General features: G+C 39.9%; 64 protein-coding genes, 4 tRNA genes and 3 pseudogenes (1 of these 71 cut by a window edge). 20 read left to right on the plus strand and 51 right to left on the minus strand.

The window, feature by feature from the left end; genetic code table 11:
* Positions 1-152: 152 nt before the first annotated feature.
* The 3 genes and pseudogenes from AC1PJ9_RS03730 to AC1PJ9_RS03740 all read right to left on the minus strand — a co-directional run bounded on the left by AC1PJ9_RS03730 (position 153) and on the right by AC1PJ9_RS03740 (position 3,016).
* A pseudogene (locus AC1PJ9_RS03730) lies at positions 153-1,266 on the minus strand (DUF6670 family protein).
* Positions 1,267-1,283: 17 nt separating this feature from the next.
* Positions 1,284-2,117 carry a CDP-diacylglycerol--serine O-phosphatidyltransferase gene (gene pssA, locus AC1PJ9_RS03735; protein WP_002050746.1) on the minus strand — a complete coding sequence of 278 codons (834 nt, stop codon included), beginning with the start codon at positions 2,115-2,117 and terminating at the stop codon, positions 1,284-1,286.
* 41 nt (positions 2,118-2,158) lie between these two features.
* Entirely contained in the window at positions 2,159-3,016 is an 858-nt protein-coding gene (locus tag AC1PJ9_RS03740; protein ID WP_311086361.1) for a 23S rRNA (adenine(2030)-N(6))-methyltransferase RlmJ, read from the minus strand.
* Between the two features lie 117 nt (positions 3,017-3,133).
* On the opposite strand from AC1PJ9_RS03740, the gene AC1PJ9_RS03745 reads away from it, so the two are divergent.
* Positions 3,134-3,739 (plus strand): 2OG-Fe(II) oxygenase, encoded by a 606-nt coding sequence (locus AC1PJ9_RS03745; protein ID WP_311086360.1) that lies wholly within the window; start codon positions 3,134-3,136, stop codon positions 3,737-3,739.
* Between the two features lie 68 nt (positions 3,740-3,807).
* Positions 3,808-4,335: a hypothetical protein gene (locus AC1PJ9_RS03750; protein ID WP_151740416.1), complete on the plus strand. Its 528-nt coding sequence runs from the start codon at positions 3,808-3,810 to the stop codon at positions 4,333-4,335.
* Between the two features lie 49 nt (positions 4,336-4,384).
* On the opposite strand, the gene AC1PJ9_RS03755 is transcribed toward AC1PJ9_RS03750, so the two are convergent.
* The 4 genes from AC1PJ9_RS03755 to AC1PJ9_RS03770 all read right to left on the minus strand — a co-directional run bounded on the left by AC1PJ9_RS03755 (position 4,385) and on the right by AC1PJ9_RS03770 (position 8,654).
* A complete protein-coding gene (locus AC1PJ9_RS03755) occupies positions 4,385-4,630 on the minus strand; it encodes a DUF2789 family protein (RefSeq protein WP_151740415.1) in 246 nt (81 codons plus the stop codon).
* Between the two features lie 162 nt (positions 4,631-4,792).
* Positions 4,793-5,779 (minus strand): malate dehydrogenase, encoded by a 987-nt coding sequence (locus AC1PJ9_RS03760; protein WP_002050778.1) that lies wholly within the window; start codon positions 5,777-5,779, stop codon positions 4,793-4,795.
* 211 nt (positions 5,780-5,990) lie between these two features.
* Positions 5,991-6,653, minus strand: a complete 663-nt coding sequence (locus AC1PJ9_RS03765) for a ribonuclease T2 family protein (RefSeq protein ID WP_004711857.1) — start codon at positions 6,651-6,653, stop codon at positions 5,991-5,993.
* Between the two features lie 57 nt (positions 6,654-6,710).
* Entirely contained in the window at positions 6,711-8,654 is a 1,944-nt protein-coding gene (locus tag AC1PJ9_RS03770) for a lytic transglycosylase domain-containing protein (RefSeq protein WP_311086359.1), read from the minus strand.
* Between the two features lie 287 nt (positions 8,655-8,941).
* On the opposite strand from AC1PJ9_RS03770, the gene miaB reads away from it, so the two are divergent.
* The 3 genes from miaB to ybeY all read left to right on the plus strand — a co-directional run bounded on the left by miaB (position 8,942) and on the right by ybeY (position 12,272).
* Positions 8,942-10,393 (plus strand): tRNA (N6-isopentenyl adenosine(37)-C2)-methylthiotransferase MiaB, encoded by a 1,452-nt coding sequence (gene miaB, locus AC1PJ9_RS03775; RefSeq protein ID WP_311086358.1) that lies wholly within the window; start codon positions 8,942-8,944, stop codon positions 10,391-10,393.
* A 37-nt stretch (positions 10,394-10,430) separates the two neighbouring features.
* Entirely contained in the window at positions 10,431-11,519 is a 1,089-nt protein-coding gene (locus tag AC1PJ9_RS03780) for a PhoH family protein (RefSeq protein ID WP_002050786.1), read from the plus strand.
* Between the two features lie 276 nt (positions 11,520-11,795).
* Positions 11,796-12,272, plus strand: a complete 477-nt coding sequence (ybeY, locus tag AC1PJ9_RS03785; protein WP_000703571.1) for an rRNA maturation RNase YbeY — start codon at positions 11,796-11,798, stop codon at positions 12,270-12,272.
* Positions 12,273-12,361: 89 nt separating this feature from the next.
* Here the strand turns inward: ybeY and AC1PJ9_RS03790 are convergent, their stop codons facing one another.
* A complete protein-coding gene (locus AC1PJ9_RS03790; protein ID WP_107972701.1) occupies positions 12,362-13,246 on the minus strand; it encodes an energy transducer TonB in 885 nt (294 codons plus the stop codon).
* 233 nt (positions 13,247-13,479) lie between these two features.
* On the opposite strand from AC1PJ9_RS03790, the gene AC1PJ9_RS03795 reads away from it, so the two are divergent.
* From AC1PJ9_RS03795 to AC1PJ9_RS03805, 3 genes are all read left to right on the plus strand, one after another.
* Positions 13,480-14,151, plus strand: coding sequence for a hypothetical protein (locus tag AC1PJ9_RS03795; RefSeq protein WP_311086357.1), 672 nt, complete (start codon positions 13,480-13,482; stop codon positions 14,149-14,151).
* A 157-nt stretch (positions 14,152-14,308) separates the two neighbouring features.
* A complete protein-coding gene (locus tag AC1PJ9_RS03800; RefSeq protein WP_077163571.1) occupies positions 14,309-15,022 on the plus strand; it encodes a DUF3108 domain-containing protein in 714 nt (237 codons plus the stop codon).
* 71 nt (positions 15,023-15,093) lie between these two features.
* Complete coding sequence (locus AC1PJ9_RS03805) at positions 15,094-15,669, plus strand: xanthine phosphoribosyltransferase (RefSeq protein WP_107972704.1); 576 nt, start codon at positions 15,094-15,096, stop codon at positions 15,667-15,669.
* Between the two features lie 52 nt (positions 15,670-15,721).
* Here the strand turns inward: AC1PJ9_RS03805 and wrbA are convergent, their stop codons facing one another.
* A complete protein-coding gene (gene wrbA, locus AC1PJ9_RS03810) occupies positions 15,722-16,315 on the minus strand; it encodes an NAD(P)H:quinone oxidoreductase (protein ID WP_311086362.1) in 594 nt (197 codons plus the stop codon).
* A gap of 288 nt (positions 16,316-16,603) precedes the next feature.
* On the opposite strand from wrbA, the gene AC1PJ9_RS03815 reads away from it, so the two are divergent.
* Positions 16,604-17,851 (plus strand): YihY family inner membrane protein, encoded by a 1,248-nt coding sequence (locus AC1PJ9_RS03815; protein WP_311069283.1) that lies wholly within the window; start codon positions 16,604-16,606, stop codon positions 17,849-17,851.
* A 104-nt stretch (positions 17,852-17,955) separates the two neighbouring features.
* Here the strand turns inward: AC1PJ9_RS03815 and AC1PJ9_RS03820 are convergent, their stop codons facing one another.
* Together AC1PJ9_RS03820 and AC1PJ9_RS03825 are read right to left on the minus strand one after the other, a co-directional pair.
* Positions 17,956-18,597: a fumarylacetoacetate hydrolase family protein gene (locus AC1PJ9_RS03820; RefSeq protein WP_263614638.1), complete on the minus strand. Its 642-nt coding sequence runs from the start codon at positions 18,595-18,597 to the stop codon at positions 17,956-17,958.
* A gap of 39 nt (positions 18,598-18,636) precedes the next feature.
* A complete protein-coding gene (locus AC1PJ9_RS03825) occupies positions 18,637-19,134 on the minus strand; it encodes a YcxB family protein (RefSeq protein ID WP_263614639.1) in 498 nt (165 codons plus the stop codon).
* A 223-nt stretch (positions 19,135-19,357) separates the two neighbouring features.
* On the opposite strand from AC1PJ9_RS03825, the gene AC1PJ9_RS03830 reads away from it, so the two are divergent.
* Positions 19,358-20,050 carry a nitroreductase family protein gene (locus AC1PJ9_RS03830; RefSeq protein ID WP_311069284.1) on the plus strand — a complete coding sequence of 231 codons (693 nt, stop codon included), beginning with the start codon at positions 19,358-19,360 and terminating at the stop codon, positions 20,048-20,050.
* Positions 20,051-20,169: 119 nt separating this feature from the next.
* Here AC1PJ9_RS03830 and AC1PJ9_RS03835 read toward each other — a convergent pair.
* Positions 20,170-20,246: transfer RNA gene (locus tag AC1PJ9_RS03835), tRNA-Arg, on the minus strand.
* Between the two features lie 592 nt (positions 20,247-20,838).
* On the opposite strand from AC1PJ9_RS03835, the gene AC1PJ9_RS03840 reads away from it, so the two are divergent.
* Complete coding sequence (locus AC1PJ9_RS03840; RefSeq protein WP_311086356.1) at positions 20,839-23,394, plus strand: beta strand repeat-containing protein; 2,556 nt, start codon at positions 20,839-20,841, stop codon at positions 23,392-23,394.
* Positions 23,395-23,460: 66 nt separating this feature from the next.
* On the opposite strand, the gene AC1PJ9_RS03845 is transcribed toward AC1PJ9_RS03840, so the two are convergent.
* The 4 genes from AC1PJ9_RS03845 to AC1PJ9_RS03860 all read right to left on the minus strand — a co-directional run bounded on the left by AC1PJ9_RS03845 (position 23,461) and on the right by AC1PJ9_RS03860 (position 24,455).
* Positions 23,461-24,054, minus strand: coding sequence for an HAD-IB family hydrolase (locus AC1PJ9_RS03845; RefSeq protein WP_311086355.1), 594 nt, complete (start codon positions 24,052-24,054; stop codon positions 23,461-23,463).
* Positions 24,055-24,161: 107 nt separating this feature from the next.
* Positions 24,162-24,238, minus strand: a tRNA-Arg gene (locus AC1PJ9_RS03850).
* A 39-nt stretch (positions 24,239-24,277) separates the two neighbouring features.
* A tRNA-Arg gene (locus AC1PJ9_RS03855) sits at positions 24,278-24,354 on the minus strand.
* 10 nt (positions 24,355-24,364) lie between these two features.
* Positions 24,365-24,455 (minus strand) — tRNA-Ser (locus AC1PJ9_RS03860).
* A 261-nt stretch (positions 24,456-24,716) separates the two neighbouring features.
* Between AC1PJ9_RS03860 and rnr the strand changes: the two genes are divergently transcribed.
* The 4 genes from rnr (at position 24,717) to AC1PJ9_RS03880 (ending at position 30,021) form a co-directional block, all read left to right on the plus strand.
* On the plus strand, positions 24,717-27,140 hold the full coding sequence (rnr, locus tag AC1PJ9_RS03865) for a ribonuclease R (RefSeq protein WP_263614643.1): 2,424 nt from the start codon (positions 24,717-24,719) through the stop codon (positions 27,138-27,140).
* 133 nt (positions 27,141-27,273) lie between these two features.
* Positions 27,274-29,328 (plus strand): M3 family metallopeptidase, encoded by a 2,055-nt coding sequence (locus AC1PJ9_RS03870; protein WP_311086477.1) that lies wholly within the window; start codon positions 27,274-27,276, stop codon positions 29,326-29,328.
* 40 nt (positions 29,329-29,368) lie between these two features.
* Complete coding sequence (locus AC1PJ9_RS03875; RefSeq protein WP_191001078.1) at positions 29,369-29,578, plus strand: YheV family putative zinc ribbon protein; 210 nt, start codon at positions 29,369-29,371, stop codon at positions 29,576-29,578.
* An 11-nt stretch (positions 29,579-29,589) separates the two neighbouring features.
* A complete protein-coding gene (locus tag AC1PJ9_RS03880) occupies positions 29,590-30,021 on the plus strand; it encodes a hypothetical protein (RefSeq protein ID WP_263614645.1) in 432 nt (143 codons plus the stop codon).
* A gap of 150 nt (positions 30,022-30,171) precedes the next feature.
* On the opposite strand, the gene AC1PJ9_RS03885 is transcribed toward AC1PJ9_RS03880, so the two are convergent.
* From AC1PJ9_RS03885 to AC1PJ9_RS03905, 5 genes are all read right to left on the minus strand, one after another.
* Positions 30,172-32,367, minus strand: coding sequence for a TRAP transporter large permease subunit (locus AC1PJ9_RS03885; RefSeq protein WP_263614646.1), 2,196 nt, complete (start codon positions 32,365-32,367; stop codon positions 30,172-30,174).
* Between the two features lie 187 nt (positions 32,368-32,554).
* Complete coding sequence (gene rrtA, locus AC1PJ9_RS03890; protein WP_004711824.1) at positions 32,555-33,121, minus strand: rhombosortase; 567 nt, start codon at positions 33,119-33,121, stop codon at positions 32,555-32,557.
* A gap of 84 nt (positions 33,122-33,205) precedes the next feature.
* Positions 33,206-34,291, minus strand: a complete 1,086-nt coding sequence (locus tag AC1PJ9_RS03895; RefSeq protein ID WP_311069729.1) for a hypothetical protein — start codon at positions 34,289-34,291, stop codon at positions 33,206-33,208.
* A gap of 767 nt (positions 34,292-35,058) precedes the next feature.
* Positions 35,059-35,448, minus strand: coding sequence for a hypothetical protein (locus AC1PJ9_RS03900; RefSeq protein ID WP_311086478.1), 390 nt, complete (start codon positions 35,446-35,448; stop codon positions 35,059-35,061).
* A 6-nt stretch (positions 35,449-35,454) separates the two neighbouring features.
* Entirely contained in the window at positions 35,455-35,712 is a 258-nt protein-coding gene (locus AC1PJ9_RS03905; RefSeq protein ID WP_002049719.1) for an FAD assembly factor SdhE, read from the minus strand.
* A 188-nt stretch (positions 35,713-35,900) separates the two neighbouring features.
* Between AC1PJ9_RS03905 and AC1PJ9_RS03910 the strand changes: the two genes are divergently transcribed.
* Positions 35,901-37,073 carry an acyl-CoA dehydrogenase family protein gene (locus AC1PJ9_RS03910; RefSeq protein ID WP_311069731.1) on the plus strand — a complete coding sequence of 391 codons (1,173 nt, stop codon included), beginning with the start codon at positions 35,901-35,903 and terminating at the stop codon, positions 37,071-37,073.
* 49 nt (positions 37,074-37,122) lie between these two features.
* Here AC1PJ9_RS03910 and AC1PJ9_RS03915 read toward each other — a convergent pair whose 3' ends face one another.
* From AC1PJ9_RS03915 to AC1PJ9_RS04060, 30 genes and pseudogenes are all read right to left on the minus strand, one after another.
* Positions 37,123-38,613 carry a flavin-containing monooxygenase gene (locus tag AC1PJ9_RS03915; RefSeq protein WP_174735283.1) on the minus strand — a complete coding sequence of 497 codons (1,491 nt, stop codon included), beginning with the start codon at positions 38,611-38,613 and terminating at the stop codon, positions 37,123-37,125.
* A 180-nt stretch (positions 38,614-38,793) separates the two neighbouring features.
* Positions 38,794-39,171, minus strand: a complete 378-nt coding sequence (rplQ, locus tag AC1PJ9_RS03920; protein WP_002049717.1) for a 50S ribosomal protein L17 — start codon at positions 39,169-39,171, stop codon at positions 38,794-38,796.
* An 18-nt stretch (positions 39,172-39,189) separates the two neighbouring features.
* Positions 39,190-40,197 carry a DNA-directed RNA polymerase subunit alpha gene (locus AC1PJ9_RS03925; RefSeq protein WP_004705386.1) on the minus strand — a complete coding sequence of 336 codons (1,008 nt, stop codon included), beginning with the start codon at positions 40,195-40,197 and terminating at the stop codon, positions 39,190-39,192.
* A gap of 17 nt (positions 40,198-40,214) precedes the next feature.
* Positions 40,215-40,841: a 30S ribosomal protein S4 gene (rpsD, locus tag AC1PJ9_RS03930; RefSeq protein WP_002049716.1), complete on the minus strand. Its 627-nt coding sequence runs from the start codon at positions 40,839-40,841 to the stop codon at positions 40,215-40,217.
* A gap of 12 nt (positions 40,842-40,853) precedes the next feature.
* Complete coding sequence (gene rpsK / locus AC1PJ9_RS03935; protein ID WP_001040166.1) at positions 40,854-41,240, minus strand: 30S ribosomal protein S11; 387 nt, start codon at positions 41,238-41,240, stop codon at positions 40,854-40,856.
* A gap of 19 nt (positions 41,241-41,259) precedes the next feature.
* On the minus strand, positions 41,260-41,616 hold the full coding sequence (gene rpsM, locus AC1PJ9_RS03940) for a 30S ribosomal protein S13 (protein ID WP_263614651.1): 357 nt from the start codon (positions 41,614-41,616) through the stop codon (positions 41,260-41,262).
* A 106-nt stretch (positions 41,617-41,722) separates the two neighbouring features.
* On the minus strand, positions 41,723-41,839 hold the full coding sequence (gene rpmJ, locus AC1PJ9_RS03945; RefSeq protein WP_000867907.1) for a 50S ribosomal protein L36: 117 nt from the start codon (positions 41,837-41,839) through the stop codon (positions 41,723-41,725).
* 20 nt (positions 41,840-41,859) lie between these two features.
* Entirely contained in the window at positions 41,860-43,179 is a 1,320-nt protein-coding gene (secY, locus tag AC1PJ9_RS03950) for a preprotein translocase subunit SecY (protein WP_191001672.1), read from the minus strand.
* 45 nt (positions 43,180-43,224) lie between these two features.
* A complete protein-coding gene (gene rplO / locus AC1PJ9_RS03955) occupies positions 43,225-43,665 on the minus strand; it encodes a 50S ribosomal protein L15 (protein ID WP_002049750.1) in 441 nt (146 codons plus the stop codon).
* 3 nt (positions 43,666-43,668) lie between these two features.
* Complete coding sequence (gene rpmD / locus AC1PJ9_RS03960) at positions 43,669-43,845, minus strand: 50S ribosomal protein L30 (protein ID WP_000849088.1); 177 nt, start codon at positions 43,843-43,845, stop codon at positions 43,669-43,671.
* Between the two features lie 6 nt (positions 43,846-43,851).
* Complete coding sequence (rpsE, locus tag AC1PJ9_RS03965) at positions 43,852-44,349, minus strand: 30S ribosomal protein S5 (protein ID WP_001141025.1); 498 nt, start codon at positions 44,347-44,349, stop codon at positions 43,852-43,854.
* 2 nt (positions 44,350-44,351) lie between these two features.
* Complete coding sequence (rplR, locus tag AC1PJ9_RS03970; protein WP_002049741.1) at positions 44,352-44,702, minus strand: 50S ribosomal protein L18; 351 nt, start codon at positions 44,700-44,702, stop codon at positions 44,352-44,354.
* Between the two features lie 14 nt (positions 44,703-44,716).
* Entirely contained in the window at positions 44,717-45,250 is a 534-nt protein-coding gene (gene rplF / locus AC1PJ9_RS03975) for a 50S ribosomal protein L6 (RefSeq protein ID WP_004705382.1), read from the minus strand.
* A 13-nt stretch (positions 45,251-45,263) separates the two neighbouring features.
* Positions 45,264-45,659 carry a 30S ribosomal protein S8 gene (gene rpsH, locus AC1PJ9_RS03980; RefSeq protein ID WP_002049732.1) on the minus strand — a complete coding sequence of 132 codons (396 nt, stop codon included), beginning with the start codon at positions 45,657-45,659 and terminating at the stop codon, positions 45,264-45,266.
* Positions 45,660-45,670: 11 nt separating this feature from the next.
* Positions 45,671-45,976, minus strand: a complete 306-nt coding sequence (rpsN, locus tag AC1PJ9_RS03985) for a 30S ribosomal protein S14 (RefSeq protein ID WP_002049689.1) — start codon at positions 45,974-45,976, stop codon at positions 45,671-45,673.
* A 9-nt stretch (positions 45,977-45,985) separates the two neighbouring features.
* The gene (gene rplE / locus AC1PJ9_RS03990) at positions 45,986-46,522 is read right to left on the minus strand and encodes a 50S ribosomal protein L5 (RefSeq protein ID WP_044119300.1); all 537 of its coding nucleotides are present in this window, start codon (positions 46,520-46,522) and stop codon (positions 45,986-45,988) included.
* 15 nt (positions 46,523-46,537) lie between these two features.
* Entirely contained in the window at positions 46,538-46,855 is a 318-nt protein-coding gene (rplX, locus tag AC1PJ9_RS03995) for a 50S ribosomal protein L24 (RefSeq protein ID WP_002049703.1), read from the minus strand.
* Positions 46,856-46,864: 9 nt separating this feature from the next.
* Positions 46,865-47,233: a 50S ribosomal protein L14 gene (gene rplN, locus AC1PJ9_RS04000; RefSeq protein ID WP_001982634.1), complete on the minus strand. Its 369-nt coding sequence runs from the start codon at positions 47,231-47,233 to the stop codon at positions 46,865-46,867.
* A gap of 92 nt (positions 47,234-47,325) precedes the next feature.
* Complete coding sequence (gene rpsQ, locus AC1PJ9_RS04005) at positions 47,326-47,583, minus strand: 30S ribosomal protein S17 (protein WP_001291845.1); 258 nt, start codon at positions 47,581-47,583, stop codon at positions 47,326-47,328.
* A complete protein-coding gene (gene rpmC, locus AC1PJ9_RS04010) occupies positions 47,580-47,777 on the minus strand; it encodes a 50S ribosomal protein L29 (RefSeq protein ID WP_000849928.1) in 198 nt (65 codons plus the stop codon). The genes rpsQ and rpmC overlap by 4 nt, the downstream gene beginning before the upstream one ends.
* Complete coding sequence (rplP, locus tag AC1PJ9_RS04015; RefSeq protein ID WP_002049688.1) at positions 47,777-48,190, minus strand: 50S ribosomal protein L16; 414 nt, start codon at positions 48,188-48,190, stop codon at positions 47,777-47,779. Before rplP ends, rpmC begins: the two co-directional genes overlap by 1 nt.
* A pseudogene (rpsC, locus tag AC1PJ9_RS04020) lies at positions 48,130-48,946 on the minus strand (30S ribosomal protein S3). The gene rplP and the pseudogene rpsC overlap by 61 nt, the downstream one beginning before the upstream one ends.
* A 1-nt stretch (position 48,947) precedes the next feature.
* Complete coding sequence (gene rplV / locus AC1PJ9_RS04025) at positions 48,948-49,277, minus strand: 50S ribosomal protein L22 (RefSeq protein ID WP_001982638.1); 330 nt, start codon at positions 49,275-49,277, stop codon at positions 48,948-48,950.
* Between the two features lie 11 nt (positions 49,278-49,288).
* Complete coding sequence (rpsS, locus tag AC1PJ9_RS04030; RefSeq protein WP_001138119.1) at positions 49,289-49,564, minus strand: 30S ribosomal protein S19; 276 nt, start codon at positions 49,562-49,564, stop codon at positions 49,289-49,291.
* Between the two features lie 13 nt (positions 49,565-49,577).
* Entirely contained in the window at positions 49,578-50,402 is an 825-nt protein-coding gene (rplB, locus tag AC1PJ9_RS04035; protein ID WP_002049686.1) for a 50S ribosomal protein L2, read from the minus strand.
* 11 nt (positions 50,403-50,413) lie between these two features.
* Positions 50,414-50,734: a 50S ribosomal protein L23 gene (gene rplW / locus AC1PJ9_RS04040; protein WP_002049693.1), complete on the minus strand. Its 321-nt coding sequence runs from the start codon at positions 50,732-50,734 to the stop codon at positions 50,414-50,416.
* On the minus strand, positions 50,731-51,333 hold the full coding sequence (gene rplD, locus AC1PJ9_RS04045; protein ID WP_002049755.1) for a 50S ribosomal protein L4: 603 nt from the start codon (positions 51,331-51,333) through the stop codon (positions 50,731-50,733). The genes rplW and rplD overlap by 4 nt, the downstream gene beginning before the upstream one ends.
* Before the next feature lie 11 nt (positions 51,334-51,344).
* A complete protein-coding gene (gene rplC / locus AC1PJ9_RS04050) occupies positions 51,345-51,983 on the minus strand; it encodes a 50S ribosomal protein L3 (RefSeq protein ID WP_263614652.1) in 639 nt (212 codons plus the stop codon).
* 57 nt (positions 51,984-52,040) lie between these two features.
* A complete protein-coding gene (gene rpsJ, locus AC1PJ9_RS04055) occupies positions 52,041-52,352 on the minus strand; it encodes a 30S ribosomal protein S10 (RefSeq protein WP_000070912.1) in 312 nt (103 codons plus the stop codon).
* A 252-nt stretch (positions 52,353-52,604) separates the two neighbouring features.
* Complete coding sequence (locus AC1PJ9_RS04060; RefSeq protein ID WP_311086479.1) at positions 52,605-53,333, minus strand: type 1 glutamine amidotransferase; 729 nt, start codon at positions 53,331-53,333, stop codon at positions 52,605-52,607.
* Between the two features lie 169 nt (positions 53,334-53,502).
* Between AC1PJ9_RS04060 and AC1PJ9_RS04065 the strand changes: the two genes are divergently transcribed.
* From AC1PJ9_RS04065 to AC1PJ9_RS04080, 4 genes and pseudogenes are all read left to right on the plus strand, one after another.
* A complete protein-coding gene (locus tag AC1PJ9_RS04065; RefSeq protein WP_311086480.1) occupies positions 53,503-54,693 on the plus strand; it encodes a PLP-dependent transferase in 1,191 nt (396 codons plus the stop codon).
* 43 nt (positions 54,694-54,736) lie between these two features.
* Positions 54,737-56,272, plus strand: coding sequence for a helicase HerA-like domain-containing protein (locus AC1PJ9_RS04070; protein ID WP_311086481.1), 1,536 nt, complete (start codon positions 54,737-54,739; stop codon positions 56,270-56,272).
* Positions 56,273-56,295: 23 nt separating this feature from the next.
* Positions 56,296-56,414: pseudogene (locus tag AC1PJ9_RS04075) on the plus strand (hypothetical protein).
* A gap of 2 nt (positions 56,415-56,416) precedes the next feature.
* Positions 56,417-56,461: the beginning of a globin domain-containing protein gene (locus tag AC1PJ9_RS04080; protein ID WP_311086482.1), read on the plus strand. The gene runs 720 nt beyond the window's last position; only the first 45 of its 765 coding nucleotides appear in the window; its start codon is at positions 56,417-56,419; its stop codon lies off the right edge, out of view.

Consider the following 56,461-nt stretch of genomic DNA (forward strand, 5'->3'; position numbering starts at 1 on the left):
TTATTCTCAAAACCAACTTAACATCAAATTCATCACTTAAAGCAACCAACTTAATCTCAAGTAACTGTTTTTCAACAAGTTTCTATCTGCATCACCGCCGATGGATGTGCATTATAGAGGATTAAGATCCAGTTGCAAGCCCTTTTTTAAAATTAGTGCAACGACAGTTTGCTTTTTAACCAAAAATGATAAAAACATTCATTTTTTATATAAACACGGCTGTAAAAGCATCAATTTATCTAAAATTTTCTCATCTTGATTCTTCTCTTGCCATCTTAATGGGCGGCAATCGATGTATTCACAATATCCACCTTCTCCTTGAAGGCATTGATCATTCCAACTTAACTGATAACGGAAACTTCCAATATACCCTGCAGCTAATCCAAATTTGTAATCACCACGACTTTCAGCATAGAGCTCAAAAATAACTTTTCCATTTTTTTTACATTGCCAAGAGAATTCTCGAGGTAAATACATTTCTCGTCCATGAGGTGTTACAACTTTTGGATAAACCCGATGAATATGGAAATTGACATCTTCAGTAAATGTGACAGCTGGCTTTCCCAGCTCTTGAATATCTAAACGTGAAAATAGAATAATATTCCATTGATTTCTTATTTGAGAAAGTGTGACTTGCGTTGTTTCATTTAAATTAATAATTTGGCAGGTATAAAAACATAAAGATAAGAAAGGTAAATGTAAGGCCCGAGCATGTTTAAAACGTCCTAATCCATTGACTTCATATTTCTGACCTTTATATAAAATCTCTCCTTCACAATGACATAAAACAGACCAGTAATCAGATATCCCCCACTGCAATGCGGATGAATTCGAAATGTCCGAAGGCGTTTGGACAATTAAATTACAACTCATTTCAGAATCTGTTCGTGTAAGCTGAATTCTTGGAATTTGCCATTCAATAAGATCTGTTTTATCAAATTGGTAATAACTAGGAGTAAGCTGACATTGTCTTCGAATGGAATAGATTTTTAAGTGACCTAGACTGTGTAGGCTATTACTAACTAGTACTGTTGCCGTATCAATTGGTGAAGTGACAATACTGTTTGCGTTATAGCAAAGGGGAATTCTAGGCTGCCCGATTAGACTAATATAATTGAAGTAACGAAGTGGTGCCGGTAAGTTTGGAAGGATTAAGCCTTGATAGACAACTTTAAAGAAGCCTCTAGCAGGCTGATAAACAACACCCTCATTTGAGTTGAGGCTCAGTTGCTGCAATTGATTTATTGGACTCATCAACTTAGGCATACTGAACCTCGTCTAATTTATGTTTTGATAGTCTCGTTATTTTTTTTAGCTAAAAGTGTGGTAACAAAACCTGATAGAGCATAGATGATTGAAACAATCAGAATACCCATTGGGATATTATAAGTGATTGCTGCAAAAATCAGTACTACCGGCAACATAACTACAAAAGGAACACGTTTACGGTCCATTTGCTTAAATGAATAGTATTTAATATTGGAAATCATGAGTAAACCAACAACAACCATGATTACCGCATTAATAACTTGAATCGCAATATCACGTAAATCGAAGATGAACGGATAATCACGAGCCACCCATACAAGCGAAATAATGATAATTGCAGCTAATGGGCTTGCGATACCAATAAAATAGCGTTTATCAACCACTCCAATTTGAACATTAAAACGTGCCAAACGGAATGCTGCACAGGCAGTATAAACAAAACAGCATGCTAAGCCGATACGGCCTAAGTCATGGAGACTCCAGCTATACATTAGCATTGCTGGTGCGACACCAAATGCTAATAAATCAGATAAAGAGTCATATTGCTCACCAAAAGCACTTTGAGCGCCAATAGCTCGAGCAACACGTCCATCTAACCCATCAAACAAAGCGGCAAGGAAAATGGCATAAATTGCTTGCGTAAATTCACCATTCATACTTGCAATAATGGAATAGAAACCAGACAACAAAGCGGCTGTCGTAATTAAGTTAGGCCAAAGATAAATACCTCGGCGCTTCACTTTTTGTCCTTCCGGATTATCTTCTTCTTCAACCACTTCGAACGTAATCCCATCAAATGAATGTTCATTATGAGTTAAATCTTGCTCTGGTTTAGGCGCATTTGTCATTATTTTCTATTCCAAACATGTGCATTGATTTAAGTTAACTGTTACTCACCCACTAACCAGCGAACAGCAGCATGTCCACCCGTTTCTTGCATACGTAAGTGCGGGAATAACCACTGTAAAGCTTGGTCAGCTTGTTCAGAGAACTGCCATGGTGGATTAATCACTAATAAACCACAACCATTCAAACCTACAGGTGTGTCATCTGGCCATACACAAATTTCACAAACTAATTGACGGCGAATTCCGGTTTTAAACATTTTCTTTTCAAAACGTTCAATCATGGCGCGGTCTTTAATTGGATACCAAACTGCAAAAACACCTGTCGGCCATTTCTTATGAGCTTGTTGTAACAGTTCAACTAATTGCGGAAAGTCTTTACGCTCTAATTCGTAAGGCGGGTCAATCATAACCAGACCGCGCTTTTCTTTTGGCGGAATTACACCGAGCAAGCCTTCATATGCATCACGCTCATGTAAACCTGCACGTTTATCGCGAATGTTATGACGTAATTGCTGAAAAACATCATGCTGCATTTCAAATATAGTCGCTTTGTCAATTTCACGCATACCTTGTAAAGCAAACCAAGGAGAACCAGGATAGCTACCCTTACCTTCTTGATTACGTAATTCTTCTACAAGTTTTAAGTATTGCTGGATTGCTTCAGGAGCTTGACGCTTTTCCATTTCAGAAAGCTGTACAAGACGATGAATACCCGTTAGGAATTCTCCTGATTTTTGTGCAGGTGCTTGAGATAGATCATATTTTCCAGCCCCTCCATGCGTATCGATATAGCGATAAGGTTTATCTTTAGCATTTAAACGGTTGAGAAGCTGTAGCAAAAGCACATGCTTCATAACATCTGCAAAGTTGCCCGCATGGAAATGGTGACGGTAATTCATGTTGACTTTAATTCCTCAATTCAACGAATAGTTTAACATGAAAAAAATATTCTTTCGTAAGGTTGTGATCATCTAAAATAAGGCTGCTTGATTTTCTTACGATCGATATGAGGTTATATGCGCTCTCAGCCACTTCCTGACAGTTGGAATCTGGATCAGATTCTAGATGACTTAAATGCACATGGTTTTGCAATTGTGAATCATGCCTACTCTAGTGAATATCATACTCAAGTTTCCAAAGAGTGTAGTCATCACTTTGATGAGTTTCGTGAAGCTGGTATCCAAAATGGAGTGGTGAGTACCATTCGAAGCGATCATATTTTATGGATTAATGAATCACTTCCTGTTGCTGAACAACATGTAGAAACTCTAACTTCATTTTGCCAACATCTAAATCAAGCTTTCTTTTTAGGAATTAAAGAGGTTGAGGCGCATTTTGCCTGTTATAACGCAGGTGAATTTTATGCATTACATCGAGATAACCCTCAACAAAAAAATGATCGTATTATTTCTACTGTTTATTATTTACATCCTGAATGGCAAGATGATTGGGGTGGACAACTACGCTTGCAGGACAAGAATGATATTTGGCACATTATTACACCAGAACCTAATCGCCTGGTTATATTCCAGAGTGATTTGCTTCATGAAGTTTTAGTTTCTAAACAGCAGCGTCTATCAATTACAGCTTGGCTTCGTAGTGGAAACTCGATTTGGGTTTAGAAGAATGCTCTTTAAATTTCTTAAATAAACCCGATATAAGAGCTATTGATTAAAAAGGGCGAAGGCGTATGTCTATTGAAACAAAAATGATTGTAAGCAGAATTGGTGAAACAGACCAACTCTATTTAACTGAGAATACGCCCGAACTTGCTTTGGAACGTGCAGATTTACGTATGCAGCTCGTTGTATTAAGCCGTGTTCGCCAAGAGCAAATTCATTTTTTGCAAGAAGCTATTGTTTTGCTTGAGCAAGCTCGTATGGAATACGATGAAATGCCAATGAGTTTATATTTGAATTTATCTCTTCATTTAGCTAAAGCGTATATGATTTATTTTGAATTAAATAAAGAAAAACGCTTTGCGCTTATTGCACAGCAAATTTTAAAGCCCTTAGCTCACCATCACCATAGTGATATATATTTCTTCTTGGCTTATGCTTCAGCAGCGCAGGAAAAACCTGCTCTTACTCGTCATTGGCTTACAAAATATTTATCAACTGCCCAATGTGATCTTGAGTTAGTTCATGAGCATCCGGTATTTCATCCAGTACGGCATGAGCCATGGTACAAAGATTTATTAAAACCCAAAATTCACTAAAGGGTGAATTGTAAAAGGCCTGTTATTTATAAACAGGCCTTTTATTTTTTTATTTTTTAACACTATCTTCGTGTAATTGCTCATTGAGTTCATCAATGACGACAATCCACTCATCATCTTTTTCCCAATGGCTTTTTAGGAAATCACTTTGGCCTTGTGACCAAAAAGGTGCTTCATGTAACTTCTGTTCAGCAGGTAACTGATGCGTTTTGATAAAATTTTCAATACTCGCGTCATCAGCATCTAAACCCAATTGCTCAAATAAAAGCTGTAATGTCGGTTGCTGTTCAAACATTGTTATTCTCCCATGGCTTCTTTTCAATAATCTAGCAACAATAGATGTTAGTTGCATATCTATGTCTATATTTTCTTGTTGTTTTTTGTGTGTTCTTATTAAATCTCAAATATAAAAAAGCACCCTACAAGAGAGTGCTTTCCAATTCATTTAATTAATGAATTATTTTAGCATGTCAGCAATTGCTGCACGTTCTTCTTCAAGCTCGTTTAGAGTGAAGTTGATACGCTCACGGCTGAATTCATCGATTTCTAAACCCTGAACGATTTTGTATTCACCATTTTCAGTTGTTACAGGGAAACCGAACATCACGCCTTCAGGAATACCATAAGAACCATCAGATGGAATACCCATAGTTACCCACTTGCCGTTTGTACCAAGTGCCCAATCACGCATATGGTCGATTGCAGCATTAGCCGCAGAAGCAGCAGAAGACAAACCACGCGCTTCGATAATCGCAGCACCACGTTTACCAACAGTTGGAAGGAATACGTCTTTATTCCAAGCTGGATCGTTGATCTTGTCTTTTAAGCTTTCACCATTTGCAGTTGCAAAACGGTAGTCAGCATACATAGTTGGAGAGTGGTTACCCCAAACTGTTAATTTTTCGATGTCAGCAACTGCAACACCAGCTTTTTGAGCAACTTGAGTCAAGGCACGGTTGTGGTCAAGACGTAACATTGCTGTGAAGTTTTTCGCTGGAAGATCTGGAGCAGATTTCATTGCGATGTAAGCGTTTGTATTTGCAGGGTTACCTACAACTAATACTTTAACGTCACGGCTAGCAACTTCGTTTAATGCTTGACCTTGGCCAATGAAGATTTCACCGTTAACTTTTAACAAGTCAGCACGTTCCATACCAGGACCACGTGGGCGAGAACCAACTAATAATGCATAGTCAGCATCTTTAAATGCAACTTTAGGATCATCAGTCCCGATCATGCCAGCCAATAAAGGGAAAGCACAGTCATCAAGTTCCATCATTACGCCTTTAAGCGCTTGTTGTGCTTTTTCAACTGGAACTTCAAGCAATTGTAAAATAACTGGTTGATCTTTACCTAGCATTTCACCGCTTGCGATACGGAATAATAAGCTGTAACCAATTTGACCTGCAGCGCCAGTCACGGCAACACGAACGGGTTGCTTCATGTAATTGTCTCCAATGAGTGTCCTTAATCGGGCTAAATAGCGATTCTACTTAACCAAATCATCATAAACGGCAAAGATTGTACTCTAAAGAAGTGGCAGATGCATGTAAAAGCGACTCATTTTCACCAAAAGTCTGATAGAAAATACAAATTAATCTTTACAAATAGATTCAATGTATGGTGAGCATTTTTTGGGGAAATGGTAGCTACTCTTAATAGCTACCTTTAATCGTAATTTCGCTTGGGCAATTAGAGACCACATGATTTGAACATTGCTTATATTGGCCATTTACTGTGTAGCAAACTTTAACTTCTGTAAGCACAACATCTGAGCGCGAGAGTTGGCAAGAAAAACGAATGCCATTTTGTGGCAAACTCGGATTAAGCTTTGTAAATTGTTGACGTAATGTAGATTGTTGCATTTCTACGTTACTAGAACTGGTTAAATTAGCAGGTATTTTTAATCGTTCAGCGAAGTTAATAATTGTACGGAAATACTGACTCGCGTTCATAGGCACACAACCACCTACACTCTTCCAAAGCTGTACACGAGCATTATTGTCTGGCATCACTCGAGCAACGACTTTAGCTTGCAGTGGTGAAAGTGTGGCAGAACTTTCAGTTGAACAGTCTGTTCTTGTGGTTTCAGGCATTAAACCTGTAATGGTAAGTGAATATCCTTCAAGACATTTACGCTGCTTCTGTTTAGAAGGATCTAGCGAACAGACAGCAGGCGTCATCTGTACATGCATGACATAACCTTGCACGTTTACAGGTTCCGCATGTAAAACAGAACTCATCAATCCAATGCTTGCACAGATGAGCCACCATGCAAGTTGCGATATTGGATGAAGTCCTAGATATCTATATTTCATTTAATTAAAACTTGGTTATGCCAATTAAAAGAATGTTCCATCATTCATCATCTAAAATTAAGGTGATGATCGCATTGGAATGACTTTCATACGCTGTATCAGCGACTGAGCGCCTTGCCCCAATACCACTCCATAATGTGTCGCATTTGTCATGACATGCTTGACATAATCTCTGGTCTCAAGCAATGGAATGGTTTCTGTATATTGATCAGCTTCAATCGGTTGGTAATCGGGTTGCCAACGTCTTGCACGATTCGGGCCAGCATTATAACCTGCCGTTGCTAAAACTGGGTTATTGCTTAACTGCCCTTGAATCATTGATAAATAAAATGTTCCATAACGAATATTGGTATTCATTTCACTTAACGCCGCCGGATTATATGTCTCCCCCATCTGACGAGCAATCAACTTTGCTGTATCAGGCATAATTTGCATAAGACCACCAGCTCCTACATGAGAACGCGCCGAGGTAACAAACCGACTTTCTTGACGCATTAAACCATAAGCCCACGCAGGATCAATTCCAGCATTGTAACTATGGCTTACGACATTGGTCTTATGTGGGGTTACATAACGGTAGGTATCGTTATGTTTATTCGTTGTACGGTCTGCTGCGTAAATTGCACGGTCATACCACCCCATATCGTGAGCACGTTTCGCCGCAGCTAATAATAATCCATCGTCATGCTGTAGATATGCCTGACGAACTGCCCAATTCCACTCGCGATTGGTATACGTTGGATTTGCATTAATACGTCTTAAAGTAAATGCACGGTTAAAGTGAATATTTTGATCTAAACGGCGTAAATCGCTTGCAGACGGTTCATCACTATAAGGTTGATGGTTATAGCGTACACCTAAACGGTCTTTTGCAAGAAGATTATGATAATCATCACCACTTTCAGCTAATTTTTTATAAATACGTTGTGCGGTATTTTTAGAGTTACTATCGCCACGTTGTTCTGTTGCACGGGCTAACCAATATTGCCAGCGATCTTCTTGTTTCTGTGAAACCGTCATACTATCAATCGCACGAATTAAGCTTTCCCATGCGCTAAAGCGAATCGCTTGTCGTGCATAAATTTCAGCTTCTTCTGGACTTAGCGGATAACCATAGCTTGCATCGAAGTATTGAAGAACTTCACGGTTAAAGTTGTTTTTCATCACCGTGGTACCACCGATATAGGCTACGGTGCGATAGAGATACTTTTGTACGCTCTCTGGAGTACCTTGCGCTACACGTTGCACATTTGCAAAAGCATTGCTTAAATCATTATTTGCTAGACGTCCTAATGCAAAAATCAAATATGCATAATCTACATCATTAGTTTTTGGGGCGGTCCATAAATAATTAAGAGGATTCGCCTGAATTTGGTTAAGCTGAGCCAAAGACAAATTCATACCCAAAGTCTGTGCTGTAGCAAGTGCCTGTCCCGACAGGCCCGACCGTAGCTGCACCCAAAGGCGTTGCTGTTTATCTTGCGCACTCATTAATGGACTAGAAAGCATCATACGGCCTAGTCCAACACATGACTCTGGTTGTGATTCAGTTGCTAACCAGACATCTTTATATTCTGCAAATACTAATGCATCGCCACTTTTAGCTCTCACCTGTGCTAAAGCACAATTTTCGGCTGGATCTGGGTTAGACACGTAAGATAAAAGTGGTTGTGCAGATACGAAATCAGCTTGTTTAACTTTTTCTTCAACATAATCTGCTGCAAGTTTCTCTGCCATAGCAGATTGAGGATAGCGCTGGGCAAAACTTACAATTGACGTTGGGGATTGAAAGCCTAAATTACTGTTTAGTTTCCAATATTCAGGGTAATAACCCAATACATCATTTTGCATTGCTGCCTGATATTGGTCTAACAAGGCGATATTACCACTATTTGCGGCATTTAATGCATCATTAAATTGTTCTTCTGCTGCATAAGACAATGAACAACCAAGTAAACACACAGCTCCTAACCAGCTACGATGTGCATATTTATTTTTCATCACACGACTCTTGTTTGATGAGCTCTTTTTACCTGGTCTCATAAATGCGCTAAACCCTGACTATCCACCTTTAGGCATAGTTTAATTATTCTTCGTGCATTCTTTTGTTGTGTTATGTAACTATCTGATTCGACATCATTAAAATTTATGTCATTTGTCTCCATAAATCATGTGCAGCTTATGGCAGTTTATTGTTATCTGTCCGGCACAAATACTGCTATAATGATTGGTTTGACCCGTTTTGGGTCATTTTATTATTTATCTAGATCGATCTGTTAGGAGCCTACATGACGGTTCAAACCTTCATTCCCAATGGTGCCAAAGCTGCCTCAGAAAACACTGTTACCCAGCCAACGCACACCACTGATGTTTCAATAAAGAAATTATATATTGAAACTCAAGGGTGTCAGATGAATGAGTATGACAGTCACCGTATGGCAGACCTTTTAGGGGATTCTCACGGTTATGTTTTAACAACTAACCCTAATGAAGCAGATATTCTGCTCATGAATACATGTTCTATCCGTGAAAAAGCACAAGAAAAAGTATTTAGTGAGTTAGGCCGCTGGCGTAAACTAAAAGAGCAAAATCCTGACCTTGTGATTGGTGTAGGTGGTTGTGTCGCATCTCAAGAAGGTGACAATATTCAAAAGCGTGCACCGTATGTCGATATGATTTTTGGCCCACAAACCTTGCACCGTTTACCACAAATGCTTGACCAACATCATGCACAAGTGGAAAAGCCGAAAAAAGATAAGATTAAGCTCGTTGATATTTCATTCCCTGATATTGAAAAGTTCGACTTTTTACCTGAACCACGGGTAGAAGGTTTCAAAGCATTCGTTTCTATTATGGAAGGTTGTTCTAAATACTGCTCCTTCTGTGTGGTTCCATATACTCGTGGTGAAGAGGTTTCTCGTCCACTTGATGATGTACTTGCAGAAATCGCAGGTCTTGCTGAAAAAGGTGTTCGTGAAATCAGCTTACTTGGTCAAAATGTAAACGGATATCGTGGTGAAACATTCGAAGGTGGCATTTGTACCTTCCCTGAATTGTTACGACTCGTTGCAGAAATTCCGGGTATTGGCCGTTTACGCTATACAACTTCACACCCACTTGAGTTCTCTGATGAACTTATCCAGTGTTATGAAGATTTACCTCAAATGGTTTCACACTTACATTTGCCTGTACAAAGTGGATCTAACGATGTACTTAAAGCAATGAAGCGAAATCACACCATTGATGTATACATCGACAAGATTGCCAAGTTACGTAAAATACGCCCTGATATGCATTTATCGAGCGATTTTATTATTGGCTTCCCTGGTGAAACTGATGAAAACTTTGCAGAAACATTGCAGTTTATCAAAGATTTAGACTTTGACCACTCTTATAGCTTTGTTTACTCAAAACGTCCTGGCACACCGGCATCTGACTTACCAGATACAACTCCTGAACACGTTAAAAAAGAACGTTTAGCACAAGTTCAACAAGTCATTAAGCAATCAAGTATCGAGAAAACTGATGCAATGCTTGGCAAAATTGAACGTGTACTGATTGAGAAAGTATCTGATCAAGACCCTAATATTTTAGTAGGTACAGCAGACAACACTCGTTTAGTGACTTTTGTAGGCGACACTTCTTGGATTGGTCGTTTTGCAGAGATCGAGATTACTGAAATTAAAACTTTAAATTTAGTTTACGGTGAACTCTTGAATCTTGAGCCTGACGTGGCGTAATGTAGAGGTATTCTAAAGTCTACTGAAAGGTTTTCTCTTGACTGCAGCGATTCGACGTACCGTAACATTTCCTGAAATTTCAATGGAACGTTTAAAGAGCATCTTGGGTGCCTATAATGGGCACCTTAAGCAAATCGAACAGCGTTTAGATGTCAAAATTACTCATCGTGGAGATGTTTTTCATATCGATGGTGAGATAGATGCTGTTGGGAGAGCCGAAGCGTTATTGCAACGACTCTACGAAGAAACTGAGGAGTCCCAGCAAATCAGTGCCGATCTGTTACATCTCTTGATTCAATCTTCACAAACTGAACGTAATTTCGAGTTAGTGGGTGAAGAGATGGAAGAACATGATGCGCCAATGGATGTCTATTTTCAGACTCGAAAAGGTCGTATTAATCCACGTGGTGCCAATCAAAAACGCTATGTACAACGTATTTTGCAAAGCGATATTTCTTTCGGTGTAGGTCCTGCTGGTACAGGTAAAACTTATTTAGCAGTTGCCGCCGCAGTAGATATGTTAGAGCGTAATGAAATCCAGCGGATTTTACTTGTCCGCCCTGCTGTAGAAGCAGGAGAAAAGCTTGGTTTCTTACCGGGTGATTTAACCCAAAAGATCGACCCGTATTTACGCCCTCTTTACGATGCACTTTACGAAATGCTTGGCTTTGAAAAGGTTGCCAAGTTAATCGAACGACAAGTAATTGAAGTTGCACCTCTTGCTTATATGCGTGGTCGTACGCTTAACCATTCATTTGTGATTTTGGATGAAGCGCAAAACACTACACCGGAACAAATGAAAATGTTCTTGACGCGTTTAGGTTTTGGCTCTCGTGCAGTGATTACAGGTGACATTACCCAAGTAGATTTACCTCGAGGCCAACAATCTGGTTTGGCGCACGCGCTACGTGTACTTGAGAATATTAAAGAAATTCATATTACCCGTTTCCATTCTCGCGACGTTGTACGTCATCAACTTGTTCAAAAAATTGTTGAAGCGTATGAAGGTTGGGATGGTGAACAACAGCGTCTTAATGCTGAAGCACGTGCTGAACGTAAAGCACGTCAAGAAGCATTAGTTGCTGAAAACGATACAGCAGCAGACTTGCAACATCAGGATGCCTAGGGTCTGTTGAATATTCAAAATTGGATTGCGTTGTCGGCTAAAATTGAGCAGACAAGGCATGAAATACTGGGAATGGCGAGCTCCTTTCCAAGTTTCATAACGTAGTCTGAGATAATTTTAGCCACAACCCTTCGGGACAAGAGTGTTTTTTGTTGCTACATCGTTGTGAACTATTCATTTAGAATAGCTAAATTTCATAGTTCACGCCTTGTATCATCTAAAAACACTCGATGTCGCAACCATCTGTGAATGTTTAACAGACCCCAAGGATTCACTTTGAAAATCAGTTTAAGTTTACAACAAGACTTTCAATCCCCTGAGTTAGAGCTCAAACGAGCTCAACTCAAAAAAATTATTGAGACCACTTTACGCCACGTCGGCTACAAAGAAGATTGTGAAATTGGTATTGCATGTGTTGATTTGGAAGAAAGCCATCAACTTAACTTGCAATATCGTGAGAAAGATAAACCTACTAATGTTCTCTCTTTTCCAAGCGACATTCCTGAAGAAGTCCTACCAATGCTTGATGCATTACCCCTAGGCGATTTAGTGATTTGTATTCCAGTAGTATTACAAGAAGCTTTGGAACAAAAGAAAACTGCACAAAATCATTTTGCACATCTTTTAGTACATGGAGTTCTGCATTTACTTGGTTATGACCATGAAACCAGCGATGAAGATGCAGAAGAAATGGAAGGATTAGAGATCGAAATTTTAGCTAAACTCAATATTGCCAATCCGTATCAGGAATAATCAATTTCTCTAAAACAATTAAGCGCGTAATTGTCATCTTAATTTATTTTTAAAATGTGGATATCCTAAAAGTTATCCACATTTTTTTATTAATGAACCTCAAATTCAGCTTCAGCTGGATCAAAACGCCAAGTACGAATAATACGAAGCTCTGAAATATCTTTCATATTTGCATCAAAATGACCAAACGGCGCTCCCCGACGTACCGATGCCTTTGCTGCCTCATCTAAAACTGGATGTCCTGAACTTTCAAGTAAACGAATTGCACGGATTCCCCCTTGAGCATTCAAAATCACCATAAGGCGAACTTCACCTTTTAACTGTTGTTGTTTAGCTTCTTCTGGATAGTAACGGTTACCGTAAAGTTCCACTTTTTCACGGAATTTATCTAAATAAGCTGCTGAAGCATCTTTCTTGGCTTGAATACCATCGACTGTTTTTATTTTCTGTTGGCGACTGAAATCTTGCTGACGTTGCAAATATTGAGCTTCAAGGCTTGCGACCATTGCAGCTTTGGCCTGGAACTGGCTTTGTAACTGTTCAAGTGCTTTTTTCCTTTGGCTCTCCTCTGCTTGTTTCTGCCAACTCAACACAGTCATGAGTACTTTTTCTTCAAACTTAAGTTCTCTTTGTTGCTGTACTTTTTCTAAACTTTCTAACTGAGCTTCTCCAGTTGAAGCATCAGTCGGCATAGGTGTTGGAGAGTTACTAGACATCCGATGGGCTGCTCGAAATGCTCCTGAACCTTGCTGGTCTGCTTGAGCTAAAAAATCTGCATGCTTAACCACATCTTCAGTAGGACGAATAGATATCGCGATTTCTTTAGTTGATTGTTCTGATGGCGCAGGCATCGCAAAATGGATGAGCAGCACAAAAGTATGCAGTAAGATTGCAAGTATTATTGCGACAATAAAGACTCGGTCTTGCCACCAATAATGAAAAGGCTCTATAGAAAGACTTCTTTTTTTCAACATAATCTTAAAAGCATATAAATGCCTTTTCCCCACGGTATTAATACCGAACAAAATACAAACTAATATTCAAATATGGATAAAAATGTGATTCACTTCAAATATGAGCTTTTATCCATTTTCATTTTGTGAAAATGTATCAATTAAATTTGTTACACTGCAATATCAAAACCTGTTTTTTATCATAATAAAGATTGTGTTGATTCTTTAGTAAATCATCATCTGGAAGTTCTTTTATGCAAACGCTATTTTCCTCATTAGTCAAACGTCTTCATAAAGTCTACCGAAAAGCTGAAGCCTTCATTGAGGAAGAAAGAGATTTTACATTATCGCAAACTTTTCTAAATGCGACCTTAGAACGTTACGTAACGAATAATGTCGAGTTTTTAGATGATTTACATGCTGACCTTTATCATGACTGGTTAAGACTCTATGCCACAATGCATGTCAAAGGTTTAGAAACGACTTTATCTGTCGACTTAAAATTGATTCAGATGGAATTTAATAAAGAACAGCAACTTATCGTTTTTGAACAAATTAGTAATACACAAATTGTAGAAGCTAAATATAAAAATTTCTGGCAAAAAATTGCTGTGAAAGCTGCTATTTTTTACTATCACAAAATTCTAAAAAAAGACCCATTGGGTATGATTTTGGAGCGTTTTAACGTAGCCCAAGAAAAAGATGATCTTATCTTCCTAGACCTGAACCGTTGGTTTGGTAAAAAAGCCAGCATTATTGAAACATTGGGCAAAGTTCATATTAACTATGCACGGGTTCGTGAAGCAGAATTGGTCGTCTTTGGTAATGTTAATCTCGCCGCCTTACTTTTCCGAGATCAAGATGATGACTTTGAGGATGATCTGGAAGACACTGAAATTACGCCAATACAGCAAAAAGATGCATAACAACTGTATGAGCTAAAGAAATTTATTGTTAAAAAACACAAAGAGATTACATATTTAGCATAAATCCTGATTTTTTCTCCATGATCAGCAGGCATAATATGCAAAAGTCATAGATGCATCAGCACTGACCTTTCAGTCTGTACAAGGATATTTACTTATGGCAACAAAATTTCTGAAATCATTCAGCATCGCAACTGGTATTTCGACAACTTTGCTTATTGCAAGTTTCTCTAGCCATGCACTTGCCATGAGCCCATTTCAGGCAAATTATCAGTTTACCTATAATAATAAAGGCATGGGTTCAGCAACACGCGCACTTAGTCAACAAGGCAATAACTGGACTTATCTATTCACTGCAAAAGCTGGTGGAATCGCTTCTGCAAGTGAAACAAGTAAATTTAGTTTTGCTAATGGCAAAATTGGTTCACAAAGCTTTAGTCGTACTAGTAAAATTTTAATTCATAACAACACTATGAATATTAATTTTAACCCTGGTAATAAGACAATTAGCACAAAGAAAGATGATAAAGCACGCTCATTTGCTTGGCAGCCTGGCGTACTTGACGAGCTAAATGCTGAATTACAAGTTCGTGAAGATTTAAAAAATGGTTCACTCAAATCTTCTTACCCTCTTGCAGATGCAAAAGAAGTTGAAAACCGCCGTTTTGTAAAACAAGGCAATGAAAAAGTTAAAACCTCTTATGGCACCTTTGACACTGTAAAAGTGGTCTTAGAACACGGCAGACCAGATCGTAGTACTATTTTCTGGTTAGCACCTAAATTGGACTACTTGCCAGTTAAGGTAAGTCATATAGACGGCAAAACATCTTATGGTTTGTTATTAACAAGTTATAGCGGTAAAACGAATTAAAGCTTGCATTTTTTCGGATGCTTTTTAAAATACGCATTTGCTTTAAAAGCATCCGTCTAGAGGATTCTCCCGTGCACGCACTAGAACAGAAAATCTTAACAGAAGGTATCGTTCTATCTGATCAAGTGTTGAAAGTCGACGCTTTCTTAAATCACCAAATTGACCCTGTCCTCATGCAGCAGATTGGTAAAGAATTTGCCGCTCGCTTCAAAGATGCAGGGATTACCAAGATTATTACCATTGAAGCTTCAGGTATTGCGCCGGCAATCATGGCAGGTTTAGAACTTGGTGTACCTGTGATTTTTGCTCGTAAATATCAATCACTGACATTAAAAGACGATTTATATCGCGCCAAAGTGTTTAGTTTTACTAAACAAACAGAGAGTACGATTGCTATTTCAAACAAGCACATCAACTCAAGCGACAAAGCTTTAGTAATTGATGACTTTTTGGCAAATGGTCAAGCAGCGCTTGGTTTGATTGACTTAATTCATCAAGCAAATGCAGAAGTAGTAGGTGTTGGTATCGTGATTGAAAAATCATTCCAACCAGGCCGCGATTTATTGCTTGAAAAAGGTTACCGTGTTGAATCTTTAGCACGAGTTAAATCACTTACTGATGGCACAGTAACTTTTATTAAAGAATAAAATTATTTAAATAAAAAAGAGCGGAGTTCCGCTCTTTTTTATTTTTATAAGATTATGAGTGAAGTTTTTTTACGATTTCACCTAAACGTTTACCTTGTGCTTCACATAAAAGCTTTTCATCTTGGCTTAAGCCTTGATCATGTCTAGGGCCACTCACATGGCTTGCACCATACGGCGTTCCACCTGTTTTTGTATTCGATAATGCAGGAATAGAATTTGGTAAACCTAAAATCACCATACCATGATGAAATAACGGCGGTAGCATCGTTAATAAAGTACTTTCCTGCCCACCGTGCATTGAACCAGAAGAAGTGAAAACACATGCTGGTTTATTATGTAAAGTCCCATTTAACCAAAGACTTGTGGTCTGATCCCAGAAATATTTCATTTCGCTTGCCATGTTACCAAAGCGAGTTGGAGACCCAAGTGCCAAGCCTGCACAATTGGCTAAGTCCTCTAAAGTGCAATAAATATCGCCTTCTTCAGGAATGCTTGGTTCAGCTTCTGTTACTACTGTTGCAATATTAGGTACTGTGCGAATTTTTACATTAATACCTGCAGCTTCAACACCATTCGCAATAAGATGCGCCATTTCTTTAGTAGAACCATATTTACTGTAATAAAGCACAAGAATGTAAGGTTGCATCGGTTTCATGAATTTTGTTAAAAAGAACACTATACGATATTTTTTATTTTTTTGGCGAAGCCAATTTTATGAAATTTTAGAGGTGATTGATTTTTAAGGGCAACAGTAACAAATATCGGTAAAAGCTTTTTACTACGTTTTGTTACGATGATACATACGGAACTTTCAGAATACTTTTTTATTCTTTAGGTTAAAGTTTACCCACATCAAAGATAGTGTTCTCAACCGAATACACCGGTGAATATCAATCACCCACATCATGATTAAAAAAATCGGGATAGATGACGCATGTTAGAACGTTTTTTGAAGAGACTTCCTTTTTATAACAAGACCTGGTTTCAATTTATTTTATTTGTAATTAAGCGTTTTGAAGCTGATCGCTGCCGAGAACAAGCTGGCGCTCTCACCTATACAACTCTTTTTGCTGTTGTGCCGATGCTAACAGTATTTTTAGTTATTATTTCTTCAATTAAAGCCTTAGAACCTGCTAGACAACAGTTGCAGCACCTAATTTATAGTAATTTTTTACCTAAAAGCACCATTGCATTTGATAAGGCACTCAATGCTTTTACCGAAAAATCCAGTAATTTAACTGTGATTGGTGTGCTGTTTCTATTTGTCACCACAGTTTTAATGCTGACAACAATTGAAACTGCCTTTAATCGCATATGGAGAGTAAAAGAAACTCGTAGCGGCATTGTAGGCTTTATGCGCTACTGGACCATTATTTCGCTTGGTCCCATTATTTTAGGTAGTGCATTTGTTATTTCATCAACCGTTGCATCAATGAACTTATTAAGTAATAACTTCACGGGTTATCAACTTGATGGTGCATTTCTACTTTGGCTTATTTCTTTTGTTCTTACTGTTTTGGGATTCTTTATTTTATATTGGACCATTCCCAACCGCACAGTTCCCTTATTTTCAGCAGCAATTGCCGCGTGTTTGAGTGCTGTATTGTTTGAAATACTTAAGAATTTATTCGGCTTTTTGATGTCTAACTTCACCAGTTATGAAATCATATATGGTGCATTTGCAGCAGTACCTATTTTCTTATTATGGGTATTCTTATCTTGGAATATTGTATTACTCGGTGTCGAGGTGAGTTTTGCCCTTACCGCTTTTCATTCAGGCAAAGAACAAAAAAGACATCCAGTACTCATGCTACTCGATATTTTAGAATTATTTTATAAAAAGCAAAAACTTGGTGAAAGTGTAAATGATAAAGAAGCATTAGAAATTTTAGGCCGTGGCGAAATTGGCCGGTGGCCCGCTTATGTTGTCTTACTCGAAGAGCAAAATTTGGTTAAACGCACAGATAAAGATGAATATGTTTTAGTCCGTAATTTATCTCAAGTCGACTTTTGGAGTTTCTTTACCGCATTACCTTATCCACTTCCATTACGCCCAGATGTATTAAATGTGCATGATGATGACGAATGGATGGAAAAAATCGGCCCAGCTTTAGTTGAGTCCAATGACTATTTGGCAGCTAAACTCTCTATTCCACTTTCAACAATTTTTGAAGAGAAATAGAAAATAAGATTATTTATTCATATAAAAATCTTCTATATCCAGACAATAAAAAACCCTATTATCAGTTCAATAATAGGGTTCAAAACTTAGCGATTTAAATCAAATTATGCTTTAACAAAGGTTTCCCAAACAAAATCTTGAGTAGCACCTTTCAAAGTCATTTTTAGCTGATCACCAGCATGCAGTGGCCCCACTCCTGCTGGCGTACCCGTCATAATGACATCGCCTGATTCAAGTGAAAACACCTGATTAATATCAGTTAAAAGTTCGCCAATAGTAAACATTAACAGTGCAGTATTACCATCTTGACGCAATTCATCATTAATATGGAAAGTGAATTTGGTCTCTTCCCAATTGGTAATTTCACTTACATCTACCCAGTCCGCAAGTACACATGAACCATCAAATGCTTTTGCTCTTTCCCAAGGCTGACCTTTATCTTTTAATTCATTTTGCATATCACGCAAAGTTAAATCTAACCCTAAAGTTACAGCACCAATCGCTTGTAGTACTTTTTGCGGATCAGTTTCGCCTTTTAGTGGCTTATCAATACGCAAAACAAATTCGCATTCGAAATGGCAACTACCCCAAGATGGATTCCACGAAATACCTTCATCTAAACCAATCAAACTACTTGGTGGCTTGATAAACAATACTGGTCGTCCCGGCATTGCATTGTTCAGCTCTTTTACATGATCAGCATAACTTCTGCCCACACAAACGATTTTTGAAGGACGTGTTTTCATGAGGCTTCCTTTATTGTTGCGACTAATAATTCTAATAACTTATTTCTTAAATGTATTTTCAAATACAGTTTGATCTGAAACTTGAGCAAAGGCACGTTTCGGTACAATAATGACCGTTTTGTTTTTTAACTCAAGCATATAAGTCAGTTTACCCTTAGCAAAAGTCTGCACATCGCCATACTGTACGACTTGTTTACGACCAGCAGCATAGAGTTCAAAATAATCTTGGTATAAATCGATCCCTTGCTCACTCTTACCAAATTGATAACGTACAAACTGACGCTTGAACATCATAGGTAAAAGCCAATAGCGCATTAGACCTTGCATAATCAGGAAAAAAATACCCAAAGCAACATAGTAGCGACCAACGCCTGATAAGCCTAAATAAAAACCCCAAATAACAATTGCAATACTAATAACAGGGGTTAAAAAACGTGTGAATTGTTTCTTTCCGAATGTCACCAAGCCAAACCCGTCTTGAGACTCTTCTAAATTTAAATAATAACGTAAAGATAAAGCGCTTTTTTGCTCGGTCATCACTATGTGTCAATATTGAATAAATCGAAACTATTAGAGCATATTCATCTACGCTTTAAAATGAATCAAAAGTGATTTTTTATTTTTGCTCACACGATAAAGCTTTCATTCGTACAAGTTGTTTACTCGTTTCATATATAGAACGTAGATTCATATTTATAAGGCTTATTTCATATTCTTAAATTTATAGAATGTTTCTATTGTCTCTTTAGTGGAATCCGTCATGTCTTTCTTTGCAAAACTATTTGGCTTAAATCAAAAAACGACAGCTCAAGAAGATGTGGCTTTAAAAGCCGCTCAAGAGCTAAAATCTTCAAATGAAACTTCTTTTATAGAACTCATTAAAAACCGCCGCTCTATTTATGCAATTGGAAATAACTTAAACCAATCAAATAGTGAAATTGAAAAGTTAATTCAAGAAGCAATCAAACATAGCCCTTCTGCATTTAACTCTCAATCATCTCGCGCTGTTATTTTATTTGGACAATCACATCAAAAATTCTGGGATATAGTTCTAGAAGTTTTAAAAAGTATTATCCCAGCTGAAGCTGTATCTGGAACAGAACAAAAAATTCAAAGTTTTGCCGCTGGTGCAGGCACAGTTTTGTTTTATGAAGATCAGAACGTAGTTAAAGGCTTACAAGAACAGTTTGAAGCTTATGCTGATAATTTTCCAATCTGGTCTGAGCACTCAACAGCAATCGCTCAATTTGCAGTTTGGAACGTATTAGCTGAACAAGGTGTTGGTGCTTCATTGCAACACTACAACCCAATTATTGATGAGAAAATTAATGCTGCTTTCTATATCCCAGCTGAATGGAAGCTAAGAGCTCAGTTAGTTTTTGGTTCTATTGAAGGTAACGCGGGTGAAAAAGCCTTTATTGACGATGCAAACCGTTTTAAAACATTCGGCTAATAGATAATCCTTGAATCTAGATCTTTTTAAAGCTGGTTGTCATGTGCACCAGCTTTTTTATTAGAATCATAAAAAATGGGCACAAAAAAACCGCTATATATAGCGGTTAATTCTTCAAGTGGTGCGCTCAGAGAGATTCGAACTCCCGACCCCTTAGTTCGTAGCCAAGTGCTCTATCCAGCTGAGCTATGAGCGCGTACTTGATGGAGGGCATTATACGCAGTTTTTCTATTTTAGAAAGGACTTTTTCATCTTTTTGTCATCAAGCGTCTAGTTCTTAGCCATAACAAAATATCTTGGTAGCCTAGCTTTCCTAAAAAAGGGGAATTTCTTGTCCATAAAATATATTTGAAATATTTTTTTTCAATTAAAGGTGCCCTCTTATTTTATCCAATTTGGACATTTTGACCAAATTGACAGAATCAAAAGCCTAGTTTTTTAGTCAGGATTATATAAATAATATATTTCTACTTATGCAAAATTATTTTTATAAATAAAACTATTTAGCACTAATAATTATAAAAATAATAAAAAATGGAGGAAAATACACTCATCTTTAAACCATATATTATAAAAAAAATTATTATTTTTATGTCTAAATCAGAATGAATATCTAATTGTCAAAATATTATAAGTATCAAATTATTTGAGTAGAAATATGGATTGACACTTTTTGAGATCTACCCAATACTAAATTTTAATTATTGAGAAACATATCTCAATAATTGCCTAACGCAATAAATAAATACTTACTTAAAAATACATAAATATACAGGAAATAGACCATCATGTTCTTACTGAAAACTCTCGTATCTTCAATAACAAAAGTTACTCAGGACTTGAGTAATGTTGTATCAGTGAATCCTGTTGTAAACACAGGTTCTACTGTTAATGTAAACGTTTCCGATATAAATATTGCTACTGGAAATGTTTCAACATCAGGCTTACTTTCTAATGTTGTTTCAACTGTAACCAATACCGTTTCTCAGACAACAGGCTTAGTCTCTGGTGTAGTGGGTACCGTAACAGGTGCTGTTGGTGGTGTAACTGGTGGCGCTACTAGCGGCAATCCAGTCGGTGCAGTAACCGACATCCTTGGCGGTGTGACTGGCACTATCAGCGGCCTGACTGGTGGTTTAACTGGTGGCGTGACCGGCGGTAATCCAGTTGGTGTAGTAACTGACATTATTGGTGGTGTAACTGGGGCTATCGGCGGTGTGACTGGTGGTGCTGGCGGTAATCCACTTGGTACTGTTACTGACATTATCGGTGGTGTGACAGGCGGTATTATTGGTGGTGGTACATCACCTATTTCCCCAGTTGTTGATGTGGTTCAAGGCGGCATCGATGTTCTTCAAGGTGTGGAAAGCCTAAAAACCAGCATTATTAATACAGGAATTAATACTGTTGCAGACACTGTAGTTGGTGTACTTCCTCAAACTGAGCACCCTGTTACTGATATTGCTCACCTCGGCACTTTAACTTTCGAAACATCTCGCGACACTGTAAATGGTGCGCTTGAGGTTGTATCTGATTTAGTAGGTGGCGATATTCAAGGCGCTACCCAATCTGCAACTGGTATTGTCAACACGCTCATTACCAATGGTACAACTGCGACTGGTATTTTAACTGACATTCTTGGCGGTGTGACTGGTGCTATTGGTGGTGTGACTGGCGGCGTAACTGGTGGTAATCCGCTTGGTACTGTTACTGATATTATCGGTGGTGTGACTGGCGGCGTAACTGGTGGTAATCCACTTGGTACTGTTACTGACATCATCGGTGGTGTGACTGGCGGCGTAACTGGTGGTAATCCGCTTGGTACTGTTACTGATATTATCGGTGGCGTGACTGGCGGTATTATTGGTGGTGGTACATCACCTATTTCCCCAGTTGTTGATGTGGTTCAAGGCGGCATCGATGTTCTTCAAGGTGTGGAAAGCCTAAAAACCAGCATTATTAATACAGGAATTAATACTGTTGCAGACACTGTAGTTGGTGTACTTCCTCAAACTGAACACCCTGTTACTGATATTGCTCACCTCGGCACTTTAACTTTCGAAACATCTCGCGACACTGTAAATGGTGCGCTTGAGGTTGTATCTGATTTAGTGGGCGGTAATATCCAAGGCGCTACTGATCATGCAACTGGTATCGTCAACACACTCATTACCAATGGCACAACTGCGACTGGTATTTTAACTGACATTCTTGGCGGTGTGACTGGTGCTATTGGTGGTGTGACTGGTGGCGTAACTGGCGGTAATCCGCTTGGCACAGTGACTGACATCATCGGTGGAGTTACTGGCGGCGTAACTGGTGGTAATCCACTTGGCACAGTGACTGACATCATCGGTGGCGTGACAGGTGGTGTTACTGGCGGTAATCCGCTTGGGACCGTTACTGATATCATCGGTGGCGTGACAGGTGGTGTTACTGGCGGTAATCCGCTTGGGACCGTTACTGATATCATCGGTGGTGTGACTGGCGGCGTAACTGGTGGTAATCCACTTGGCACAGTGACTGACATTATCGGTGGTATAACTGGTGGCGCTACTGGCGGTAATCCACTTGGTACTGTTACTGACATTATCGGTGGTGTAACTGGCGGTATTATTGGTGGTGGCACTTCTCCTATTTCTCCAGTAATTGATGTGGTTCAAGGCGGCATCGATGTTCTTCAAGGTGTCGAAAGCCTAAAAACCAGCATTATTAATACAGGTATTAATACTGTTGCAGACACTGTAGTTGGTGTACTTCCTCAAACTGAACACCCTGTTACTGATATTGCTCACCTCGGCACTTTAACTTTCGAAACATCTCGCGACACTGTAAATGGTGCGCTTGAGGTTGTATCTGATTTAGTGGGCGGTAATATCCAAGGTGCAACTGATCATGCAACTGGTATTGTCAACACGCTCATTACCAATGGCACAACTGCGACTGGTATTTTAACTGACATCCTTGGTGGTGCGACTGGCGCTATTGGTGGTGTGACTGGTGGTGTTGGAGGTGACAGTCCTCTTGGTACTGTTACTGACATTATTGGTGGATTAACTGGTGGTAATCCACTTGGCACAGTGACTGACATCATTGGCGGTGTAACTGGTGGCGCTGCTGGCAGCAACCCTATTGGTGTCGTAACGGATATCGTAGGTAGCTTAACTGGTGATGTAACTGGTACTGGTGGCACAGACGTTATTTCTAACTTATTAGGTGGAGTAACTGGTAACTTAGGCGGAGTCACATCTACAGTATCGAGCGTAACAAACACGGTTCATACTCTAGTACCTCAGTCATTACTTACTGACCACTTCTTAGATATCTCTGTACATACAGTTTAATAACTTTCAAGAAAGCCACTAATAAAGTGGCTTTCTTCTTAAATATATTTTTAAATATTAATGATATTAATTCATTTCTTGCCATCTATAATATTTCTTATGTGCCAGCTCTAACATTGCATAATCATTAGGAGTATCACCATAAGCATAAATTGTAGAATACTGGGATAAATCGTATCTATTTTTTATTCTATTTACTTTTTCTAAATAACCACAATCACCATCAACAAAATTACCAGTTAAAATACCATTATCTATTTCAAGTTGATTACAGATAACGTCCAAATCTAAAGACTGACACCAACTTTCTAAATAAACACCCAATGAAGCGGATACCACAACAACCTGATCTCCTTGCTGTTTATGCCAGTGAATACGTTCTAAAGCATTTTTACGAATACAGGCAGGAATTACCGTTTTAGCAAACTCTTGTCCTATATATTTTAGGGAATCTGCATCGTAGCCTATATATCCCACCTGACAGAGCTTAGTTCGTATGGTTTTATCCGTTACCCATCCAAACTTATAGCCTGCAATATAAGGTGCAAGACGAATACCACCTAGTATTTGAGTTTTTCTGCTCAAAGAAAATTTAAGGAACAAACTGAAAGTATCGTTATGGGTGATCGTGCCATCAAAATCAAATAAAGCCAGATTCATTTATCGTTATCTCTAATATAATTAAAAAGTTATAAATTTAAATTTTTAAAAAATTACTAAACAGCAGACACAAAAAAACCGCTATAAAAGCGGTTAATTCTTCAAGTTGGTGCGCTCAGAGAGATTCGAACTCCCGACCCCTTAGTTCGTAGCCAAGTGCTCTATCCAGCTGAGCTATGAGCGCGTAACTTGTGTGCCTTTCAGCGATTCGTTCTGTTTTACTTGGTGCGCTCAGAGAGATTCGAACTCCCGACCCCTTAGTTCGTAGCCAAGTGCTCTATCCAGCTGAGCTATGAGCGCATTAAGTAAATGGCGGTGAGAGAGGGATTCGAACCCTCGATACCAGTAATAGGTATGCTTCCTTAGCAGGGAAGTGATTTCAGCCACTCATCCACCTCACCGGAACGAGCCGCCATAATACAAACTAAAACCCTATTGTTCAAGTCATCATACTGAAATTTTCTTATTTTTTCGTTCAATGAATTATTTTTTAAGCAATTTCCTTATTATTTTCGTCTTTTTCGATCAAACGCTTGTTAAGATAGATATTATTTCTTCATTAAAATACAGTAGTGCATAACACATTATTGCAAACCTAAACGTGCAGTTCGGGTCTGCATGGCTTATGCTAAACTTATCTGCCAAGCGTGAAATCAAAAGACATGACAAAAAACTGGGCTGATCCCGAAGCGAAAGCTGAAGCTGAACGTTATGACAATCCTATTCCAAGCCGTACTCTAATATTAGATACGTTGGAACAATTGCAAACACCGCAATCTCATGCAGAACTTGTTGACCATTTTCATATTCAAGACCAAAAAAGTATCGAAGCTTTAAGCCATCGCTTAAGTGCAATGGTTCGTGATGGCCAAATCATGAAAGACGGGTTCAAGTTTCAGTTAGTGACAGACCAACCCACTTATGAAGCGACCGTCTATATTAATAGTAAAGGCTTAGGCACCGCACATATTGATGGTCAAAATGATCTTTTACTTCCTGAGCGTGAGTTACGTTTAGTCTTTAATGGTGATCGCGTCCGCGTTCGGCAGACCTCTGTAGACCGAAAAGGTAAACCGTGGGGGTTCATTACCGAGGTTCTACAACATCGTGTAAAACAGTTGATTGGTAAATTATCGGTACACGAAGGTGAATACTTTATTCAACCTAATAATCCAAATCAGCACCAACCTATTCCATTAGAAAAAGAATTAGTTGCACATGCCAAAGCAAATGTTGGCGATATGCTTCGTGTTGCCATAGATACCTACCCAACCCGTGAAGAGTTTGCAACGGCGCATATTATTCAATCCATGGCAGATAAAGCGGATACTGAAATTATTATTCCGCAGACTATTCTTGAGTTTGGCTTACCTTACGAATTTCCAGATGAAGTGATAAAAGAAGCTGAAAGTTTTAAAGAACCTTCTGCACAAGACCGTGAAGGACGAGTTGATTTAAGAGATTTAGCGCTCGTCACAATCGATGGTGAAGATGCTCGAGATTTCGATGATGCTGTGTATGCAGAAAAACGTCCAGGTGGTGGTTATCGCGTTGTCGTAGCAATTGCTGATGTGAGCCATTATGTACGTTTAGATTCAGCTCTAAATGAAGAAGCAGAAGAACGTGGTACTTCGGTTTACTTCCCGCACTTTGTATTACCAATGCTACCAGAAGCATTATCAAATGGATTGTGTTCACTTAACCCGCACGTAGATCGTTTATGTATGGTCTGTGACCTAAAACTCTCTCGTACTGGCCGTGTAACGGGTTATGAGTTTTATCCATCGGTCATGCACTCAAAAGCACGTTTGACCTATACACAGGTAGCGCAATACTTTGACGGTGCAACCGACGCAATTCCAAAAGATCGTGATATTCACAAATCGCTAAATACGCTTTTTCAGCTTTATCAAATTCTGAAAAATTTACGTGCTGATCGTCATGCAATGGAATTTGAAACCATTGAAACGTACATGACTTTTGATGAGCTAGGCGGAATTAAAGAAATTTTGCCTCGTACACGTAATGAAGCACATAAGCTGATTGAAGAATGTATGTTACTTGCTAACGTCGCCGCGGCTGAATATGCATTAGAACATGATGTTCCAATGTTATATCGCGTACACGAAGCGCCTGAGTTCTCACGTATTCAGAAAGTAAAAGATTTTGTTAAACTTCTTGGCTTACCTTTCCCAGATCAACCAACCCAAGCAGATTATCAAAAAGTTATTGAGGCAACTAAAGACCGTATTGATGCGCCAAGCATTCATGCCGTGTTATTACGCTCAATGATGCAAGCTTACTATGGTGCCAAAAATGCCGGTCACTATGGTTTAGCTTATGAAGCTTATACGCACTTCACATCACCAATTCGCCGCTACCCAGACTTATTGTTACATCGCGCAATTAAAGCCCATTTGAAACAAAAGCCTTATCCACTTTCTGGTGCAGCTTTAGATGATGCTGGTGAACATTTCTCTCAAACCGAGCGCCGTGCTGATGAAGCATCTCGTAGTGTAACGACTTGGTTGAAGTGTCACTATATGCAACAGCACTTAGGTGATGAATTCATTGGTATTGTGAGTACTGTCACTGAATTTGGTCTATTCGTTACTCTTAAAGACCTCTATGTTGATGGCATGATTCATATTAGCCAGCTCGGCGACGACTTCTTTATTTATGATCAAGCAAGTCAAAACCTTATTGGACAAAATCGTGGTCAGGTCTTCGGTTTAGGTGATGAAGTTAAAATTCAGGTTGCTGGTGTAAATCTGGAAGAACGTAAGATCGATTTCCAACTTATTCAGCAAGTGACCCATGCTGGACGAGTAGTTCGTAGTCGTGCCCCACGTACAACCAGAACAGCGACGACACAAGCAACTGAAGAAGTTTTTGGTAAACCATCTACTACTTCAAATGATGGCGAAAAACCTGTCCGTAAAAAGAAGGAAAAAGGTAAACCAAGTTCATATACTAAAAAGTCTGGTAAAAAAACCGCTACGAAAGCAGAGGCTAAGCCAGAAAAAGTAAAGAAAAAAGCAAAACCAAAAAAGAAAAAGTCGAATGCCAAGTCTAAGGCTGACTAATTCATAGATGTTTCTATTCTTTGTTATTAAGCTCCCAAACATGGGGGCTTAATATTTTTAGAACGTTTATTTTCAATTTAAGCTTGATTTCCTGCCTAACAATACCTACATCTAATACTATGTTTAAAAAATAATGTGGCTATTAGCAATGACTTTACAGCAAGCGACTCTACCTACTCCCCGCTTTGACCAAATTACATTAAATAATTTAAAACAAGATATTCAACAAGCGATTCAAGCAGGACAAGAGTTCTTAAACACACTTACAGCTGCACCTTCTGACACAGACCAGCAACTTGCTGTACTTGAACAAATTGATACCTTTGAAAATAATCTCAGTGAATCATGGGGTGTTTTATCGCATTTAAATGCAGTGATGAGTAATGCTGAAACTAGAGAAGTCTATCAGTCACTCTTACCCGCTTTAAGTGAATATTACACTCAGCTTGGCCAACACACGGCGCTGTACCAGACTTATCAACACATTCATGATGGTCAGAGCTATTCAACGCTAAGTCCTGCTCAACAAAGTGCGATCCGTCTCGCATTACGTGACTTCAAACTTTCTGGCGTTGCTTTAGAAGGTGACGAGAAAAAACGCTACGCAGAGATTTCTGCACGACTTTCACAGCTTTCTTCTGACTTCTCAAACCATGTACTTGATGCGACACAGGCTTACTTTAAACCACTTACAGAAGACCAGCTAAAAGGTCTTCCAGAAAGTAACGTTGAGCTATTAAAGCAGTACGGTAAACAGCGCGAGCTTGACCAAGCTGTAGCAACTTTAGATTTCCCTGCTTATTTTGCAGTTATGACCTATGCCGATGACCGTGCATTACGCGAAGAGCTTTATAAAGCTTATGTCACTCGTGCATCAGATCAGTCTGAACAAACAGAATTTGACAACAGCAAAATTATGGAAGAAATCTTGAGCCTTCGCCAAGAAATGGCAAAACTACTTGGTTTCAATAACTACGCTGAATATTCTCTTGCTAGCAAAATGGCTCCTGATGTCAAAACAGTTCACGACTTTTTAGCCGACTTAGCTGAGCATGCACGTACCCCTGCTCTCCAAGAAGTTGCTGAGCTACAAGCAATTGCCAAACAAGATGGGATTGATGAGCTCAAACCTTGGGATACGACTTACTATTCTGAAAAGCTTAAACAGCAACAGTTCAACTTATCTCAAGAAGCGTTAAAACCTTACTTCCCTGCTCCGAAAGTCATTCAGGGCTTATTCCAGATTGTTCAGCGCTTATACGGCATTAACATCGTTGAACGTGAGGCTCCAGTTTGGCATCCAGATGCACGCTATTTTGAATTAGAAGACCAAGGCCAAGTGGTTGGCGGGTTCTTCTTTGATTTATATGCACGTACCGGTAAACGCGGCGGTGCATGGATGAGTGGCTTCCGCTCACGTATGCAAACTGTTCATGGTTTACAAAAACCAATTTGCTATATGGTGTGTAACTTCACTCCACCTGTAGGCAATCAGCCAGCCTTACTGACTCACGATGAAGTCATCACCTTGTTCCACGAATTTGGACATGGCTTACACCATATGTTAACTGAAGTAGATAATATCTCGGTTGCAGGTACTCACGGCGTTGCTTGGGATGCAGTCGAGTTACCAAGCCAGTTTATGGAGTTCTGGTCATGGGACAAAGAAAGCCTTGATGTTTTAAGTGAGCATATTGAGAGCAAGCAGACCTTACCTCAAGAATTACTTGATGCTTTACTAAATGCACGTTTCTTCCAGTCTGGTATGCAAACTTTACGTCAACTTGAATTTGCACTATTTGACTTAACTATTCACACCAAGACTCCTGCGTTGAATAGTGAGCAAATTCAGCAGATTTTAAATGACATTCGCAAACAGTACGCAGTAGTTCCAACTGTCGACTACAACCGCTTCCAACATAGCTTTAGCCATATTTTTGCAGGTGGTTACGCAGCCGGTTACTACTCTTACAAGTGGGCAGAAGTTTTAGCGAGCGATGCATTTGATCGCTTTGAACATGAAGGTATTTTCAACACTCAAACGGGTAAAGAATTCCGTCAAGCAATTTTAGCTGTCGGTGGGAAAGACACTGCTCTTGAAGCATTTGTCAATTTCCGTGGTCGTGAACCAAAAATTGATGCATTGTTACGTCATCAAGGTTGGACGAACGACAACAAAACCGCTTAAACTATGGGCCTAAATTGATCGTGTGGTTAGGGTGATAAAGATGAAAAAACGTTTCATTGCTGGGGCTAAATGTCCAAAATGTGAAGCCATAGATCGAATTGTCATGCTAACCACCGCTGAAGACGAATGGATTGAATGTATCGAATGCGGTTATAGCGAAAATCGTCCGACTCATATTGATGAGCCAGAAACACCTGCTATACCTGATGAAGTTGGAGTAATACAGTTCAAGCCTCGTCGTTCTGACTAAAGGTCTTAAACATGCCACTACAAAGAAAACAAAACTCAAAACTCTTGTGGATTTTAATTGGGGGCTTAAGCATTCTTGTAGTGCTTTTTTTCGCAGCACAATGGTTTTTCAAAAAAACCGAATCGTCAGTACCAATGGTTGATCCTCAACCTGTCTCGACACCTGCACCTCAAAAAACTACAAAACCATCTGCAAGTTCTGAGCCTGTCGCTCAAACACAAACTGCTAACGCGCAACAGCTTGTAAATGAAGATGTGCTCAAACAACCTGTCCCAGCTCAAGAATCTTTAGCAAAAGAAGAAGTGTCTAAACTCAATGACATTCATCATCAGCTGCAAGATCAGGAAGAGACATTAAAAGCTCAACATGCTGATGCAGATCAACTTATTAAGCTAAAAGAAGAGCAAGTGAAACTCCTTGAGGCTCAGGTTAAACAACAATAGTATTTGTTTAACTCTAAATATGATGCAAAAAAAGCTAGTTCATACGGAGCTAGCTTTTTTATTTATTAAGAATTTATTTGCTCAAAATAACTACGACATAAAAAAACACTCTCTTAAAGAGAGTGTTTTTGCTCAGCTTATATTTTTAAATTACTTGTACCAACCAAATAGTTTCAGCACTAGTGGAGCATAAGTGACTAATACCAATGATGAGAACAAGACAATAATTGGTAATAACCAACGTTCATATCGGTAGTAAAAACTTGTGTATTTCTCTTTGGCTTCTGCATCGGCAGCATTTACCTCATCATCACCAACGGATAACCGCGTGAGTAGATGGTTCAAGGCAACTGGTGGTGTTACATAACCAAACTCGAATGCAACCAATACAATCATCCAGAAATGAATTGGGTGAATACCATTTTCGTAGGCTACAGGGGCAATCGTTGCTGCTACTAAAATTACAGCACCAAATGGATCTGTACACATACCAATAATGGCAAGTAGTAATGCAATAAATGCGAGCGAAATATAAATATTACCTAAGTGAGTCGGCAACATTTCAACAATTTCAGTACGCTCGATTAAACCACCCACACTTGCAGACAACGCCATTAAAATAATAAGCGCGCCAATATGTCCAACTGTTTCTGATGTTGCAAAACGTAATGCACCACCAAAACCTAAACGGAACTGTGAACTATGTGGATCGTGTGACTGTAAGAATGGAGATTTTTTCTCATGTTCACGAACAATTGCTTCATGAATATTTAACGCTGGTGCCTCTTTAGGCATAACCATTTTATCGTACAAGATCATCGCAATGAGCACGAGAGGCAGAATCACTGGTGCAGTAAATTCGTTCATTCCTGTATCTAATGCATATTTATAAAATGCAAGAACAACTACAGTGATCAAGATGTATGGAATAACAGGTACAAAAGCACGTGCCATACCAGGAAGTGCTACTTTCGGTGAGTTCACACGGAACTTCTCTTCTGCCAAGAAAAGTGAGACACCCAAGAAAATAAATGCAGTTAACCAGAAGACATAAATACCATGTCCAAATAATTCATCAGATGTAACATGACGACTGTCCAACATCGCAATTAGAACGACCAAAAGGCAAGGACGTACCACTACACCTAGCGAACCAGACATTGCAGATACAGCGAGTGCATACTGACGGCGAGCACCAGCATTCCAGACTTCTTTATAAATAATCGCACCGGCTGCGATAACGAAAATTCCAGAAGCACCTGTATAGGCAGTTGGTACAGCAGCAGCAATCAAAATTAACCAAGTTAAAGTTTCTGGTGCCAAGTTCCATGGACGAAGTACGTTTAGGAACAAGTCCATTACACGTGTTTGCGTGAGCAACATACCTGCCCAAATAAATAAGGCAAGGTTTAAGAAAATGCCCGAGAACTCTACCAACTGACCAAGGTAAATCCCTTGCCCCATTGGATAGTCCATAAAGAACGTAAATGCAACACCTGTAATCACAGCCATATATGCATACAAAGGCACACATAATAAAGCTAAGCCAATATTGCCACCCTCACGTTTTGCTGGTGGGGAAACAAATAGCTGATAAAGACTAATTAAAGTAAGGACGACAAATAAAATCATCCATAACCAGTAAATAATGATTGTTTCATGAGTTGGAGAAACCCCTGAATTAATCACAGAACGGTACTGGCTAATTACTGAAGAACTAAGCAATGCATTACCAAGCAACATAAAGAAGGCATACACTTTGTAGTCCAGCTTGGTTGCAGGGTTACGTAAACCAATATGGTGAAACTTCAACGATGCAGTAATCGCTGAGATTAAGACCATAAAGACTAATAAAATTGCACGGTTCTCTGTACCAAATTTAAATATGCCAAAGAAACCCGTTTCAATCGTACGATATGTACGTACCCCTGGATTTGCTTCAATATATTTAATGGTTTTATCGTAAGCCAGATATTTATCTTCACATTGCTGCTGTGCTGCTTGTAAGGATGCACGGACATCACTTTCTGAGGCAGCACCAAAGAAGCTAGCGAAATCATCAGATGCGTTCGCTTTCATTTGCTCTTTTACTTGAGCATCAATATTTGGATGTCGATCACAAGACGGCTTTTCAGGCTCCGCACGCAAAAACGAATATTGCATGCCTATAGCAGGGTCACCATAAAGACGTTCCCCGATACGTAATAATTGTCCGTGGATCATTTCCCCGGTACCAATTATGAGCGTCATTAATAGTAAAATGAGGATTACGAATGTTGAGATCCATTCGTTCCATATATAACCCAGCAGACCTAATCCAGATCTTTTTTCTTGATATTCTTGCATAAATATTCCAATTTTGTTCTCTCAAACCCCTCATAACAAAGGCTTTGAGTCATGCAATTTCCTTGGTCAGGGGTATCGTCCATTCCCCTTCTACCAATCCCTTTATTCAACGATCAAATTTGCATCAAACTTTATCAATAAAGAATGACTAAAATCTCTTTTTTAACAGTTTGTATTGTCAATCTTTCTATTTGAACCTTTGTATAAGCCAATAGCATCCTCCAAAGATTGCACCGCCTATCGCCCCATATAAATGAGCTTCGGTTAAAACAGGACTCCCTATCAACTGTGCTGTGCCTGTTTGTCCAAAGGTGTTTTCCCAAATCAGCTTGGCAATAATTAACCCTAAAACCAGTAATGCAAAATTCCGTTCTTTACGGTATTGCAAATAAACTAAAGCAACAGCCGTATACAGCCCATGGAGTACTCCAGATAGACCGGCATATGCATCGATATAAGGCAAATAAAAATAGAACACCAAACTGATAAAAGGCGGCAAAAGAAAAAGAAGACTTAAGATGTGCCACACTTTGGTATGCGGAAATATGAAGGGCAAACATGCGAATGCCATCATATTTAAAAGAAAATGAATCCAGCCAACATGTACCCAGTGTGCTGTCCACAAACGCCAAAACTCACCGAGTAAGCTTTCACGCCAATAAATAAAATAGTCTGGAAATACTTGTAGACATGCAGAAACAGAAATGCACCCTGCGACCAAAAGCACTTTTTTATTGAGTACATGATCTTTCATAGCACACTCCTTTTAAAACTGAACCCCTTACGATTAATAAGAAAATACGTAGCAACCGCAAGGGGTTAGTTTCTTCAGATCTGTTTACTGTGCAGGTGCAGAGGTCGAGTCAGCTGGAACTTCTGATGCAGCCCCACCATCAAACAACTCATCCAGTTCTGCTGAACCTTCGTTTTTCTCATCCCAGAAATGAGACATACCATTATCACCCGTACGAACACCTGTATGCTCAGTCCAGTAGCGGTCAGAAATGCCACGGACAATTAAACCCGCCATACTATCAATTAACTTGAAGTTCGGATTGACTGGCTTGTCATCTGCTTGAGATGCTGCATAAGTTTTTAATGCATCACGGATTTTGGTATCGTCACCACTCGCTTGAGCCGCTACAGCGTAGAGTGCATGAGACAAACGAACACCTTTTTGCTCACCGATTTGCACTGACTGCTTTAACGTCTCATACGGGTCTGGTTTACCTTCGTTAGCCCCTGGTAATAAAGTCCAGATCACCGCACGTGTTGCATTTGGTGCTCCCCAGAACTTTTGGTTATCAAGACAAACCATGCCACGTTCTACAATAGCAGCAATATCTTTCGGAACATTGACAGAACCACCCGAGTTAATGTCATTTGTCACCGCTTGAAGGCCACTGATCATTCCAAGTAGATATACAGTCTGATCGGTATCACTACGCATAGTTGGACAAGAATCACCTAAATGATACTTATATTTAGATTCCCAACGATCAGCGAATAATTTATAGCCCGTATATTGCCGCTCTGCAGCAATTGCAGCCCAACGCTTCTGCGCAATACGTGCATCTTGAGCTTCTGTTACTTGTCCTGCTTTTGAAGCGCGCAAATAACGTAACTCCTGTTCTAATGCTTGGTTTTCCGCACATACACCTGAAGCAGCATACATTAAGACAGCAACACGAGTAGGATCTGCACCCATACCTTTAGTCGACATGATTGCAGGAGTTAAGGCACTACCAGTATTACAAACCATTTCAGCATCTTGCATTGCCAAAATAGGTGGAACGACGTGCTTTTCCGTAAAACCTAAAGCAACATTTGCTCCGCTTTTCACGACGTATGAACAACCTGATAAAACTGAAGCTGCAAGAAAACTCATCGCCAAACCTTGGCTTATTTTTTGGACTTTAGACATCTTCCTGTCCTCGATGTAATTTGTTTTTTCCTTTTCAGATGTACATTAGCAGATGCATATCTTGAATAAAAGAGTAATTACTCTAATTGTAGCGCTTATACTTTGACACACTTCACAGCAGATAAAATTGACAGTTTTTCAGGGAAACAAAAATTTTAGGCAAAAAAAAGTAGCATTGCGACGGTTCAGCACATGCTACTTATTAACTGGGATAAGCTTTTAACGGCTTATATTATTGTTGTTCTATATAATCCTTGAGTAAAGTTCCTGCTCTTCCTACTACTACAGCCATAACAACTGCAATTAACAGAAACATCCACATTGAAATCTCCATGAGAGACCTCCTTACTACATTCGCACCCAGTAAAACTGGACACTTGATGAAATTAATCGATTAACCAATTAAACTATTGGCTGACCGACGACCTTTGCATCCTCTGTCTCTTAACTTTGCTATAATTAGCTTTATTAAGATGTTCCCTGAGTAAAGTTCCTGCTCTTCCTATCACCACTGCCAGAATGATGGCAATGACCAAGAACGACCATGTTGGCATCTCCATTTGAGACCTCCGACACACTTTACGTTGGTGTTTGTACTTTAACCGATAGAATAATAACCATATTGAGAAATTGTCGGACAATTGACTTTCTTGCTATTTTTTCTGTATTTTAACTAGACAATTTAAATTTTCCGAAAAGAAATAAATCTTAATTATTTGATTTTTAAAATTTTTAAATAAATATACAAATGTAGAATTGTCTAACAATTAATAGAATTTTTCTAAGGTCTTAAGTTGTTTCCACTGCGATAAAGGCATTTGATCAAACCAAATAACAGAAGTTAGTGTCTTATGCCCTTCAAAATAGACCACTATGAAAATCTGATAATCAATTATTTTTAAAATTTCTACACGAGAAATTGTTTGCTCTGAATGAAAGCTAAGTGACCATATTTTCTGATCTAAATAAGCAATTTGAGCAAGCTGTGGCCGCTTTAAAAAGAGAACAAAACTTATGAAGAGTAAACTGACTGTAATCAACCACCAGAGTATTGTTATCAGCTGATAAAATAGAACTGCTAAACTTAAGCCAATAAAAAACTGAAATATAATCGAGAAACGGCTATATTTCAGTTTAAAATTCAATTGGTTGACCAAAACTAATCAGCCATGAACATAATGCTTTAATTTATGGATGAAATCACGTAATTCAGTACGTGGTGGTTCAGATACTTCCATAAACCAGTCAAGTAAGTCAGGATCTTCCTGCTCTACTAATTCAGCAAATAATGCTTTTTCTGCTGGATCTGCCTTTAAATAATAATTTTTCACATACGGGTCAAAATAGACATCAATTTCCTTTAAACCGCGGCGCGCGCGATAAACTACTTTACGTTCTTCCAAGGTCATTTCTTCAGACATTTATTTCCCCATCTGCTTTGATAGTGCGCCTAGTTTACCTGATCACATAAGAAAGTTCGCTAAAAATATCAAATTGACCAAACTTATCACTTCATAGTTATAAATGAGCATTCATCACATTGTTAGACCTAGTGAGCTTCCCGTATTTTAGACTTATAACATCAAGCCCAAACCAAGGAAGAAATACAATGCAATCTGGTGCTATTCGTCCCATTCCAAATATGTTACCTCGCCATCTATTAAATGAAGAACATGAAGCTTTCCGAGAAACTGTACGCAAGTTTTATGAAAAAGAAGTGGTGCCAAATACTGAAAAATATGAGAAACAACAACATGTGGACCGAGATCTTTGGAATAAAGCGGGTGCGTTAGGTTTACTGTGCACAACCATGCCAGAACAATACGGTGGCTCAGGTGTAGACCGTCTATACAGTATGATTCTTATTGAAGAACAAGCCTATGCCATGGACTCAAGTACAGGTTTCTCGCTGCATTCCGATATTGTCGCCAACTATATCAATAACTTTGGAAATGAAGAACAAAAGCAAAAATGGCTCCCTAAGATGGCGACTGGTGAAACAGTGACCGCAATTGCCATGACAGAACCAGGAACGGGTTCAGATTTACAAGCTGTTCGAACAACAGCCGTTCTTGATGGCAATGAATATGTCATTAATGGTTCAAAAATATTTATTACCAATGGCTATTTGTGCGATATGGCCATCGTGGTCTGTAAAACAGGTAACAGCGATAAAGGCTCTGCCAATTTATCACTTATTATTGTGGAAGCTGACCGTGCCGGTTTTACTAAAGGTAAGCCACTCAACAAAATTGGCATGAAAGGTCAAGATACATGTGAACTCTTCTTCGATAACGTTCGTGTTCCTAAAGAAAATCTTTTAGGCATGGAAGGTATGGGCTTTATTATGCTCATGAAAGAATTAGCATGGGAGCGTATGTTGGTTGCAATTATCTGCCAAGCTGGTGCAGAAGCAGCATTTGCACATACTGTTCAATATACAAAAGATCGTAAAGCATTTGGCAAGCCAATTAGTGCTTTCCAGAATACACGCTTCAAACTAGCAGAATTACGTACAGAAATTGATTTCTGTCGTACCTATTTAGATCGTTGTATGGAATTACAACTTGATGAAAAATTAAGTGTCGAAGCTGCCGCTGCCGCAAAATATAAAATTTCTGATATGTTTTCAAAAGTGGTTGATGAATGTCTCCAATTACATGGAGGCTATGGTTACATGCTGGAATATCCAATTGCTCGTGCTTATATTGATCACCGAGCAAACCGTATTTATGCAGGCACCAATGAAATTATGAAAGAGTTAATTTCCAGAACACTTTAATACCATACATAAAAAAGGAGGCCATCTGCCTCCTTTTTCATTTCAGACCTTAAGACACTAGCTTTGGCTTACGTGTATTTACATCTGAATGTTTATGAAAATGAAGAATACCATCATCGAACTTAGCATTTTGTAATGACTTTCTATCTTCAAGATAGTTATTGGTTACTTGCCATGGAGCATGCTTACCTTGCTTTGGAAGCTCATGAGCTGCACGACTAATATAGCCAGAAGATAGTTTACCCATCACAGTATCTTCTTCCATTTCATTTTTATTACCCGCTGGAATAACTTCGTCATAGTTATTCTTGTCCATATAGTTTAATAGACGGGAAATATAATCAGCTGCAATATCAACTTTTAATGTCCAAGATGCATTCACATAGCCAATAATCATGGCCATATTTGGAATATCACTTAGCATAATGCCATTGTAAAGCATATGTTCTGAGGAGTTGATTGGCTTACCATCAACTTTAGCTTGAACACCACCCATAATTTGGACTTGTAAACCAGTTGCAGATACTATGATATCGGCATCAAGGTGTTTACCAGACTTTAATTGAATACCAGTCTCTGTAAATTTCTCAATCTGATCAGTTTCAACACTCGCCTTACCTTCACGAAGAATCTTAAATAGATCACCATCAGGTACTACACATAAACGCTGATCCCAAGGATTATAAGAAGGCGTAAAGTGTTTCATATCTACTTTACCCTTAAGCTGCATTTCAATTGCTTTTAAGAGTAAACGACGAACTGTTTTAGGATGCTTCTGAGACAATGCATAAATTGCGCGTTGCATACCAATATTACGAGCACGGGTAAATTTGTAAGCCGCTTCTTCAGACATAAATCTACGAGTCTTTTCATAGATGAAGTCAATAGAAGGAACAGTTGCAATATACGTCGGCGAACGTTGTAACATCGTCACATGACCTGCTCCACCTTTTGACATTGCAGGAACCAGAGTAATTGCAGTAGCTCCACTACCAATAATTACTACTTTCTTACCTGTATAGTCTAAGTTTTCTGGCCAATGTTGCGGATGAATAAGTTGACCTTTGAAAGCTTCTTGATTTGGGAAAGTCGGCGCATAGCCTTGATCATAATTATAATAACCTGTACAACCTACAACAAAGTTAGCTACCCAAGTCTGCTGTTTTTTATTGCTATCTTCGACAACAACATTCCACTTCTTAGATGAAGAATCATAATTTGCAGAGAGTACTCGATGACCAAAGTGAATTTTTTCCTTTAACTTAAACTCATCAATCACTTCACCTAAATACCCTTTAATAGAAGCACCATCAGCCAATACATTTGCTTTACGCCATGGTTTAAAGTTAAAACCAAAAGTAGACATATCAGAATCTGAACGAATACCAGGATAACGGAAAAGATCCCAAGTCCCGCCAAAGGATTCACGACGTTCTAAAATCTCAAACTGACGTTGCGGAGAATTTTTAGATAAATGGGCAGCAACTCCGATTCCTGAAATGCCTGCACCAATGATTAAAATATCAACTTGCTTTTCCATTTTATTTTTATACCCATTGTTGAGAATATGACTTTATTAAAACACAATTTTGACAATACACAATGTCAAGTTTGACCGTTTATCCGTTTTTTTATGTCACTTGAGGACATTTTTTTATTTTATAATTTTCAGAAAATAAAAAAGACCGGCATAAAGCCGGTCTTTTCCGAATAATATCAATTATTCAGCTGAAGTGTTAACTTCACGATCTACAAGCTCAACGTAAGCCATCGGTGCTGCATCACCAGCACGGAAGCCCGCTTTAAGAACACGTAGATAACCGCCGTTACGTTCTTTGTAACGAGGGCCGAGTACGGTAAATAATTTACCTACAGTTGCAGCATTACGAGTACGAGCAAATGCTAAACGACGATTTGCTACAGTATCGTTTTTTGCTAGAGTGATTAAAGGCTCAGCAACACGACGTAATTCTTTAGCTTTAGGCACAGTTGTTTTGATCAACTCGTGTTCAAATAAAGAATTAGCCAAGTTTTGGAACATCGCTTTACGATGGCTGCTTGTACGGCCTAATTTCACACCACTATTACGATGACGCATGGTGATAGTCCTACTTAATTAACGGCTACGATAGGCAAAACGGTCGTCCATACGAAGACTAGCTGGTGGCCAGTTTTCAAGACGCATACCGAGTTGTAAGCCTTTCGATGCCAAAACATCTTTGATCTCTGTTAACGATTTTTTACCAAGGTTAGGAGTTTTTAACAACTCAACTTCAGTACGTTGAACGAGATCACCAATGTAGTAAATATTTTCTGCTTTCAAACAGTTAGCAGAACGAACAGTAAGCTCTAGATCATCTACTGGGCGAAGCAAGATTGGGTCAACTTCTTCACGAGGTTCTTGAGCAACTGGAGTTTGGTCTTTCTGAAGATCAACAAAAATTGCAATTTGTTGTTGCAAGATTGTTGCCGCTTTGCGGATTGCTTCTTCAGGATCAACCGTTCCATTTGTTTCAAGATCGATTACCAGTTTATCTAAATCGGTACGTTGTTCAACACGCGCATTTTCAACGGTGTAAGAAACACGTTTAATTGGGCTATAAGAAGCATCTAATTGTAAACGACCTACAGGACGTGTTTCACCTTCAGGGAAACGAGAATCAGAAGTTTCATAACCACGACCTTGAGAAACTTTCAAGCGCATTTTTAATGAACCTGAAGCACTCAAAGTACCGATTAAATGATCTGGGTTAACCACTTCAACATTATGAGGTAAACGAAGGTCAGCAGCAGTAATATCGCCAGGACCTTGTTTTTCTAATGTTAAATAAGCTTCATTTTGATCGAACAGCTTAATAGACAATCCTTTTAGGTTCAGCAAGAGCTCGACGATGTCCTGCTGCAAGCCTTCTAAAGTACTGTACTCGTGCTCGACACCTTCTATCTCTACTTCAACCACAGCAGCGCCAGGTAAAGAAGACAATAGAATGCGACGTAAAGCATTACCAAGAGTGTGGCCAAAACCACGCTCTAAAGGTTCTAGAATCACTTTTGCCGAGGTCCCGCTAACCGCTTCGACCTTGATCGCTTGCGGAGTTAGAAACTCGTTTGCAGTACGCGTCATTATTGCTACCTCAAGGATTATTTAGAATACAATTCTACAATCAAGCTTTCGTTGATTTCAGCAGGTAAATCAGAACGATCTGGTGCAGCTTTAAACGTACCTTCAAGTTTAGAATGATCAACATCAATCCAAGCTGGAATACCACGTTGAGCAGCTAATTCAATCGCGTTTTTGATACGCAATTGTTGTTTAGCACCTTCGTGAACCGCAATTACATCACCCGCTTTAACTTGAATAGATGCGATGTTTACACGACGACCATTCAAAGTAATGCTACGGTGACTTACTAACTGACGAGCTTCTGCACGTGTAGAACCAAAACCCATGCGATAAACAACGTTATCAAGACGGCTTTCAAGCAATTTCAACAAGTTCTCACCAGTTGCGCCTTTAACACGAGCTGCTTCTTTATAGTAGTTACTAAATTGACGCTCTAACACACCGTAAATACGACGGACTTTTTGTTTTTCACGTAATTGTAGTGAATACTCAGATTGCTTACCACCGCGAGCCTGACCATGTTGACCAGGTGCTTTGTTAGCTTTTTTAGTTTTGACGTCAAATGGTTTAACGCCAGATTTAAGTTGCAGGTCTGTCCCTTCGCGGCGAGAGAGTTTGCATTTTGGACCAATATAACGAGCCATGAATGTTTCTCCTTACACGCGACGTTTTTTAGGTGGACGGCAACCGTTGTGAGGAATTGGAGTCACATCGGTAATGCTGTTAATCTTATAACCCACTGCGCCTAATGCACGAACCGCAGACTCACGACCTGGACCAGGACCTTTTACAAGGACGTCTAGGTTTTTCAAACCGTAATCTAAAGCTGCTTTACCAGCAACTTCAGCAGCTACCTGAGCAGCAAACGGAGTTGATTTACGTGAACCACGGAAGCCTTGTCCACCTGAGGTGGCCCAAGCCAATGCATTACCTTGACGATCGGTAATCGTAACAATGGTGTTATTAAAAGACGCGTGAATGTGTGCAACACCTTCAGAGACGGTACGAGTGACCTTCTTGCGTGTGCGAGTATCTTTAGCCATCTTTTAGCTTCCAGAAATCTTACTTTTTAATCGGTTTGCGCGGACCTTTACGGGTACGTGCGTTAGTTTTGGTGCGTTGACCACGGACAGGCAAGCTGCGACGATGACGAAGGCCACGATAGCAACCTAAATCCATTAAACGTTTAATGTTCATGGAAATTTCGCGACGTAAGTCACCTTCGGTAGGAACCTTAGCAACTTCTGCACGAATCGCATCAAGCTGTGCATCGTCCAACTCACGGATCTTAGTAGTCTCAGTAATACCAACTGAAGCTAAGATATTCTTAGCAGTGTGGCGACCGATACCAAAGATATAAGTGAGGGAGATAACAGCATGCTTGTTATCCGGAATGTTTACACCGGCAATACGAGCCATTCACTTTCTCCAAAAAGGCAGTAGAGATAATCAACCGCCCCACAAAAATCTTGAGGGGCGGATATTAACCCAATTCGCCTACTGAAATCAACAGGTCTTGATTAGATTAACCTTGACGCTGCTTATGACGAGGTTCTGCGCTACAAATCACGCGAATAACCCCATTACGACGGATAACTTTACAGCTACCACAAATTTTCTTTACAGAAGCTTGTACTTTCATGATGAAACCTCTAAGTGCGCTTATCCCTTAGGATGAGCAGTCGTTTTTCTCATTAATGTTTGATTGTCATATTGATGAGATGTTAAATGCGCTTGTAGCTGAGCCATAAAGTCCATAACAACAACTACTACGATCAGTAATGAGGTACCACCCAAGTAGAATGGAATACCAAAAGAACTTTGTAGAATCATTGGCATCAAACAAATGACTGTAATATAAATCGCACCAATAAACGTCAAACGATTAAGAATATGATCTAAGTAACGAGCAGTTTGCTCACCTGGGCGAATACCAGGCACATAAGCTCCGCTGCGTTTTAGATTTTCTGATACTTCCTTAGGGCTAAATACTAAAGCCGTATAAAAGTAACAGAAAAAGATAATTAACGCACCAAAGAGCACCAAATACAAAGGCTGTCCAGGCGACAATACCAAAGCTAAATCTTGTAAGCTACGTTTAATTAAACCAGCACTCGGATCTGCACTACCTACCCATTGACCAAGACTTGCTGGGAACAATAGTAAAGAGCTTGCAAAAATCGCAGGAATCACACCAGCCATATTAATTTTTAATGGTAGATGTGTTTGCTGAGCTGTAAATATACGACGACCTTGCTGCTTCTGCGCATAGTTTACTGGAATACGACGCTGTGCTTTTTCAATAAACACAATCGCAGCCAATACACCAAGAGACAAAAGACCAAAGATAACAAGACCAATTAAACTTGTTTGACCATTATCTACAGATGACACTGATTGCATAATTAACTTAGGCAAACCAGCTACAATACCTGCAAAAATAATCATTGAGATACCATTACCGATACCTCTTTCAGTGATTTGTTCACCTAACCACATTAAGAACATAGTTCCAGCGATAAGTGACGTAACTGCAGGGATATAGAATGCAAGTCCTGTAGACAGAGTAATACCCTGACCAATAAGGCCTGCACACATACCTACTGCCTGAACCACTGCAAGTAGTAATGTACCTTGACGCGTATATTGATTAATTTTTCGCTTCCCTTGCTCTCCTTCCTTTTTCAAGGCTTCAAGAGAAGGAATCACCGTTGACATTAACTGCACAATAATTGATGCAGAAATATAAGGCATGATCCCTAAAGCAAGAATCGACATTCGCTCTAAAGCACCGCCAGAAAACATATTGAATAGCCCAAGAATAGTTCCTTGGTTTGCATGAAATAAATTTTCTAACGCAGCATTATTAATGCCTGGTACTGGAATATGCGCTCCTAGTCGAAAGACCAGCAATGCACCGATTAGAAAACTCATCCGGCGAATAATTTCACGGTATTTCACATGAAATGGCTGACCTTTCATCATGTTGACATGACCTGAAGAACTAGGAGACATAGACACTCGAGATTACTCCTCGACTTTACCGCCAGCTGCTTCAATTGCAGCTTTAGCGCCTTTAGTCAATGCAACACCTTGAACAGTGAATGCACGAGTGATTTCACCAGAAAGCACGATACGAGCACGAATTTGATCGCGACGAACAACATTCGCAGCTTTTAAAGTTTCAAGGCTAACGATGTCGCCTTCCACTTTAGTTAACTCAGACAAACGTACTTCAGCAGTTTTTAAAGCGATTTGGCTAGTGAAACCGAATTTAGGTAAACGACGATAAATCGCTGTTTGACCGCCTTCGAAACCTGGACGAACGCCACCACTTTTACGTGATTTTTGACCTTTGACACCACGGCCACCAGTCTTACCAACGCCAGAACCGATACCACGGCCTAAACGACGGTGTTCACGTTTTGCACCTTCTGCAGGTGCAAGCTCATTTAAACGCAGAGTCATGGCTTATTCCTCTACACTAACCATATAGTAGACTTTGTTGATCATACCGCGGTTAGAAGGCGTATCTTGCACTTCTACAGTATGACCAATACGACGCAGACCTAAACCTTGTAAGCAAAGCTTGTGATTTTTCAAGCGATGTGAAGAAGATTTAGTCTGGGTAACTTTAATCGTTTTCATGATTGATTACCCTTGAATTTCTTCTACTGATTTACCACGTTTCGCAGCGACTTTCTCAGGAGAAGTCATATCACGCAAACCTTTAAAAGTTGCGTTTACTACGTTAGCAGCATTTGTAGAACCATAACATTTAGCAAGTACGTTATGTACACCTGCAGCTTCAAGAACGGCACGCATTGCACCACCAGCGATTACGCCAGTACCTTCTGAAGCAGGTTGCATGTATACACGGCTTGCACCATGACGAGCATTCACAGGGTGTTGTAAAGTAGTACCAGCAAGGTCTACAGTGATCATGTTGCGACGAGCAGCTTCAAGTGCTTTAGAAATAGCAGCAGGAACTTCACGTGCTTTACCACGACCAAAACCAACACGACCATTACCATCACCCACAACAGTTAATGCTGTGAAAGAGAAGATACGACCGCCCTTAACAACTTTGGCTACACGATCAACGGCAACCAGCTTTTCAACAAGACCTTCGTTTTGTTCAACTTTAGCCATGATTAGAACTCCAAGCCGTTTTCACGAGCAGCATCAGCCAAGGCTTTGATACGACCATGATATTTAAAACCAGAACGGTCAAATGCAACTTTAGTTACACCAGCTGCTTTCGCGCGTTCTGCGATTAAAGCACCTACTTTAGTAGCCGCGTCTACATTACCTGTAGTACCGCTACGTAAAGATGCATCCAAAGTTGAAGCTTGCGCTAAAACTTTGCCACCATCTGCTGAAATAACTTGAGCATAGATGTGACGCGGAGTGCGGTTTACACACAAACGAGTCGCACCCAATGCACGAATGTGCAAGCGTGTGCTTTTCGCACGACGCAAACGGGATTGTTTCTTTTCGTTCATAAGAACCTCGCGCCTTATTTCTTCTTAGCTTCTTTACGAAGAATGACTTCATCCGAATAACGAACACCTTTACCTTTATATGGTTCAGGAGCACGGTATGCACGGATTTCTGCCGCTACTTGACCTAACAACTGCTTGTTTGCTGATTTCAAAATGATTTCAGTAGCAGTTGGAGTTTCCGCTGTTACACCTTCTGGTAAAGCGTAGTCAATTGGGTGTGAGTAACCAAGGTTAAGGTTTACAACAGTACCTTTAACCGCAGCTTTATAACCAACACCAACTAGCTGCAACTTACGTTCGAAGCCTTCGCTAACACCTTTTACAAGGTTGTTCAATACAGCGCGAGCAGTACCAGCTTGCATCCAAGCATCTTTCGATTCTTTAACTGGAGCAAGTTGAAGTTTACCTTCTTCCTGTTTTAGCTCGACCAGCGCATGCAGGTTGAAAGACAATGTACCTTTAGTGCCTTTCACTTCGACCTGCCGGCCGTTCTGAGTAACTGCTACACCATTAGGTACAGTTACTGGGGCTTTAGCCACACGAGACATGAGGAATCACCTATTAAGAAACAAAAGCAATAACTTCACCACCAACGCCCGCAGCACGTGCAGCGCGATCAGTCATGATGCCTTTGCTTGTAGAAACAATTGCAATACCTAAACCTTGCTTAACGCTTGGAAGTTTATCTTTACCACGGTATTGGCGAAGACCTGGACGGCTTACGCGCTTAACCATTTCGATAACTGGTTTGCCTTCGAAATATTTTAAAGTAATTGTCAAAGTAGATTTTGTCTCTTCTTGAGCAACTTCTACATTTGAAATATAACCTTCTTGTTGAAGTACGTTTGCAATTGCAACTTTCAACTTAGAAGAAGGCATAGAAACAGTTTGTTTCTTAGCCATTTGTGCGTTACGAACACGTGTTAGCATGTCGGCAACGGTATCTTGCATACTCATTTAGTCGCTCCTTACCAGCTTGCCTTAACAACGCCTGGTACATCACCCTGCATTACTGTGTCACGTAATTTGTTACGGCTTAAACCGAACTTACGGAAGTAACCATGAGGACGACCAGTTAAACCACAACGGTTACGAAGACGTACCGGAGATGCATTACGTGGCAATGCTTGTAACTTTAACATCGCTTCGAAACGCTCTTCTTCACTTGCATTTACGTTTGCAATCGTAGCTTTTAATTCAGCACGTTTTGCAGCGTATTTAGCAACTGTTTTTTCGCGTTTCAATTCGCGATTAATCATACCTTTCTTAGCCATATCGACCTCTTATTTGAACGGGAAGCCGAATGCACGCATAAGCGCACGGCCTTCGTCATCGGTGCGAGCAGTCGTAGTAATAGTAATATCCATACCACGAATACGATCAATCTTGTCGAAATCGATTTCAGGGAAAACGATTTGCTCTTTCAAACCCATTGAATAGTTACCACGACCATCAAATGATTTCGAAGAGAAACCACGGAAGTCACGGATACGAGGGATTGCGATTGAGATCAAACGGTCCAAGAATTCGTACATTTGGTCGCCACGTAAAGTAACTTTACAACCAATTGGCCAACCATCACGGATTTTGAAACCTGCGATAGATTTACGAGCAAGTGTAATTACTGGTTTTTGACCAGCAATTAATTGCATGTCGACTACAGCGCCATCTAATAATTTCTTATCAGTTGCAGCTGCGCCTACACCCATGTTTAGGGTAATTTTTGTGATGCGTGGAATTTCCATCACGTTCTTAATGCTAAGTTCTTCTTGTAACTTTGCTTTAAGTTCATCGTTGTAACGTGCTTTAAGTCTGGCCATTGCCTTTTCAACCTATTACTTCGCTACCGCCACTGATTCACCATTTGATTTATAAACGCGAGTTTTCACGCCATCAATCACTTGGTAACCAACACGGTCAGCCTTCTGGGTTGTAGCATTTAAAATTGCCACGTTTGAAATATGAAGCGAAGCTTCTTGAGTAACTACACCGCCTTCAGCGCCAGTTACACGGTTAGGCTTTTGATGCTTCTTCACTAAGTTAAGGCCTTCAACCTTAACGCGGTCTTCAGAAACAGACAATACAGTACCCTGTTTGCCTTTTTCTTTACCTGCGATCACGATAACTTGATCGCCTTTTTTAATCTTAGCCATGATTGCCTCTTATAGAACTTCAGGAGCCAATGAAATGATTTTCATGAACTGTTCAGTACGAAGTTCACGAGTCACTGGTCCGAAGATACGAGTAGCAATCGGAGCTTTGTTGTTGTTCAAGATAACTGCAGCATTATCATCAAAACGGATCACAGAACCATCTGGACGACGAATGCCGAATTTAGTACGAACTACAACCGCATTCATCACGTCACCTTTTTTAACACGTGCGCGTGGGATTGCTTCTTTTACAGTAACTTTAATAATGTCGCCAACAGAAGCATAACGACGATGTGAACCACCAAGTACTTTAATACATTGTACGCGGCGAGCACCACTGTTGTCTGCTACGTCGAGCATAGTTTCGGTTTGAATCATTGCCCTACTCCAAAACCGAGCATCACCGGTCACAATTTCGAAAGGCTCAAAGAGTACTCGAAATTGACCGATGATGCAACAAGAACGTCGAATTACTCAGCAGCTGCTTCAACTACTTCCACTAAAGTCCAAGCTTTAGTTTTAGAAATTGGGCGGCTTTCTTTAATGGTTACAACATCGCCAATTTTAGCAACATTGTTCTCATCATGAGCGTGTAACTTAGTTGAACGGCGAATTGACTTGCCATACAACGGGTGTTGAACGCGGCGTTCAATAAGAACAACAATAGATTTATCCATTTTGTCACTTACGACTTTGCCGGTTAACGTGCGGACTGTTTTTTCACTCATTGTCCGTTCCCCTGTTTTTCGGTAAGGAGTGTCTTAATACGAGCAATTGTCTTACGAGCAACTTGCACTTCGTGCGATTTACCCAACTGACCAGTTGCTTTCGCCATACGAAGACGGAATTGGTTAAGCTGTTGCTCATCAAGCAAAGCTTTCAACTCTTCTACCGATTTTTCACGTAGATCTTTAGTTTTCATTACATTACCGTCCGAGTCACGATAGTGGTTTTAAACGGAAGTTTAGCAGCAGCTAAAGCAAATGCTTCACGCGCTAATTCTTCGTTCACACCTTCAATTTCGTACAGGATCTTACCTGGTTGGATCTGGCAAACCCAGTATTCCACGCTACCCTTACCTTTACCCATACGCACTTCAAGAGGCTTTTGAGTAATTGGTTTATCCGGGAATACGCGAATAAAGATTTTACCACCACGCTTAATACGGCGGCTAATAGTACGACGTGCAGCTTCAATCTGACGCGCAGTCATACGACCACGTTCAGTTGCTTTAATTGCAATCGAACCAAATGATACTGTACTACCACGATGCGCTAGACCAGTGTTACGGCCTTTGTGCACTTTACGGAATTTGGTACGTTTAGGTTGCAACATGGATTATTCTCCCTTGTCAGCAGCACGGTCACCGCGACGACCACGACGCTCTTGACCTTCACCACGACCACGACCACGTTTAGCTGGACGATCTTCAGCAGGAGCAGGGTTCATGACTTGTTTCATGCCACCTAAGATCTCGCCACGGAAAATCCAAACTTTAACACCAATCGTACCGTAAGTTGTTTCTGCACGCATAGTTGCATAGTCAATGTCTGCACGTAACGTATGCAAAGGTACACGACCTTCACGATACCATTCTGTACGAGCAATCTCTGCACCACCTAAACGGCCAGACACTTCAACTTTGATACCTTTAGCACCAGCACGCATAGTGTTTTGAACCGCACGCTTCATAGCACGACGGAACATAACACGCTTTTCTAATTGAGAAGCAATTGCTTCAGCAACTAAACGCGCATCTAAGTCTGGGCGATCAATTTCGTTGATACTTACTTGCGCTGGAACACCCATAATGCTGGTAAGTTCGCGCTGTAATTTCTCAATATCTTCGCCTTTTTTACCGATTACGATACCAGGACGAGCTGTGCTAATAGTTACTTTAGCAGCGCCTGATGGACGTTCGATAAGAATATTGCTTACCATCGCATTCTTAAGTTTTTTAGTTAAAAACTCACGAACTTGAAGATCTTTAAGCAAGTATTCAGCGTATTGTTTCGGATTCGCATACCAGTTAGCGTTATGACGTTTCACAACACCTAGGCGGATACCGATTGGATGAACCTTCTGACCCATATCAAACCCCTACCTTAACGGTGATGTGACAAGTACGCTTAGTAATACGATCTGCACGGCCTTTAGCACGTGGCATAATACGTTTAAGGCTCATGCCTTCATCAACGTAAATCGTAGAAACTTTAAGATCGTCAACATCTAAACTGTTATTGTGTTCAGCGTTTGCAATCGCAGATTCCAATGCTTTCTTTACTAAAACAGCAGCTTTTTTATTGCTGAAGTTTAAGATGTTTAAAGCATGCGCAACAGATTTGCCGCGAATAAGATCTGCAACCAAACGTGCTTTTTGTGCCGAGATAGCGGCACCGCGTAATTTAGCAGTTACTTCCATCATGACACCTATTAACGTTTAGATTTCTTGTCAACACCGTGACCACGATAGGTACGAGTTGGCGCGAATTCACCGAGTTTATGACCAACCATATGCTCAGTAACAATTACTGGAACGTGATTACGACCATTATGAACAGAGATTGTTAAACCAACAAAATCTGGAAGGATCATCGAACGACGAGACCAAGTTTTGATCGGCTTGCGAGAGTTACTAGCAACAGCCGCTTCAACCTTAGCGAACAAGTGCGCATCGACGAATGGGCCTTTTTTCAGAGAACGAGGCATTAGTCAGATTCCTTTACTTGACGCGACGGTCGCGAATAATCATCTTAGTCGTACGCTTATTGGTACGTGTCTTGTACCCTTTAGCTTTTTGACCCCATGGGCTTACAGGTTGAATACCTTTGTTACGCCCTTCACCACCACCGTGTGGGTGGTCAATCGGGTTCATCGCCATACCACGTACGGTAGGACGAACACCACGCCAGCGTGAAGCACCAGCTTTACCCAATGAACGAAGGTTGTTTTCTTGGTTAGAAACTTCACCAATTACAGCGCGGCATTCAACGTGTACTTTACGCATTTCGCCTGAACGAAGACGAATAATCGCGTAAGAACCATCACGACCCAACAACTGAACAGAAGCACCAGCAGAACGCGCTAATTGCGCACCCTTACCAATTTTAAGTTCAACGTTATGAAGTGTAGAACCGATCGGCATATTACGAAGTGGCAAGCAGTTACCTGGACGAATTGGAGCATCGTTACCAGATTGTACTTTATCACCAGCACGTAAACCTTTAGGTGCAATGATATAACGACGCTCACCATCAGCATATTTCAATAAAGCAATATGTGCTGTACGGTTTGGATCGTATTCAATACGCTCTACAACAGCTGGGATGCTGTCTTTGTTACGTTTGAAGTCAACGATACGGTAGTGTTGTTTATGACCACCACCAACGTGACGAGTAGTAATGTGACCGTTGTTATTACGACCACCAGTACGTTTTTTAGCTTCAACCAACGGTGCGTAAGGAGCGCCTTTGTGAAGATGGTCATGAACCACTTTCTCTACAAAGCGACGTCCTGGAGACGTTGGCTTACATTTTTGAATCGGCATAATTTTCGTCCTTATTCCGCTGCGCTTTCAGCGGTATCGCCCAAGTCAGCCATTTCAACATCTTGGCCGGCTTTCAGGGTGACGTATGCTTTTTTAACATCAGAACGACGTCCTAATGTACGACCAAAGCGCTTAGTCTTACCTTTAGTAATAGTTGTGTTAACTTTAACAACTTCTACACCAAAAAGTTTTTCAACTGCTTTTTTGATTTCAAGCTTAGTAGCATTAATGTCTACTTTAAATACTTGAACACCAACAGTATCACCTAAAACTTGTGCCTTTTCTGAGAAGACTGGTCCTTTAAGGACTTGATAGATACGTTCGTTGTTCATCCGAGTTCTACCTCAATTTTCTTAGCAGCAGCTACAGACATCACAACTTTATCAAACGCGATCAAGCTTACAGGATCGATTGCAGTTGCATCTACCACATCTACATGCGGAAGGTTGCGTGCTGCAAGATATAAGTTCTCATCTACAGCGTCAGTAACGATTAATGCACGAGCAGCATTTAAGTCGTTAAGTTTTGCAAGCAATTCTTTAGTTTTTGGAGCTGCAACAGCAAACTCTTCAACTAATACAAGGCGATCTTGGCGAACAAGTTCAGCTAAGATACATTGCATTGCACCGCGGTACATCTTACGGTTTACTTTTTGAGACCAATCTTGTGGACGAGCAGCAAAAGTTTTACCACCACCAACCCAGATAGGGCTACGAATAGAACCCGCACGAGCACGACCAGTACCTTTTTGACGGAATGGTTTTTTACCACCGCCAGAAACGTCTGCACGCGATTTTTGAGCACGAGTACCTTGACGACCACCTGCTAAGTAAGCAGTAACAACTTGGTGTACAAGAGCCTCGTTAAATTCACGTCCGAAAGCAACTTCAGACAATTCAACAGCAGAGCCGGAAACAGTTTTCAAATTCACGGTATTTCCCCTCAGGCCTTGATGGTAGGACGTACAATTACGTCACCGCCAGTTGCACCAGGAATTGCACCTTTAACAACTAAAACAGAACGTTCAGCGTCAATAGATACGATTTCAAGACCTTGTACTGTTACGCGTTCATCACCTAAGTGACCAGCCATTTTTTTGCCTTTGAACACGCGTCCAGGAGTTTGGTTTTGACCTGTAGAACCTAATACACGGTGAGAAACTGAGTTACCGTGAGTAGCGTCTTGGGTACGGAAGTTCCAACGTTTAACACCACCTTGGAAACCTTTACCTTTTGATTGACCAGTTACGTCAACAATTTGACCAACTGTGAACAAATCAACGCCAATAGTACCGCCAACTTCACGACCGTCAAGCTCAGCTTCAGTAACACGGAACTCTTTAACTAAACGACCAGCAGCAACACCAGCTTTCGCGAAGTGACCTTTCTGAGCGTTAGTTACGCGAGATTCGCGACGTTCACCAGTAGTTACTTGAACAGCTTGATAACCATCAGTTTCAAGTGTTTTGATTTGCGTAATGCGGTTTGGATCGACTTCGATGACTGTAACAGGTACAGAAACACCAGCATCTGTAAAGATGCGAGTCATACCACATTTGCGACCGACTAAACCAATAGCCATGTGCATAAACCTCTAAAAAAGCGGCCTAATTAACTAATCGTTAATTAACCGAAAGCCTTAACCCAAAGCGATCTGAACATCAACACCAGCTGCAAGATCTAACTTCATCAATGCATCAACAGTTTTATCTGTAGGTTGAACGATGTCGATCAAACGTTTGTAGGTGCGGATTTCGTACTGGTCACGCGCATCTTTGTTAACGTGCGGTGAAGTAAGAACGTTGAAGCGTTCGATGCGAGTAGGCATCGGAATTGGACCACAAACTTGTGCGCCGGTACGCTTAGCGGTTTCTACGATCTCTTGAGCAGATTGATCAATCAGACGATGATCAAAAGACTTAAGACGGATACGAATTCTCTGGTTAGACATACCAGTAAACTCCAAGCCAAATATATAAAGAATCACCTTTGACGCATCTCACCTATTGGTAAGTGTCAAAGGCAGTGATAATCACCAAGGTCGTGATCGATGCCACGACTGTAATGCACATTTACTACTTTCTTCGCAGTAAATGCCCTCTTCTTGAGGGTCGCTCATTATAACGATTGTTTAAGTCTTATGCAATTCTCTTTTTCTATTTTTTGTTCAAATCCTGCTTTAGCCGAGTATGAGTAATTCATTCTATGCACTTATTACAAACTCGATCGCTTTATTTAAGAGTTGATTACCCTGTTCAAATTTTTGTGCTTCCGAATATTGCAGTTCTCTTGCCGATTGAACATATTCACCGTCAAAAATAGATAGCTCCTCTTCATTTTCAAGTAAGAGTTCTAAAGCTGCCGGTGTCATTTCCGGATGAAATTGAAAACCTAATACATTGTTCCCAATTTGATACATCTGATTACGGCAAGCAACGTTCTCAGCTAAACGTATAGCTCCTTTAGGTATTTCGAATGTTTCACTATGCCACTGCATCACATTGATTTCTTCAGGTAGTGGAAAGCTTTCTTGGGGTAAGTTGGCAACTCTCTGAACTGTCGACCATCCAAGTTCTTGATAACGATTGCGACTAACAGCTGCACCTAATGCATTTGCAATTAACTGCCCACCTAGGCAAAGACCTATAGCAGGTTTTCCTGCCGCCAAATATCGACGCAACCATCTTTTTTCTATTTTAAGCCATGGATAGTTTGCCTCGTCATTTACACTCATGGTTCCACCCATGATTAATAGCAAATCTACTTCTTCAATTCGTGGTAAAGCTTCTATTTCAAGTGACCGATCAACCGGAAGTGCAAAGAACTCCGTAGAGCTAATAGTGGCGTGATGAGCTTTTAAAAATGAATAACAGCTTCCAAACCCTTCGCCAGCAATATGTTGAAAATAGTGAACACGTAAATGCGACTTCATGCGCTTAAACCTATTGTTGTTAGAATGTTGGTTTGATCTTTGCAAAAATAAAGCCAAGTTTTTAGTGAATGTTACAGCAGTAACGAAACATCTTAGAATTAATCAAAAATCTAGCGAATAAGTGAGTTTTCTCTTAATCTAATCTTAATTATTTAAAGCATAGCGCCCCATGAAAAAGCATAACAATTTCCAAACCCGACTCATTCATGCACCACGAAAAGCACCTCAATTCATCCAGACCGTGCAACCTCCCTTATTTCGTGCGTCGACTATTATTTTTAAATCAACTGCGCACCTTTTTGACCGTCATTGGACCAATCCTTATGACTATAGTTATGGTACACACGGCACACCAACAACGTTCACCTTAGGCGACAATATTGCCCAAATAGAGGGTGGTTCATACTGTTTACTTGCACCAAGTGGGTTATCTGCAATAAATCTAGTTAACTCTGCTTTTTTAGGAACAGGGGATGAAGTTTGGGTGCCAGACAATATATATGGCCCAAATCTGGAGCATCTAAACTACTTAAAAGATCAATATGGTGTTAGCGTCAAAGTTTATAATTCAATTGATGTCTCAAGTTTTACACCAACTGAAAAAACTAAACTTTTATGGATAGAAGCAGCAGGTTCTGTCACTCTCGAATTCCCTGATCTTAAAGAGTTAGTTAAAAAAGCAAAGGCACATGGAGTTGCAACTGCTTTAGATAATACTTGGGGAGCTGGACTTGCATTTAATGCTTTTGATTTCTCTGATGAGCACTTGTCAGTAGATTTAACTGTTCATGCGCTAACAAAATATCCAAGTGGTGGTGGTGATATTTTAATGGGAAGTGTGGTAACACGTGATGAGAAGTTACATCATCGTTTGTTCCGAATGCATGCCATTTTAGGAATTTCAGTATCTGGCGATGATACAGCTCAAGTTCAACGTAGCCTTGCCCACATGTCGTTAAGATATGAACAACAATCAAATAATGCTAAAACACTACTGAAATGGTTAAAGGAACAGCCGCAGTTTGCACAAGTTTTACATCCGAGTGATGAGACTTCCCCTGGCCATCAATATTGGCAAGAGATTTGCACAACAGGTAAGAGTGCAGGATTAGTCAGTGTAATATTTAAACCTGATTATGACATTTCAGCAGTACGTCGTTTTTGTGATGCTCTTAAGCTATTTAAACTTGGCTTTAGCTGGGGTGGACCAGTTAGCCTTGTCATGCTTTATGATTTAAAAATGATGCGAAAACTTGAAAATACACATTTACAACAAGGTTTATTGGTTCGTTTGTGTATAGGTCTGGAAGATCCACAAGATTTAATTCAAGATATCGAAAATGCGCTGAAATATTTGTAAAACGACAAGATCAACAGTGACTCACACCGAAGGATAAAAATATATGGGTACACCGATTGTTATTGCTAAAAATATTAATGACACATCAAAAGAAATTGTTTTACTTTCTCAATTTGCCAACCGGCATGGACTAATTGCAGGTGCTACGGGTACAGGTAAAACAGTCACATTAAAGGTGCTCGCAGAAAGTTTTTCTCGAATCGGTGTTCCCGTCTTTCTTGCCGATGCAAAAGGTGATGTTTCTAGCCTAGCAAAAGCTGGAGAGGCTTCAGATAAATTTAATGAACGCTTAAAGCTTCTACAAATTGATAGTGTTCCTTTTGCTGCCAATCCCGTTATTTTTTGGGACTTATTTGGGCAACAAGGTCACCCTATTCGGACCACTATTTCTGAGATTGGTCCAATTTTATTAGCCCGTATACTTAACCTAAATGACACTCAAGAAGGTGTTTTATCTGCTGTGTTCCGCATCGCAGATGATCAAGGATTATTGTTAGTCGACTTTAAAGATTTAAAAGCCATGATCACGTTTGTGAGTGAACATGCGGCAGAATTTAAAGCTGAATATGGCAATTTATCTCCAGCCAGTTTAGGAGCAATTCAGCGTAATTTGCTCGCTCTTGCCGACCAAGGTGGAGATCAGTTCTTTGGAGAGCCGGCTTTAAATATTCTGGACTTTATACAAACTGACGCTAATGGACTCGGCTATATCAACATTCTTGCTGCTGATAAGCTCATGAATACACCTAAGCTATACGCTACTTTCTTGTTATGGATGCTTTCTGAGTTATTTGAACAACTTCCTGAAGTTGGTGATATGGATAAACCAAAACTCGTGTTTTTCTTCGATGAAGCTCATTTGTTATTTGATAATGCCAGTCAAGCTTTACAAGAAAAAATTGAGCAAGTTGTACGTTTGATTCGCTCTAAAGGGGTCGGTATTTATTTTATTACTCAAAACCCACTCGATTTACCAGAAAGTGTTTTGGGTCAACTTGGTAACCGCGTACAACATGCCCTACGCGCCTTTACACCTAAAGACCAAAAAGCAGTAAAAACCGCTGCGGATACTTTCCGCTCCAATCCTAATTTTAAAGTGGATGAGGCGATTACACAGCTAGCCGTAGGTGAAGCACTCATTAGTTGTCTAGATGAGCAAGGTACGCCACAAATTGTCGAGCGCGGTTGGGTCATGCCTCCCTACTCTTCTTTTACCCCTATTACGCCTGAAGAACGAAAGGCTCTGATTTCTCAAAGTATTATTGCTGGCGTCTATGAGCAAGCTGTAGATCGCGAGAGCGCTTATGAAATGCTGCAAAATAAAGTCGCTGAACGTGAGCAGCAAAAACAGGATGCTGAGCTTGCCAAAGAGCAAGAAGTTTTAGCGAAGCAACAAGCCAAGGAACAAGAACGTTTAGCACGCGACCAACAGAAGGAAGAAGAACGCGCTGCAAGAGAACGAGCAAAACTAACTCAAGATATTGTCGGAACTTTTGCAAAAAGTGCTGCTCGAAGCTTAGGCGGCAGTACAGGGCAGAAATTGGTACGGGGGCTACTCGGCTCATTATTTGGAAAATAAAAACTTAATCAAATCATTATGTTATTTTAAGGGATTTAATATCCCTTAATTTTTTTAAGGTTTTTGTAAAAAAGCTATTGCCACAATTTTTTTAAAAATGTATTTTAAATACATCTTATATAGCCAGATAATTAAGGTCTAGCCATGACTCCAGAACAAATTGAACTCGTTAAATCTACTGTACCTGTA

The sequence above is a fragment of the Acinetobacter sp. 70_2 genome (assembly GCF_056736115.1).

Coding starts and splice junctions, on each gene's coding strand:
- pssA (WP_002050746.1), bottom strand. CDS start 2,117: ATGACAAATGCGCCTAAACCAGAGCAAGATTTAACTCATAATGAACAT.
- AC1PJ9_RS03740 (WP_311086361.1), bottom strand. CDS start 3,016: ATGAATTACCGTCACCATTTCCATGCGGGCAACTTTGCAGATGTTATG.
- AC1PJ9_RS03745 (WP_311086360.1), top strand. CDS start 3,134: ATGCGCTCTCAGCCACTTCCTGACAGTTGGAATCTGGATCAGATTCTA.
- AC1PJ9_RS03750 (WP_151740416.1), top strand. CDS start 3,808: ATGTCTATTGAAACAAAAATGATTGTAAGCAGAATTGGTGAAACAGAC.
- AC1PJ9_RS03755 (WP_151740415.1), bottom strand. CDS start 4,630: ATGTTTGAACAGCAACCGACATTACAGCTTTTATTTGAGCAATTGGGT.
- AC1PJ9_RS03760 (WP_002050778.1), bottom strand. CDS start 5,779: ATGAAGCAACCCGTTCGTGTTGCCGTGACTGGCGCTGCAGGTCAAATT.
- AC1PJ9_RS03765 (WP_004711857.1), bottom strand. CDS start 6,653: ATGAAATATAGATATCTAGGACTTCATCCAATATCGCAACTTGCATGG.
- AC1PJ9_RS03770 (WP_311086359.1), bottom strand. CDS start 8,654: ATGAAAAATAAATATGCACATCGTAGCTGGTTAGGAGCTGTGTGTTTA.
- miaB (WP_311086358.1), top strand. CDS start 8,942: ATGACGGTTCAAACCTTCATTCCCAATGGTGCCAAAGCTGCCTCAGAA.
- AC1PJ9_RS03790 (WP_107972701.1), bottom strand. CDS start 13,246: ATGTTGAAAAAAAGAAGTCTTTCTATAGAGCCTTTTCATTATTGGTGG.
- AC1PJ9_RS03795 (WP_311086357.1), top strand. CDS start 13,480: ATGCAAACGCTATTTTCCTCATTAGTCAAACGTCTTCATAAAGTCTAC.
- AC1PJ9_RS03800 (WP_077163571.1), top strand. CDS start 14,309: ATGGCAACAAAATTTCTGAAATCATTCAGCATCGCAACTGGTATTTCG.
- wrbA (WP_311086362.1), bottom strand. CDS start 16,315: ATGCAACCTTACATTCTTGTGCTTTATTACAGTAAATATGGTTCTACT.
- AC1PJ9_RS03815 (WP_311069283.1), top strand. CDS start 16,604: ATGTTAGAACGTTTTTTGAAGAGACTTCCTTTTTATAACAAGACCTGG.
- AC1PJ9_RS03820 (WP_263614638.1), bottom strand. CDS start 18,597: ATGAAAACACGTCCTTCAAAAATCGTTTGTGTGGGCAGAAGTTATGCT.
- AC1PJ9_RS03825 (WP_263614639.1), bottom strand. CDS start 19,134: ATGACCGAGCAAAAAAGCGCTTTATCTTTACGTTATTATTTAAATTTA.
- AC1PJ9_RS03830 (WP_311069284.1), top strand. CDS start 19,358: ATGTCTTTCTTTGCAAAACTATTTGGCTTAAATCAAAAAACGACAGCT.
- AC1PJ9_RS03840 (WP_311086356.1), top strand. CDS start 20,839: ATGTTCTTACTGAAAACTCTCGTATCTTCAATAACAAAAGTTACTCAG.
- AC1PJ9_RS03845 (WP_311086355.1), bottom strand. CDS start 24,054: ATGAATCTGGCTTTATTTGATTTTGATGGCACGATCACCCATAACGAT.
- rnr (WP_263614643.1), top strand. CDS start 24,717: ATGACAAAAAACTGGGCTGATCCCGAAGCGAAAGCTGAAGCTGAACGT.
- AC1PJ9_RS03870 (WP_311086477.1), top strand. CDS start 27,274: ATGTGGCTATTAGCAATGACTTTACAGCAAGCGACTCTACCTACTCCC.
- AC1PJ9_RS03875 (WP_191001078.1), top strand. CDS start 29,369: ATGAAAAAACGTTTCATTGCTGGGGCTAAATGTCCAAAATGTGAAGCC.
- AC1PJ9_RS03880 (WP_263614645.1), top strand. CDS start 29,590: ATGCCACTACAAAGAAAACAAAACTCAAAACTCTTGTGGATTTTAATT.
- AC1PJ9_RS03885 (WP_263614646.1), bottom strand. CDS start 32,367: ATGCAAGAATATCAAGAAAAAAGATCTGGATTAGGTCTGCTGGGTTAT.
- rrtA (WP_004711824.1), bottom strand. CDS start 33,121: ATGAAAGATCATGTACTCAATAAAAAAGTGCTTTTGGTCGCAGGGTGC.
- AC1PJ9_RS03895 (WP_311069729.1), bottom strand. CDS start 34,291: ATGTCTAAAGTCCAAAAAATAAGCCAAGGTTTGGCGATGAGTTTTCTT.
- AC1PJ9_RS03905 (WP_002049719.1), bottom strand. CDS start 35,712: ATGTCTGAAGAAATGACCTTGGAAGAACGTAAAGTAGTTTATCGCGCG.
- AC1PJ9_RS03910 (WP_311069731.1), top strand. CDS start 35,901: ATGCAATCTGGTGCTATTCGTCCCATTCCAAATATGTTACCTCGCCAT.
- AC1PJ9_RS03915 (WP_174735283.1), bottom strand. CDS start 38,613: ATGGAAAAGCAAGTTGATATTTTAATCATTGGTGCAGGCATTTCAGGA.
- rplQ (WP_002049717.1), bottom strand. CDS start 39,171: ATGCGTCATCGTAATAGTGGTGTGAAATTAGGCCGTACAAGCAGCCAT.
- AC1PJ9_RS03925 (WP_004705386.1), bottom strand. CDS start 40,197: ATGACGCGTACTGCAAACGAGTTTCTAACTCCGCAAGCGATCAAGGTC.
- rpsD (WP_002049716.1), bottom strand. CDS start 40,841: ATGGCTCGTTATATTGGTCCAAAATGCAAACTCTCTCGCCGCGAAGGG.
- rpsK (WP_001040166.1), bottom strand. CDS start 41,240: ATGGCTAAAGATACTCGCACACGCAAGAAGGTCACTCGTACCGTCTCT.
- rpsM (WP_263614651.1), bottom strand. CDS start 41,616: ATGGCTCGTATTGCCGGTGTAAACATTCCGGATAACAAGCATGCTGTT.
- rpmJ (WP_000867907.1), bottom strand. CDS start 41,839: ATGAAAGTACAAGCTTCTGTAAAGAAAATTTGTGGTAGCTGTAAAGTT.
- secY (WP_191001672.1), bottom strand. CDS start 43,179: ATGAAAGGTCAGCCATTTCATGTGAAATACCGTGAAATTATTCGCCGG.
- rplO (WP_002049750.1), bottom strand. CDS start 43,665: ATGACTCTGCGTTTAAATGAGCTTGCACCTGCAGAAGGTGCAAAACGT.
- rpmD (WP_000849088.1), bottom strand. CDS start 43,845: ATGAAAACGATTAAAGTTACCCAGACTAAATCTTCTTCACATCGCTTG.
- rpsE (WP_001141025.1), bottom strand. CDS start 44,349: ATGGCTAAAGTTGAACAAAACGAAGGTCTTGTTGAAAAGCTGGTTGCC.
- rplR (WP_002049741.1), bottom strand. CDS start 44,702: ATGAACGAAAAGAAACAATCCCGTTTGCGTCGTGCGAAAAGCACACGC.
- rplF (WP_004705382.1), bottom strand. CDS start 45,250: ATGTCTCGTGTGGCTAAAGCCCCAGTAACTGTACCTAATGGTGTAGCA.
- rpsH (WP_002049732.1), bottom strand. CDS start 45,659: ATGAGTATGCAAGATACCGTTGCCGACATGCTAACACGTGTTCGTAAC.
- rpsN (WP_002049689.1), bottom strand. CDS start 45,976: ATGGCTAAGAAAGGTATGATTAATCGCGAATTGAAACGCGAAAAAACA.
- rplE (WP_044119300.1), bottom strand. CDS start 46,522: ATGGCCAGACTTAAAGCACGTTACAACGATGAACTTAAAGCAAAGTTA.
- rplX (WP_002049703.1), bottom strand. CDS start 46,855: ATGGCTAAGATTAAAAAAGGCGATCAAGTTATCGTGATCGCAGGTAAA.
- rplN (WP_001982634.1), bottom strand. CDS start 47,233: ATGATTCAAACCGAAACTATGCTCGACGTAGCAGACAACAGTGGTGCT.
- rpsQ (WP_001291845.1), bottom strand. CDS start 47,583: ATGAGTGAAAAAACAGTCCGCACGTTAACCGGCAAAGTCGTAAGTGAC.
- rpmC (WP_000849928.1), bottom strand. CDS start 47,777: ATGAAAACTAAAGATCTACGTGAAAAATCGGTAGAAGAGTTGAAAGCT.
- rplP (WP_002049688.1), bottom strand. CDS start 48,190: ATGTTGCAACCTAAACGTACCAAATTCCGTAAAGTGCACAAAGGCCGT.
- rplV (WP_001982638.1), bottom strand. CDS start 49,277: ATGGAAGTAACTGCTAAATTACGCGGTGCCGCTATCTCGGCACAAAAA.
- rpsS (WP_001138119.1), bottom strand. CDS start 49,564: ATGCCTCGTTCTCTGAAAAAAGGCCCATTCGTCGATGCGCACTTGTTC.
- rplB (WP_002049686.1), bottom strand. CDS start 50,402: ATGCCGATTCAAAAATGTAAGCCAACGTCTCCAGGACGTCGCTTTGTA.
- rplW (WP_002049693.1), bottom strand. CDS start 50,734: ATGAACAACGAACGTATCTATCAAGTCCTTAAAGGACCAGTCTTCTCA.
- rplC (WP_263614652.1), bottom strand. CDS start 51,983: ATGGCTATTGGTTTAGTCGGTCGCAAATGTGGTATGACTCGCATCTTT.
- rpsJ (WP_000070912.1), bottom strand. CDS start 52,352: ATGTCTAACCAGAGAATTCGTATCCGTCTTAAGTCTTTTGATCATCGT.
- AC1PJ9_RS04060 (WP_311086479.1), bottom strand. CDS start 53,333: ATGAAGTCGCATTTACGTGTTCACTATTTTCAACATATTGCTGGCGAA.
- AC1PJ9_RS04065 (WP_311086480.1), top strand. CDS start 53,503: ATGAAAAAGCATAACAATTTCCAAACCCGACTCATTCATGCACCACGA.
- AC1PJ9_RS04070 (WP_311086481.1), top strand. CDS start 54,737: ATGGGTACACCGATTGTTATTGCTAAAAATATTAATGACACATCAAAA.